The 57,671-nt window shown below is 38.4% G+C and carries 52 protein-coding genes and 1 riboswitch (1 of these 53 only partly in view); of the genes, 17 read left to right on the top strand and 35 right to left on the bottom strand.

All coding sequences use genetic code 11. The features are described from left to right. Window positions 1–110: 110 nt before the first annotated feature. Window positions 111–905 (bottom strand): carbon-nitrogen family hydrolase, encoded by a 795-nt coding sequence (locus AC2CGN_RS11950; protein WP_484514021.1) that lies wholly within the window; start codon window positions 903–905, stop codon window positions 111–113. Between the two features lie 318 nt (window positions 906–1,223). On the opposite strand from AC2CGN_RS11950, the gene AC2CGN_RS11955 reads away from it, so the two are divergent. Then, window positions 1,224–2,390 (top strand): aminotransferase class I/II-fold pyridoxal phosphate-dependent enzyme, encoded by a 1,167-nt coding sequence (locus AC2CGN_RS11955; RefSeq protein ID WP_484514023.1) that lies wholly within the window; start codon window positions 1,224–1,226, stop codon window positions 2,388–2,390. 48 nt (window positions 2,391–2,438) lie between these two features. Here AC2CGN_RS11955 and AC2CGN_RS11960 read toward each other — a convergent pair whose 3' ends face one another. Further along, window positions 2,439–2,942, bottom strand: coding sequence for a PPC domain-containing DNA-binding protein (locus tag AC2CGN_RS11960; RefSeq protein WP_484514025.1), 504 nt, complete (start codon window positions 2,940–2,942; stop codon window positions 2,439–2,441). A gap of 158 nt (window positions 2,943–3,100) precedes the next feature. Next, window positions 3,101–3,205: riboswitch (SAM riboswitch) on the top strand. Window positions 3,206–3,293: 88 nt separating this feature from the next. Between AC2CGN_RS11960 and AC2CGN_RS11965 the strand changes: the two genes are divergently transcribed. The 6 genes from AC2CGN_RS11965 to AC2CGN_RS11990 all read left to right on the top strand — a co-directional run bounded on the left by AC2CGN_RS11965 (window position 3,294) and on the right by AC2CGN_RS11990 (window position 9,173). After that, window positions 3,294–4,127, top strand: a complete 834-nt coding sequence (locus tag AC2CGN_RS11965; RefSeq protein WP_286924135.1) for a MetQ/NlpA family ABC transporter substrate-binding protein — start codon at window positions 3,294–3,296, stop codon at window positions 4,125–4,127. A 197-nt stretch (window positions 4,128–4,324) separates the two neighbouring features. Next, window positions 4,325–5,350 (top strand): methionine ABC transporter ATP-binding protein, encoded by a 1,026-nt coding sequence (locus tag AC2CGN_RS11970; protein ID WP_429988548.1) that lies wholly within the window; start codon window positions 4,325–4,327, stop codon window positions 5,348–5,350. Beyond that, window positions 5,343–6,014, top strand: a complete 672-nt coding sequence (locus AC2CGN_RS11975) for a methionine ABC transporter permease (protein WP_054772083.1) — start codon at window positions 5,343–5,345, stop codon at window positions 6,012–6,014. Before AC2CGN_RS11970 ends, AC2CGN_RS11975 begins: the two co-directional genes overlap by 8 nt. A gap of 11 nt (window positions 6,015–6,025) precedes the next feature. After that, on the top strand, window positions 6,026–6,805 hold the full coding sequence (locus AC2CGN_RS11980) for an enoyl-CoA hydratase/isomerase family protein (RefSeq protein WP_429991014.1): 780 nt from the start codon (window positions 6,026–6,028) through the stop codon (window positions 6,803–6,805). A gap of 14 nt (window positions 6,806–6,819) precedes the next feature. Beyond that, the gene (locus tag AC2CGN_RS11985; protein ID WP_429984230.1) at window positions 6,820–7,980 is read left to right on the top strand and encodes an alpha-hydroxy acid oxidase; all 1,161 of its coding nucleotides are present in this window, start codon (window positions 6,820–6,822) and stop codon (window positions 7,978–7,980) included. Further along, window positions 7,977–9,173, top strand: a complete 1,197-nt coding sequence (locus tag AC2CGN_RS11990; protein WP_429984229.1) for a CaiB/BaiF CoA transferase family protein — start codon at window positions 7,977–7,979, stop codon at window positions 9,171–9,173. Before AC2CGN_RS11985 ends, AC2CGN_RS11990 begins: the two co-directional genes overlap by 4 nt. Window positions 9,174–9,329: 156 nt before the next feature. On the opposite strand, the gene AC2CGN_RS11995 is transcribed toward AC2CGN_RS11990, so the two are convergent. The 26 genes from AC2CGN_RS11995 to AC2CGN_RS12120 form a co-directional block, all read right to left on the bottom strand. Next, complete coding sequence (locus AC2CGN_RS11995; protein ID WP_429984228.1) at window positions 9,330–10,529, bottom strand: glycine C-acetyltransferase; 1,200 nt, start codon at window positions 10,527–10,529, stop codon at window positions 9,330–9,332. Between the two features lie 58 nt (window positions 10,530–10,587). Next, entirely contained in the window at window positions 10,588–11,664 is a 1,077-nt protein-coding gene (locus AC2CGN_RS12000) for a nucleotide kinase (protein WP_484514030.1), read from the bottom strand. A gap of 98 nt (window positions 11,665–11,762) precedes the next feature. Continuing rightward, the gene (locus tag AC2CGN_RS12005; RefSeq protein WP_429991016.1) at window positions 11,763–12,398 is read right to left on the bottom strand and encodes a YczE/YyaS/YitT family protein; all 636 of its coding nucleotides are present in this window, start codon (window positions 12,396–12,398) and stop codon (window positions 11,763–11,765) included. 334 nt (window positions 12,399–12,732) lie between these two features. Beyond that, on the bottom strand, window positions 12,733–13,227 hold the full coding sequence (gene ybaK / locus AC2CGN_RS12010) for a Cys-tRNA(Pro) deacylase (RefSeq protein WP_429980168.1): 495 nt from the start codon (window positions 13,225–13,227) through the stop codon (window positions 12,733–12,735). A 22-nt stretch (window positions 13,228–13,249) separates the two neighbouring features. Continuing rightward, on the bottom strand, window positions 13,250–14,008 hold the full coding sequence (locus AC2CGN_RS12015; protein ID WP_484514032.1) for a putative metalloprotease CJM1_0395 family protein: 759 nt from the start codon (window positions 14,006–14,008) through the stop codon (window positions 13,250–13,252). Window positions 14,009–14,325: 317 nt separating this feature from the next. Further along, on the bottom strand, window positions 14,326–14,895 hold the full coding sequence (locus AC2CGN_RS12020) for a VanZ family protein (RefSeq protein WP_429980166.1): 570 nt from the start codon (window positions 14,893–14,895) through the stop codon (window positions 14,326–14,328). 206 nt (window positions 14,896–15,101) lie between these two features. After that, window positions 15,102–16,637, bottom strand: a complete 1,536-nt coding sequence (locus AC2CGN_RS12025) for an acyl-CoA carboxylase subunit beta (protein WP_429986650.1) — start codon at window positions 16,635–16,637, stop codon at window positions 15,102–15,104. A gap of 232 nt (window positions 16,638–16,869) precedes the next feature. After that, a complete protein-coding gene (locus tag AC2CGN_RS12030; protein WP_429980164.1) occupies window positions 16,870–17,652 on the bottom strand; it encodes an enoyl-CoA hydratase in 783 nt (260 codons plus the stop codon). Next, window positions 17,652–18,566 carry a hydroxymethylglutaryl-CoA lyase gene (locus tag AC2CGN_RS12035; protein WP_429980163.1) on the bottom strand — a complete coding sequence of 305 codons (915 nt, stop codon included), beginning with the start codon at window positions 18,564–18,566 and terminating at the stop codon, window positions 17,652–17,654. Before AC2CGN_RS12035 ends, AC2CGN_RS12030 begins: the two co-directional genes overlap by 1 nt. A 15-nt stretch (window positions 18,567–18,581) precedes the next feature. Further along, window positions 18,582–18,794 (bottom strand): acetyl-CoA carboxylase biotin carboxyl carrier protein subunit, encoded by a 213-nt coding sequence (locus AC2CGN_RS12040; RefSeq protein WP_031418413.1) that lies wholly within the window; start codon window positions 18,792–18,794, stop codon window positions 18,582–18,584. A gap of 72 nt (window positions 18,795–18,866) precedes the next feature. Next, entirely contained in the window at window positions 18,867–20,225 is a 1,359-nt protein-coding gene (locus AC2CGN_RS12045) for an acetyl-CoA carboxylase biotin carboxylase subunit (RefSeq protein WP_484514036.1), read from the bottom strand. Between the two features lie 15 nt (window positions 20,226–20,240). Continuing rightward, window positions 20,241–21,875, bottom strand: coding sequence for an AMP-binding protein (locus AC2CGN_RS12050; RefSeq protein ID WP_429980161.1), 1,635 nt, complete (start codon window positions 21,873–21,875; stop codon window positions 20,241–20,243). Window positions 21,876–21,922: 47 nt separating this feature from the next. Beyond that, window positions 21,923–23,065, bottom strand: a complete 1,143-nt coding sequence (locus AC2CGN_RS12055; protein ID WP_313373040.1) for an acyl-CoA dehydrogenase — start codon at window positions 23,063–23,065, stop codon at window positions 21,923–21,925. A gap of 314 nt (window positions 23,066–23,379) precedes the next feature. Beyond that, a complete protein-coding gene (locus AC2CGN_RS12060) occupies window positions 23,380–23,997 on the bottom strand; it encodes a TetR/AcrR family transcriptional regulator (RefSeq protein ID WP_283872721.1) in 618 nt (205 codons plus the stop codon). Between the two features lie 398 nt (window positions 23,998–24,395). After that, complete coding sequence (locus AC2CGN_RS12065) at window positions 24,396–25,448, bottom strand: YkvI family membrane protein (protein WP_484514039.1); 1,053 nt, start codon at window positions 25,446–25,448, stop codon at window positions 24,396–24,398. A 33-nt stretch (window positions 25,449–25,481) separates the two neighbouring features. Continuing rightward, complete coding sequence (gene menC / locus AC2CGN_RS12070) at window positions 25,482–26,588, bottom strand: o-succinylbenzoate synthase (RefSeq protein WP_484514041.1); 1,107 nt, start codon at window positions 26,586–26,588, stop codon at window positions 25,482–25,484. A 1-nt stretch (window position 26,589) separates the two neighbouring features. Further along, on the bottom strand, window positions 26,590–27,402 hold the full coding sequence (locus AC2CGN_RS12075; RefSeq protein WP_484514043.1) for a GNAT family N-acetyltransferase: 813 nt from the start codon (window positions 27,400–27,402) through the stop codon (window positions 26,590–26,592). A 52-nt stretch (window positions 27,403–27,454) separates the two neighbouring features. Beyond that, on the bottom strand, window positions 27,455–28,570 hold the full coding sequence (locus AC2CGN_RS12080) for a M20 peptidase aminoacylase family protein (RefSeq protein ID WP_484514045.1): 1,116 nt from the start codon (window positions 28,568–28,570) through the stop codon (window positions 27,455–27,457). A 5-nt stretch (window positions 28,571–28,575) separates the two neighbouring features. Further along, on the bottom strand, window positions 28,576–29,445 hold the full coding sequence (locus AC2CGN_RS12085; RefSeq protein WP_429980156.1) for a MurR/RpiR family transcriptional regulator: 870 nt from the start codon (window positions 29,443–29,445) through the stop codon (window positions 28,576–28,578). Between the two features lie 203 nt (window positions 29,446–29,648). Then, window positions 29,649–30,413 (bottom strand): SDR family oxidoreductase, encoded by a 765-nt coding sequence (locus AC2CGN_RS12090; protein WP_484514163.1) that lies wholly within the window; start codon window positions 30,411–30,413, stop codon window positions 29,649–29,651. A gap of 200 nt (window positions 30,414–30,613) precedes the next feature. Continuing rightward, a complete protein-coding gene (locus tag AC2CGN_RS12095; protein ID WP_484514047.1) occupies window positions 30,614–32,806 on the bottom strand; it encodes a DNA topoisomerase III in 2,193 nt (730 codons plus the stop codon). A 312-nt stretch (window positions 32,807–33,118) separates the two neighbouring features. Next, complete coding sequence (locus AC2CGN_RS12100; protein ID WP_484514049.1) at window positions 33,119–34,189, bottom strand: glycosyltransferase family 2 protein; 1,071 nt, start codon at window positions 34,187–34,189, stop codon at window positions 33,119–33,121. A gap of 836 nt (window positions 34,190–35,025) precedes the next feature. After that, window positions 35,026–35,778 (bottom strand): hypothetical protein, encoded by a 753-nt coding sequence (locus AC2CGN_RS12105; protein ID WP_429980153.1) that lies wholly within the window; start codon window positions 35,776–35,778, stop codon window positions 35,026–35,028. A gap of 2 nt (window positions 35,779–35,780) precedes the next feature. Then, window positions 35,781–39,563: a DEAD/DEAH box helicase gene (locus AC2CGN_RS12110; protein ID WP_484514051.1), complete on the bottom strand. Its 3,783-nt coding sequence runs from the start codon at window positions 39,561–39,563 to the stop codon at window positions 35,781–35,783. A 308-nt stretch (window positions 39,564–39,871) separates the two neighbouring features. Continuing rightward, window positions 39,872–40,426: an NADPH-dependent FMN reductase gene (locus AC2CGN_RS12115; protein ID WP_429980151.1), complete on the bottom strand. Its 555-nt coding sequence runs from the start codon at window positions 40,424–40,426 to the stop codon at window positions 39,872–39,874. Window positions 40,427–40,568: 142 nt separating this feature from the next. Next, the gene (locus tag AC2CGN_RS12120; RefSeq protein WP_286924110.1) at window positions 40,569–41,414 is read right to left on the bottom strand and encodes an NAD(P)H-binding protein; all 846 of its coding nucleotides are present in this window, start codon (window positions 41,412–41,414) and stop codon (window positions 40,569–40,571) included. A 234-nt stretch (window positions 41,415–41,648) separates the two neighbouring features. On the opposite strand from AC2CGN_RS12120, the gene AC2CGN_RS12125 reads away from it, so the two are divergent. The 5 genes from AC2CGN_RS12125 (at window position 41,649) to AC2CGN_RS12145 (ending at window position 46,392) form a co-directional block, all read left to right on the top strand. After that, window positions 41,649–42,695: a PseG/SpsG family protein gene (locus AC2CGN_RS12125; RefSeq protein WP_429980150.1), complete on the top strand. Its 1,047-nt coding sequence runs from the start codon at window positions 41,649–41,651 to the stop codon at window positions 42,693–42,695. 186 nt (window positions 42,696–42,881) lie between these two features. Then, the gene (locus AC2CGN_RS12130) at window positions 42,882–43,067 is read left to right on the top strand and encodes an SE1832 family protein (protein ID WP_429980149.1); all 186 of its coding nucleotides are present in this window, start codon (window positions 42,882–42,884) and stop codon (window positions 43,065–43,067) included. 34 nt (window positions 43,068–43,101) lie between these two features. After that, window positions 43,102–44,667: an ABC-F family ATP-binding cassette domain-containing protein gene (locus tag AC2CGN_RS12135; RefSeq protein ID WP_484514054.1), complete on the top strand. Its 1,566-nt coding sequence runs from the start codon at window positions 43,102–43,104 to the stop codon at window positions 44,665–44,667. 851 nt (window positions 44,668–45,518) lie between these two features. Further along, window positions 45,519–45,923, top strand: coding sequence for a transcriptional regulator Spx (spx, locus tag AC2CGN_RS12140; protein ID WP_004225558.1), 405 nt, complete (start codon window positions 45,519–45,521; stop codon window positions 45,921–45,923). Between the two features lie 22 nt (window positions 45,924–45,945). Continuing rightward, complete coding sequence (locus tag AC2CGN_RS12145; RefSeq protein ID WP_054772073.1) at window positions 45,946–46,392, top strand: MarR family winged helix-turn-helix transcriptional regulator; 447 nt, start codon at window positions 45,946–45,948, stop codon at window positions 46,390–46,392. A gap of 127 nt (window positions 46,393–46,519) precedes the next feature. Here the strand turns inward: AC2CGN_RS12145 and AC2CGN_RS12150 are convergent, their stop codons facing one another. Further along, window positions 46,520–47,068, bottom strand: coding sequence for an RNA polymerase sigma factor (locus AC2CGN_RS12150; RefSeq protein WP_283870618.1), 549 nt, complete (start codon window positions 47,066–47,068; stop codon window positions 46,520–46,522). A gap of 323 nt (window positions 47,069–47,391) precedes the next feature. Further along, window positions 47,392–48,258, bottom strand: a complete 867-nt coding sequence (locus AC2CGN_RS12155) for a LysR substrate-binding domain-containing protein (RefSeq protein ID WP_484514057.1) — start codon at window positions 48,256–48,258, stop codon at window positions 47,392–47,394. A 132-nt stretch (window positions 48,259–48,390) separates the two neighbouring features. On the opposite strand from AC2CGN_RS12155, the gene AC2CGN_RS12160 reads away from it, so the two are divergent. The 3 genes from AC2CGN_RS12160 (at window position 48,391) to AC2CGN_RS12170 (ending at window position 51,368) form a co-directional block, all read left to right on the top strand. Continuing rightward, window positions 48,391–49,572, top strand: a complete 1,182-nt coding sequence (locus tag AC2CGN_RS12160; RefSeq protein ID WP_484514059.1) for a M24 family metallopeptidase — start codon at window positions 48,391–48,393, stop codon at window positions 49,570–49,572. Window positions 49,573–49,968: 396 nt separating this feature from the next. After that, complete coding sequence (locus AC2CGN_RS12165; RefSeq protein ID WP_484514165.1) at window positions 49,969–50,574, top strand: TetR/AcrR family transcriptional regulator; 606 nt, start codon at window positions 49,969–49,971, stop codon at window positions 50,572–50,574. Between the two features lie 137 nt (window positions 50,575–50,711). Further along, window positions 50,712–51,368, top strand: a complete 657-nt coding sequence (locus AC2CGN_RS12170) for a DJ-1/PfpI family protein (RefSeq protein WP_484514061.1) — start codon at window positions 50,712–50,714, stop codon at window positions 51,366–51,368. Window positions 51,369–51,621: 253 nt separating this feature from the next. Here the strand turns inward: AC2CGN_RS12170 and AC2CGN_RS12175 are convergent, their stop codons facing one another. Both AC2CGN_RS12175 and AC2CGN_RS12180 read right to left on the bottom strand, forming a co-directional pair. Then, complete coding sequence (locus AC2CGN_RS12175) at window positions 51,622–52,080, bottom strand: SRPBCC domain-containing protein (RefSeq protein WP_429988535.1); 459 nt, start codon at window positions 52,078–52,080, stop codon at window positions 51,622–51,624. A gap of 71 nt (window positions 52,081–52,151) precedes the next feature. Beyond that, window positions 52,152–53,126: a helix-turn-helix transcriptional regulator gene (locus tag AC2CGN_RS12180; protein ID WP_484514064.1), complete on the bottom strand. Its 975-nt coding sequence runs from the start codon at window positions 53,124–53,126 to the stop codon at window positions 52,152–52,154. A gap of 353 nt (window positions 53,127–53,479) precedes the next feature. Between AC2CGN_RS12180 and AC2CGN_RS12185 the strand changes: the two genes are divergently transcribed. Next, window positions 53,480–54,862, top strand: a complete 1,383-nt coding sequence (locus tag AC2CGN_RS12185; protein WP_429988533.1) for a dipeptidase — start codon at window positions 53,480–53,482, stop codon at window positions 54,860–54,862. Window positions 54,863–54,915: 53 nt separating this feature from the next. On the opposite strand, the gene AC2CGN_RS12190 is transcribed toward AC2CGN_RS12185, so the two are convergent. Further along, window positions 54,916–55,488: a nitroreductase family protein gene (locus AC2CGN_RS12190; protein ID WP_484514066.1), complete on the bottom strand. Its 573-nt coding sequence runs from the start codon at window positions 55,486–55,488 to the stop codon at window positions 54,916–54,918. A gap of 99 nt (window positions 55,489–55,587) precedes the next feature. Beyond that, entirely contained in the window at window positions 55,588–56,082 is a 495-nt protein-coding gene (locus tag AC2CGN_RS12195) for an amidase domain-containing protein (RefSeq protein ID WP_286924098.1), read from the bottom strand. Between the two features lie 182 nt (window positions 56,083–56,264). Between AC2CGN_RS12195 and AC2CGN_RS12200 the strand changes: the two genes are divergently transcribed. Next, the gene (locus tag AC2CGN_RS12200) at window positions 56,265–57,287 is read left to right on the top strand and encodes a DUF2804 domain-containing protein (RefSeq protein ID WP_429980140.1); all 1,023 of its coding nucleotides are present in this window, start codon (window positions 56,265–56,267) and stop codon (window positions 57,285–57,287) included. Window positions 57,288–57,339: 52 nt separating this feature from the next. Here AC2CGN_RS12200 and AC2CGN_RS12205 read toward each other — a convergent pair whose 3' ends face one another. Continuing rightward, a protein-coding gene (locus tag AC2CGN_RS12205) for a glycerophosphodiester phosphodiesterase (RefSeq protein WP_484514069.1) crosses the window boundary here: on the bottom strand, window positions 57,340–57,671 show its 3' end. Its footprint extends 400 nt past the window's final position; only the last 332 of its 732 coding nucleotides appear in the window; its start codon lies beyond the right edge, outside the window; its stop codon occupies window positions 57,340–57,342.

A 57,671-nucleotide genomic window follows, 5' to 3' on the forward strand; every position in this document is an offset into this window, starting at 1 on the left:
GGCTCCGCTGTTTCGCTCGGGGGCTCCGCTGTTTCGCTCGGGGGCTCCGCTGTTTCGCTCGGGGGCTAGTAAGCTCAAGTCGCTCTGCTTCTTGAGCTTACTACCAATCATTAGTTGTTCACAGTTACGCCACTATATAGCCCAGGTCTGCGGTCATCATAAACTGGAATTCTGCCTCGGACTTCATCAACAATAGAAAGGTCTACGTCAATAACAGCCACTTCTTCATCATCAGCGCCAACCCAAAGAACCTCTCCCCATGGCTGAATAATCATAGACTGACCATTGAAGTTTTCTACCTTTTTGGAAATACGGTTTACCGCAATAACAAAGCATTGATTTTCGATGGCACGCGCTTGCAGTAAAGTTTTCCAATGGTCGATACGAGGTGTTGGCCATTGTGCTGGTACAAATAAAACCTTTGCTCCCTCTAATGCATGGGCACGAAGCCATTCAGGGAAACGGATATCATAGCAAATTACCCCCGCTGCCTCTATATCTCCAAGCGTAAAGCGATTCATCTCATTGCCTGCCTCTAAATATAAATGCTCGTCCATTAAACGGAAGAGATGCACCTTGCTATATTCACCTACTAGCTCACCATTTTTATCAAACGTATACATTGTATTGTAAAATTTATCGCCCTTTTTTGTTGCAACAGAGCCGCCCACAATATGTACACTAAGTTCCTTTGCCAAACTTGCTAAAAAGGCTTTCGTACGCACCCCATCTTCATCCGCTAGCTCTGGTAAACGCTCAAGTGCATAGCCTGTATTCCACATTTCTGGTAATACAATAATTTCTGCACCTTGATTTGCCGTTTCTCGAATCTTCTCCTCAGCTCGGGCAAAATTTTCATCTACTTTGCCAAAGCCTACATTCAATTGAATACAGCCAATTTTCATCCCATTTCCTCCTTTAGATATTTTTAAGTTTGTTTTCGCTTTTACACATTCCATTATACAATATTTAATTCTAGACTAATTTAAATTAATCCAGTTAGTTAATCATTCGATGTTGCCGCTTTGTTGTAAGAGTAGTAACTTCAATTGGTGCCGTATCTCGTATCGTACCATCGTAACTTATGATTTGGTCGCCTATGGTTTTCAGAGACTTTCAAAGCCTTTGCCAATAAAGGGTCTAGACAAGTAGTAAAAAAAGTAATAGTATTTGCATCATATTCTTTAATAATAATTATTATATTCTGAAAAAGGTGAATGTGCATGGAATTCTCAAAAAAAATACAGCAACTCCCAACTCAGTTTTTTGCAGCACTTGTGCAAAAAGTAAATGCAGCCTTGGCAGAGGGGCGCGACGTAATTAATCTTGGGCAGGGAAATCCTGATCAACCTACCCCTCCACATATTATTAAGGCTCTACAGGAGGCAGCCGAAAATCCTCTTAATCATAAATATCCACCATTTCGTGGCATTGCTGAATTACGCCAAGCTGCGGCAGATTTCTACAAACGTGAATACAATGTAGACATTAATCCTGACACAGAGGTGGCTATTCTTGGTGGTACAAAAATTGGTCTTGTTGAACTACCTTTAGCAATATTAAATCCTGGCGATACAATGCTATTACCCGATCCTGGCTATCCTGACTACTTATCAGGTGTCGTATTAGGAGATGTAAATTTTGAGGTACTGCCACTTTTTGCAGAAAATAGCTTCCTCCCTGATTACGCAGCTTTACCTGATAATATAAAAGAAAAGGCGAAACTTCTGTATTTGAATTACCCTAATAACCCGACTGGTGGTACAGCAACAATTGAATTTTTCGAGGAAACCGTTCGCTTTGCAAAAGAGCATAATATCATCGTTTCACATGATTTTGCCTATGGGGCAATTGGATTTGATGGAAAAAAACCTGTTAGCTTCCTACAGGCAGATGGTGCTAAAGATGTTGGAATAGAAATGTACACTCTATCCAAAACATACAATATGGCAGGCTGGCGCATTGGCTTTGCAGTTGGGAATGCTGATATTATTGCTGCTATCAATTTAATACAAGACCATCTATTTTGTAGTCAATTCCCTGCTGTACAACAAGCAGCGGCGATTGCACTCTCAGCATCACAGGAATGTGCAAATGAGCTCAGAGCTACTTATGAACGTCGACGCAATGTCCTAATTGAGGAGGCTCAGCGTATTGGCTGGCACGTAACTGCACCTAAGGGCTCCTTTTTTGCATGGCTCCCTGTTCCAGTAGGCTATACAAGTGAACAATTTGCAGATCTCTTACTCGACAAAGCAGATATTGCTGTAGCAGCAGGAAATGGCTTTGGGCAATATGGCGAGGGCTATGTCCGTGTTGGCTTACTTGTAAGCGAAGAACGTTTACGTGAAGCTATAAATCGAATCGAACAATTAAATTTATTTATATAAACAAATTCAATAAAAACTGTTCTACAGCAATGCCATAGAACAGTTTTTTCATTTCTCAATCTTTCTTGGACTCTGTAAGTCTTTTTCTAAGGGATAAAATTGAATATGTCCTGTTTCATCATCAAATTTGCGTATATGCTGAACGTCCTGTACCTCTGCCAAAACGATATCGGCCGTAATCACAATATTTCCGCCCTTTATCAAATGTCCTCCTGATACTTGACCCCATTGATCACTCATTGATCCATGAAGATGCGTCTCATATTCTCCATCACGTTTACACACAACACCAGCACCTTGAATAAATTCAAGTGGTCCCTCTTTTTTTATCACTTCACTGAAACGGACATTGATTTTAGAGATCTCATCTGGTACTAAATAAACAAAACTACTATTTTGCAAACTACCAATACAACTAACAATGGTAGCTGACTCAATATCGTTCTCTTGACAGATAGCCTCTATTCCCTCGATCATATCAGTCCCCATTAAAATACGAGCACTAATGACTTTTCCAAATGCTCCAACTCCATAATTTACTCTTATAGACATCTCTACACCTCTTTTTGCTACTTTATTTTCTGTGGCTTTATCTTGATTTAGTGGACAATAAATACCCACTAAATACAATAAAAAATCAAAATATTTATTGACTAATAATAACCTATAATTTATATTAGTTCTATCGGATTTATAAAAATACTATATATCTCTTATCAAGAGTAGCTGAGGGACTGGCCCTATGAAGCTCGGCAACCTCCTTTTTAAAGGAAGGTGCTAAATCCTGCAAACGATCATCGTTTGATAGATAAGAGAGGACGTTTTTTCATGAGCCTCTCTTAGTTTATAAGAGAGTTTTTTTATTTTTAAAAATCGATAAAACAAACTTTGGAGGTCATTTTCATGAAGAAACGAAACAAATTTTTATTAGGCTTAGCAGGTCTTACATTAGCAGCAGCGTTAGTAGGTTGCGGTACAAAAGAAGATAGTAAAGAAGACCAAGGTAAGGCTATTGATGAAAATAAGATCGTAGTAGGTGTTACTTCTGGTCCACATGAACAAATTGCAGAGGTTGCGGCAAAAGTGGCAAAGGAAAAAGGCCTGGAAGTAGAGCTTAAATCCTTCTCTGATTATGTTTTACCTAATACCTCGTTAGCTGAAGGTGATCTTGATGCAAATAGCTATCAGCACGAGCCTTTCTTAGATACTTTTAATAAAGATCACGATACAGACTTAGTACCAGTTGGAAAAACTATTCTGAATCCAATGGGTGTTTACTCTGAAAAATATAAATCTTTTGATGAAATACCAGACGGAGCAACATTTGGTTTACCAAACGATCCGACAAACGGTGCCCGTGCATTATTTGTTCTGCAAGAGGCTGGCTATATTAAATTAAAAGAAGGTGCTGGGCTAACAGCGTCTATCCGAGATGTTGAAGAAAACAAGAAAAATTTAAAATTCATAGAGTTAGAGGCTGCCCAAATTCCAAAACAACTTAGTGAGGTTGATGTAGCAGCTATTAATACAAACTTTGCGCTGGAGGCTGGCATTAATCCTAAAAAAGATTCTATCCTTTTAGAATCTACTGACTCTCCTTATGTAAACTATATTGTAGTACGTGCTGAAAATGAGAATGATCCAACGATTAAAAAATTTGTTGAAGCTTATCAATCTGATGAAGTACGCAAATTTATTGAAGATGAATTTAAGGGTTCTGTAATTGCAAGCTGGTAAGTAGCCAAAAAATAAAACAGGGTTTTCCCCATCTTCCACTGATTAAATCAGGCTTATACCGCTGTTAGATTCCTTATCAGCATTATTTGTTCTTGAAGAGGGAATTTTCCAGCCCATTAAGCAGGATAAAATAAGAATCTGCGAGACTCCTTTGGGAAAGCGAGCAGATTCTTGCTTTTTAGAAAGGAGACATCCAGATGATTCGATTAGAAAATATATCTAAAGAATTTAAAACAAAGAAAGGTATTGTCAGAGCAGTTGATGGGATTAACCTTCATGTTAAAAAAGGTGAAATTCATGGGGTTATTGGCTATAGTGGTGCAGGTAAAAGCACACTTATTCGCTGTGTTAACCTATTGGAACGTCCAACTACAGGAAAAGTCTGGATCAACAATGTGGATATTACTTCCCTTTCCCTTAATGATCTTCGTAAAACCCGTCAAAAAATCGGGATGATTTTCCAGCATTTTAATCTCTTAAAAACTGCGACCGTTTATAACAATATTGCTATCCCATTAAAGCTACTTGGCTATAACGATACCGAAGTGAAAAATCGTGTGGCGAAATATGCTGAAATTGTTGGCTTAACAGAAAAATTAGAGAGCTTTCCAAGTCAGCTTTCAGGTGGTCAAAAACAACGTGTTGCTATTGCACGTGCGTTGGCACAAGAACCAGAAATCTTACTAAGTGATGAAGCGACTAGTGCACTTGATCCAGAAACAACAGAAGCCATTCTCGAGCTTTTATTGAAAATTAATCGTGAGCTAGGCATTACTATTTTACTCATTACGCATGAAATGAATGTCATACAAAAAATCTGCGATGATGTATCTGTTCTTGAGGCAGGGAAAGTTGTGGAGTATGGTTCAGCTATTGATCTTTTTGCGAAGCCACAGCATCCAACAACGAGAAAGTTCTTGAGCACGATTTCACAGCGTAATCTATCCCCTTCCCTTATTCAGCAGCTCAATGTTTCAGGGAGTGTTATTCGTCTAACATTTCTCGGCGAAAGTACTGGAAAACCGTTATTGGCAGAGGTCAGCAAAGTTTACGATGTTCAGCCAAATATTTTAACTGCCAATATTATTGAATTAAAAAACGGCATTGTCGGAAATATTGTCGTTCATTTAAATGGTGAAGCACAAATTGTACAAAAGGCATTAACGTATTTCACCGAAAATGGAGTAGCCGTAGAAGAATTAGGAGGCGAACAAAATGAATAGTATTCAAAGCTTCTTTACAGATTGGTCCGATGTTATTGGGAAATCAATTATTGAAACCTTCCAAATGGTCGGAATTTCTTTATTCTTTTCCGTTGTCATTGGGATTCCGTTAGGGCTCTTAATTGTTTTAACACGTCCTGGTCAATCTTTCGAAAATAAATTTCTTTATCAATTTTTCAATTTATTCATTAATATAATTCGCTCCGTTCCATTTATCATTTTACTCTTCTTTATTTTACCGTTTACAAAGCTAATTGTTGGGACAACGATTGGTGTGAAAGGTGTCATTGTACCACTTGTTGTTTATACAGCACCTTACATCGCACGACTGATGGAGACAGCACTTTTAGAAGTGGACCCAGGTGTTGTAGAGGCTTATACAGCAATGGGCATTAAACGCCGTCATATCATCTGGAATGTTTTATTACGCGAGGCTCGCCCTTCTATTATTTTAGGCTTAACCATTGCCACAATTGGTCTTATTGGAGCAACGGCAATGGCAGGTATGGTTGGTGCAGGTGGTTTAGGTGATCTTGCATACCGTTATGGTCATTTACGCTATGAGGTCGATGTTATGTATGCGACTGTATTTATTTTAATCATCCTTGTTCAGAGTATTCAATCTATTGGCAATCGATTTGCAGCAAAACTTAAGAAGGATTAAGGAGGAGCACTGTGACAAATGAAATTTATGTAGAGAAAAATGGTTATATAGCAACTTTAGTGATTAATCGTCCTGAGAAACGTAACTCTTTATCAAGGGCAATGTTTCAGGCTATTTTGAATGAGCTTTATTATTTAAGCTCTGACCCTTCGATTAAACTTTTAATTGTCCGCGGTGTAAATGAAGTTGCTTTTTCTTCGGGGGCAGATATTAGTGAGTTTTTAGATATTCGTTATGCTGCTGACAACGCGAAAGTATATAATGATTTAGCATTAAAGGCAATTGATGCACTCTATAAATTTCCGCACCCAACCATAGCTATGATACAGGGCTTAGCGATTGGCGGTGGCTTAGAGTTAGCAAACGCCTGCGATTTTAGAATTGCTACACCCAAAAGTAAATTAGGTATCACTGCAGCAAACATCGGAATTGTCTATAATCTTGAAAGTACCAAGCGTCTTATCAATATTGTTGGAGTTGCTAAGGCAAAGGAAATTTTATACACAGCAAACATTTTTACTGCTGAAGAAGGAAAGCGCATTGGCTTGATTACTGCCCTACATGAGCCAGAGGATATTGAAAATGCCACATTGCAATTCGCTGAGCATCTCTTAAGTAAATCATCTGTCGCCAATGCAGGCATAAAAAAAATTATTCAAGCTATTGTAGATGGAGAAAATGAAGAAAATGATGTGTTAGCTCAAATCATTCTCGACTCCTTTAGCTCAGAAGATTATAACGAAGGCATACAGGCATTTTTAAACAAAAGAAAGCCCATTTTTAATAAATAAGTGAGGTAGTGACGATGACAAATACAACTAATGGAGACCTTCTATTAAAAAATATAACTGCCCAAGCTCCCTTCCCTATTTGTTTTGCTGATTTAGAGAAGGCTGTAGCGGAAAAAATGGAAGCTGGACCTTTTGGTTACATACGCTCTGGTGCAGGAGGCGAACAAACATTGCGCAATAATCGTGCTGCTTTTGAAAAGTATTCCATTGTGCCCCGCTTTTTAAATGATGTTTCCAATGTTGACACTTCGATAAAGCTTTTCGGAAAAACATATCCAACACCCTTTTTATTTGCACCTGTTGGCATGAATAAAATGGTGCATGATGATGGAGAGCTTGCAGTTGTTCGCGCTGCTCAACAATTAAAAATACCCTATATACAAAGTACAGTTTCTAGCTTTGCACTTGAAGAGGTTGCACAAGCTGCACCTACGGCTACAAAATGGTTTCAGTTATATTGGTCTACCAACGAGGAAATTGCTTATAGTATGGCCGCTCGAGCAGAGACTGCTGGCTTTGAAGCAATCGTTCTTACAGTCGACACAGTTATGCTTGGCTGGCGTGAAGAGGATGTACGCAACCAATTTTCGCCTTTAAAGCTAGGCTATGCAAGAGGAAACTATATCAATGATCCTGTTTTTATGGCTTCCCTGCCAGATGAATCATTTGAATCCTACGTCCAGGGTGTGTTGCAAAATGTTTTCCATCCTACCTTAAGTTGGGAAAATGTACGTGAATTAAAGCGCCGATCTAATCTCCCTATTTTATTAAAAGGTATTTTACATCCTGAAGACGCAAAGCTAGCTATAGAAAATGGTATCGATGGTATTATTGTTTCAAATCATGGGGGGCGCCAACTGGATGGTGTAGTAGGATCACTTGATGCGCTTCCTGCGATTGTCAAAGCGGTAAATGGACAAATTCCAATCATTTTAGATAGTGGCGTGTATCGTGGCATGGATGCCCTAAAAGCACTTTCTTTAGGGGCAGATGCAGTAGCCATTGGTCGTCCTTTTGTCTATGGGCTGGCGTTAGCTGGACAGCAGGGAGTGGAAAAAGTCATGACGAATCTATACGATGAATTGAAAGTTTCCATTGCTTTAGCAGGCGCAACCTCCCTTCCAGCCCTACGAAATATTACTTTAGTGAAAAAAGATGGAGTCGATGAAAAATGAATCAAGCATTGCAAGGCTTAAAAGTTGTTGATCTATCACAGGTGCTTGCTGGTCCATACTGCACAATGGTATTAGCAGATATGGGGGCTGAAGTCATTAAAATTGAGAAGTATCCCAATGGAGACGACACACGTACAATGGGTCCCTTTATTAATGAAGAAAGCCATATGTATATGATGGTTAATCGTAATAAAAAAGGTGTTTGTTTGAACTTAAAAACACCTGAGGGATTAGAACTATTTAAAGAGCTTATCCAATCGGTAGATGTGCTTGTGGAAAATTATCGGCCTGGCGTCACAAAAAAATTAGGGATAGATTATGCAACACTAAAAGATATGAATCCTGGCCTTATTTATTGCTCTATTTCAGGTTATGGTCAAACAGGTCCTTATAGTCAAAAAGGCGGCTACGATATTATGGCGCAAGGACTTAGTGGCTTAATGCATATGACTGGTGAGGCAGATGGCAGACCAGTAAAGGTTGGCTTTGCTGTAAACGATATTGCGGCTGCTCAAACAGCATTACAGTCTATTTTAATGGCCTATATTTACAAGCTGCGTAGCGGTGAAGGACAATATATTGATGTTTCCTTAGTAGAGTCTGGACTGGCATGGACGGTTTGGGAGGCTGCAGCCTACTTTGGACAAGGCCAGCTCCCTGAGCGAACAGGCACTGCGCATCGTGTTTCTGCACCTTATCAGGGTTTTAAAACACAGGATGATTATATTTTAGTCGGTGCAGGTAATCAAAAGCTATGGGAAATTTTTGCCACCAAAGTCGTCCATCGTCCAGATTGGCTGAGTAATCCACTATTCGCGTCAAACTACTTGAGGGCTCAAAATGTTAAAGCATTGGAGGAAGAAATCGAAAGTGAATTAGTCAAGCATAAAGCTGCATATTGGCTTCAGCTTTTAGATGAATATGGTGTACCATCTAGCCCCATCTATTCCTACGATCAAACATTGAATGACCCTCATATTTTGGAGCGTGACATGGTCCTGTCCTATGAGCATCCAACGGCTGGGCCAATGCGTACACTAGGCTTCCCAGCGAAATTTTCTCAGACCCCTGGACAGCTAACAAAAGCCGCTCCAACATTAGGGCAGCATAATGAGGAAATTTTAAAATCATTGCATGTGACAGATGAACGCATCAAACAGCTAAACACCGCAAATATCATTCATTCAAAATAGCGCTTATCCATTTTGAGCGTTTTAATAGATTGATTCACTCTAGCTATCCATCACTTTGAGGGTTCTATCCGTTGATCCAGTTTACCTATCCGTCACTTTGAGGGTTCTATCCATTTAAATATAAAAAAGGGTACCTCACGAAGAGGCAACCCTTTTTTATTGAATAACGCCTAGTTCGCGACCTACTTTTTCATAAATTGCGAGTGCATTATCCAGCATTTCTTTTGTATGAGCCGCTGTAGGCATATTACGAACACGACCTGTACCTTTTGGAACCGTTGGGAAAACGATTGATTTCGCATAAACGCCCTCTTCAAATAAACGCTGTGAGAACTCCTGCGTCAGCTTTTCATCGCCAATAATACATGGAGTTATTGGTGTTTCGGATTCCCCAATATTAAAGCCAAGCTTAGCAAGCCCTGATTTTAAATAATCGCCATTTTCCCAAAGTTTATCATGAAGCTCAGTGGAATCAATTAACATTTGTACTGCCGCCGTAATCGCTGCCACATCGCCAGGCGGTAATGCTGTTGAGAATAAAAATGGACGTGAGCGTACTTTTAGCCAGTCAATTAAGTTTTTCTTACCTGCGACATACCCGCCAACAACGCCAATCGCCTTAGAAAGTGTACCAATTTGGAAGTCGATTTCTTTTTCTAAACCGAAATGCTTCACTGTACCCTTTCCTTTACCAGTAACACCTGAGCCATGCGCATCATCTACATACGTAATTAAATCAAATTCCTTTGCAATCTCCACAATTTCCGGCAGTTTAGCAATATCGCCATCCATGGAGAAAACGCCATCAGTAATGACCATAATTTTATTGTATAATCCAGATTCTTTTGCTGCTTTTGCCTTCGCACGTAAATCATCCATATCAGAGTGATTAAACGCAATGATTTTCGCCTTTGATAAACGACAACCATCGATAATAGAAGCATGATTCAATTGATCTGAAAGAATCGCATCATTTTTATCCATTACAGCTGAAATCGCTGCCATATTACAATTAAAGCCTGATTGATAGGAAATAGCTGCTTCTGTCCCTTTAAATTCAGCAAGCTTTTCTTCCAGTTTAACGTGTAGATCAAGCGTACCATTTATAGTACGAACAGCACCTGCTCCGACACCATATTTATCAATTGTCTCTTTGGCAATACGCTTCAATTCTTCATTTGTTGCTAAGCCAAGATAGTTGTTTGAGGACAAGTTAATAAGATTTTTGCCGCGCACCTGAATAACAGGTCCATTGGCTCCCTCTACTGGATCAATCTCGTTGTATAAGCCTTGGTCTCTTAAGTCTTGTAGGTTTTCATCTAAAAATGCATTTAATACTTTTGACAAGCGTATCATCCTTTCCTAGGAAAACTGTTCTAGCTCCTAGTGTAGCATAAGCACACCAATTGAAAAATTACTTTGTTAATCTTTCGAAAAGTGGAGCAGTTTTTTCCCGCCAAAGTGAAGTAGATAAACAATGGTCTAATAAACGCCGAACAGTATACTCCGCTTCTGCATATCGCTTGGAGTACCCCATTGCATCTTGTATAGCCTCTTTATACTTTGCCCGGATATCTTCGATTAAAACTTCTGCATCCTGTGATAATGCACAATGTTTTCCTATATCAAAAATTTCATCCCCCAGTCTGCCATCCTGTGGATCAAAGACATGTGGTTCTGTACTATCAAATATACAGAAATTTAATTCCGGGATAATGACCATATCAACAGAGCCTGCATCCAAACCGCACCAAATAATTTGTGTATCTAGCCCTCTCTTATTGGCCTCATCTGCTAAGTCCTTCATCAAGGAAGATTTACCTGTTCCTGGCTTCCCTTTTATCATTAATCGGCGAGTTAAATTTTTAGTCATACTCTCTACTGTATTTTCAGCGCCTCTTGGTGTTAATGTTCCTAGTAAGCGATGTGTGCGTAGTCCAGGTTTATTTAAAATGATTGATTGAAAAATGTTTGTTTTTAACATTTCCACTTGATCATTTAATGCTTGCCAATTCATACAGCTTTGTGTGACAATCTCCCAATCGTCATGAATCTTAATGGCTTTACTTAGCATAGCGATACATTTATCACGCCATAACTCTCGTTCCTTCATTGCCTCAGCAAGCTGTTCGCCAACTTTCTCGAGCTGGAGGTCCTCTAAACAATCATAAAATGATAGCACACGATGCTTTGTTCCAAGAAAAGTCGGTTCAATGCCCCATTCAGATGACCAAATATAGAGTCGATTACACCCTCGAACAAATACCGCCTCTACAACATCCTCCAACAGCGCGTCCTTGAACCACTCTACAGCAAAGCCTTGCTTGACGTAAAAATAACCAAGCTCTTTTAAAAGCTCCGACCCCTTCATTGTTGGAGCACCCTGCAAAAGATAAACCAATTCCGCCTCATCCATCATTTCTTTATATAATTGTTTAATTCCTTGCCCTGTCAATGCGTGTCCAAAATAATAGGTCACATTTCCATTCAATACCGCTCCTCCTTTACCCTATGCCCTGCATTATATGAAACAACAGCAAAAAAAATGAGAAGCTACTTCTATCCCTTATGATAAAAGTAGCTTCCTATTTAATAGAAAGGCTTCATATCCTCAATATTGCCAATACACTTCATTAAAAGCTTTCGACAATAAGGTAATGAATATTGCACAATATAGCCTGATGTTAAAGCAATCACCACTGTCCCTACACCAACAGGACCTCCAAGCAACCAGCCAAAAATTGTCACTAACACCTCTATACCCATTCTCGCCGTTTTAATGGTCCCGCCAAATTTTTCAACCAGAATCATCATCAATGTATCACGTGGCCCAGCTCCCATATTGGGTGCAATATACATGCCACAGCCAAAACTTAAAACAAATAAACCTATCACAAAATAAGTAACCTGTAAGCTATATATATTCGTTGATGGCAATAGCCAATTAAAAACATCTATAAATAATCCAATTAATAGCATATTGAGCCATGTTCCTATCTTCGGCCATTGTCGTAAAACAATTGAGGTCGAAGCAACAATAAAAAGGCCTGTTAAAATAGACCACGTCCCAATCGATAAACCAAAGTTTTGGAATAAACCCACATGCAACACATCCCATGGGCTTGTCCCTACAATCTTCCCCTTAATAGACATAGTAATCCCAAGGGACATAACTATTAAGCCGCCTATAAAAAATGCCCAACGCCACCCCATAACTTTTTGCATTTCATAACCCTCTCTATCTATGTATGATTGCTCTAACTGTACCACAGTTTCTACAAAAAACGAGGGGATGTGTCTTGCCTTCTCTTATAAAAAAGCTTTGGTTACCTGAGCGGTTTTCCTTGCTGGCTGAGCGAATTCTTTGGCTTCCTGAGCAGTTTCCTTTGCTGGCCGAGCGGGTTGTTTCTATAGCTGAGCGGTTCTACTCGCTGGCCGAGCGGATTTCTTCTCTTCCTGAGCAGTTCTCCTCACTAGCCGAGCAATTTATTTGGCCTTCTGAGCGGTTCTTTTTAACAAAGAAATGGTTATTAAATTCAAATAAAAAACTACCCACCTTTCATTCATGGGTAGTTGTAATCGCTTCCAGCTTTGCTTTCGTGACAGCAATTAAATCAGCTAATTGTACATGGATTTGCATGCCAATTTTACCAGCGCTAACAATAATATCGCCTTGCTCTTGTGCCGATGCGTCAATGACTGTTGGATAAAGCTTTTTCATGCCTACAGGTGAGCAGCCACCACGGACATAGCCTGTATAGCTCAGTAACTCCTTGACAGGAAGCATTTCAATTTTTTTCTCTCCTACAACCTTAGCAGCAGCTTTTAAATCAAGCTCTTGAGCAACAGGAATAACAAATACAAAAAGCTTTTGCGCGCTTGCCTTTGCCACTAATGTTTTAAAAACGCGAGAAGCTGGATGGCCAATTTTTTCAGCGACTGAAATACCATCTACTTGACCATCCCCGGTTTCATATTCAATTACTTCGAATTGTATTTTTTGTTGCTCTAACAATCGTATAGCATTCGTCTTAGCATGTTTTGCCTTTGCCATCATAAAACTCCCATCTGCAACCTTAAGCTATCATCGAGAACGTAGCTTCATTCCCTAGTCGGTAGCCGTTTTTCGCCATTTGAATATGGGTAGCATATTTTTCAGAAGCATGTTTAAATGTCCGTGCCTTGAATGCCTCCCCATAGCTCTTACCGAAAATTGTATCTGCAAATGGATCTAATATCAATTCCTTCGAAAAACGTTCTGGTACTTTGACCTCAATGACTTCATTTAAATAAGCAGGCTCGTTGTCAGTTATTACATTTTGATTGAATTCCTGCCCCTGTAATTGTGCCTGAATTTGTTGAATTTGCGCATTTGCACTTGCCGCTATACGTAAATCTTGGGAGGAAGGCTGTACTGGTGTTAATGCTGCATTCCGTACCTGCTCTAAAATTCGCAATGTATTTTCGGGATTTATTCCAACTACATCTTCATCATCTGATAGCTGGGAGGAGGAAATTGATTCAACCCCCTCACTGCTGACCATCTTATTTGCTTGTTCATGAGCCAGCACATTCTTTTTTGTTTGTTCCATCTCTTGAAAAATGGCTTGTTGGTGGGGCGTGACTTCCTGTGATTCCTCTTTTTGTTGCTCGTAGAGGTCTAAATCTTTTTGTCCTAATAATAAATTCTCAAGCTCTTGCAATATTGGATTTTTCTTTGGCTGAAAATACAAAGCATTTTTTCGATAGGCATCCCCTGCTTCTTTTCGCTGTAATACTTTCTTGCGATTTGAAGGTGAAATTCTTTCATGTTCTATTAAACTTGATATTTTCATATAATCACCTCTGCTTTCTTACTTAATATGCAAGTTAAATATTAGATATGATAATAACCCTCTATTAACTATATCTCTACCACCTGAACAATTTCTGTACACTCATTATCGGAATTTTCTATATTAAATTCAAGTATAAATTACTACTAACCTCCTAAAGAAATAATCAATTTTCATTAACATAGGTATAAATACCTTTATAAAATCCTATATTTTCTTTTAATTATAACATTTCTACGAAACTTAATACTTTTTTCACCTTCCAAATAGTGTTAATTCCATACAAAAAAACAGTCTTTTGGCATAGACTGTTTCTACTATTTTTTTTTAGGTTTAATAAGGATACTTTTATAGGCTAGATAACCAAACCATGCACCAAGCGTATTTAAAATTAAATCATCAATATCTGCAGAGCCAACCGTAAAAATAAATTGTATCGTTTCTACTGCTAAGCTGGATAAAAAACCTACACAAATCACTGCCCAAGCTTTACGAAACCTTTTGGATAGCAAAGGCAACAAAAAACCCATTGGTGTAAATATTAATAAATTGCCAAGTAAATTAATAATTATGATTTCCAAATTAAAATACTGAGAGTAGTTTATATAGCGTAGAATAGTTTCAAAGGGTACAAAATTTGTGGTTAATCGCCAGTCACTATAATCAAACAGACCTAATTCAACGAGTGAGTATTCGTCCTTCCATAAAACTAGGATGACGTCTACTAGACGATCAATGACTAATTTATAAAAAGCAATAAATGAGTAGATACAAAAAATTACCCACCCTATTATCTTTATGGGAGAATAATATGTATCAATCCATGAACGATAAGGCAATGGGAGTTTGGCATCACCTTGCATATTAGAAATATTATTTTTTTGCATGCCTAAACAACCCTACTTCCTTTAGATTCTTCCCATATTTTAATATGCCTCCCATTCCCATGCAAGAAATATATTAAGCTAGGTTTATATTTAAGCATGTTTAGACAGATTTCAAAAAGCCGACTCATACCATTGAGCCGGCCTTGTCGTTTATCTACGGGATTTCTGCACAAACCTAGCATTAGGGAAAGGTCTCTCCAATGCTTTTATACTGGATTTACTCCATGTTTACGTTCTGAGAATAATAAGTATTTTGACATATATAGCTCTAAACGTGATTCAAGTACTGTTCTTAAATCATTCGGCGCAATCACATCGTCAATGATTAGCTCTGAGGCTAAACGATAAACATCAATTTCCTCCTGATATTCTTTGCGTTTTTCCGCAATAAAGCTTGCTTGCTCCTCTTTCGGAAGCTCTGCAATTTTATTGGCATATACAGCGTTCACTGCTGCCTCAGGTCCCATTACGGCTATTTGAGCATTGGTTAGTGCAATACAGCAATCCGGCTCGAATGCTGGGCCTGCCATGGCATACAATCCTGCCCCATATGCCTTACGAACAATGACCGTCAGCTTTGGAACTGTTGCCTCGCTCATTGCAAATATCATCTTTGCACCATGGCGGATAATGCCAGCCTTTTCAACCTGCGTTCCAATCATAAAACCTGGTACATCTGCAAGGAAAAGGAGCGGTATATTGAACGCATCACAAAGGGAAATAAATTTAGCAGCTTTATCAGCCGAATCGTGGAATAATACGCCTCCTTTTACACGAGGCTGGTTTGCAATGATGCCAACCGATTGTCCTTTAATACGACCAAGCCCCGTTATTAATTCTGGAGCAAATAATTTTTTAACTTCACAAAATGAATCTTCATCAATAATCCGATCGATTAATTTATACATGTCGAAAGGAACATTTTGATTTTCAGGAATTAATTCTTCAATGGACTTATCAAATGATGCGGGTGGTTTTGCCTCTTCGACCCTGCTACGTTCTGCATAGTTATTTGGGAAATAGCCTAAATATTTTCTAGCATATGCAATGGCTTCCTGCTCTGTTTTAACGAGTACATCTCCACAGCCAGAAACTGAACAGTGCATTTTTGCACCACCCATTGTTTCTAAATCTACCTTTTCCCCTATAACCATTTCTGCCATACGTGGAGAACCTAAATACATGGATGCATTGCCCTCTACCATGACAACGATATCGCAAAAGGCAGGAATATAAGCGCCACCAGCTGCGGATGGTCCAAACAATAGGCATATTTGTGGTACTTTCCCAGAAAGTTTTACTTGATTGTAGAAGATACGCCCTGCACCTCTTCGTCCAGGGAACATCTCTAATTGGTCTGTAATACGAGCACCTGCTGAATCAACTAGATAAAGTAATGGACAGTTTAACTTTTCAGCTGTTTCTTGAATACGAATCATTTTTTCTACTGTACGTTTACCCCAAGAGCCCGCCTTAATTGTTGAATCATTCGCTAATACACAGACAGTACGACCATGTATTTTACCGATCCCCGTTATTACACCATCTGCTGGCAAATCACCTGCTAAACAGTTCGCATAGAGACCATCCTCTGATTGTAATCCATCGTCTAGTAATAATTCCAGTCGTTCCCGTACAAAGAGCTTTCCTTGTTGTGCATTTTTATCATGATATTTCGGTAAACCACCTGCTAAAATTTTATCCTTTAGTGTAGTTGAATTATCTGTCGAAATATTGCTCATGTTAATTCCTCCCTTTGCCCAATCAGTTATGCCATAATATCATGGCATTTAGTGGCCTTTTGGTTTCTTACAAAATATCAATTTCGCCTTGGCGTAATTGTAGCTGCCGCTTTGCTTTCGATACAAAAGACATTTACTGAATGCAGATAAACTATCTCCTACAATCCACCACAACCATCCTTGCTGCATCTGTTTTATACAGCAGCAACAGAATGTTAATTACAGTTCCATATTATTTCCCTGAGTATTGTGGTGTGCGCTTTTCTTGGAAAGCAAGCAAACCCTCTAATCGATCTTGTGTAGGGATCAGAGCACTATATGCGAGCGATTCGATTTTTAAGCCACTTGCTAAATCCACCTCAACCCCCTGATTCATCGCTAATTTTGCCTGAATTAAGGAAAGCGGAGCATTTTTAGCCATTTCTTGTGCAAGCTGTATTGCCTTAGCATGTACCTCGTGGCCCTCGTAAACGTACTCCACAATGCCATAGTCCTTAGCTTCCTCAGCACTTAATCGACGCGCTGTATAGATTAACTCTTTTGCTTTTCCTAAGCCGATTAAACGTGGAAGTCGCTGCGTGCCGCCTGCTCCTGGAATAATGCCAAGAGATGTCTCAGTAAGTCCGACTTTTACATGTTTAGCAGCAATACGTAAATCACATGCTAACGCTAACTCTAGACCACCTCCAAAGGCGACACCATTTAATACAGCAATGACAGGTTGGGAAAGTGCCTCTACTTTCGTTACAGTTGCACCAATTAACTGGACAATCTGCCTAACCTGTTGATCAGACATACCCTTACGCTCTTTTAAATCGGCACCTGCGCAAAATGCCTTTTCCCCAGCACCAGTTAATAGCACTACTCGCACTGCTGAATCTCCGTTGATGTGATCAAGTGTTGCACCTAACTCTTTTAGTAGTTGGACAGACATCGCATTTGCAGCGTCAGGTCTTGTTAGTGTTATAAGTCCAATGCTTCCTTCTACTATTTCAAAACGAACGAGTTGCGTCATTATTGAATCGCACTCCTTTCATTACGGACAATTGTCATCTGTTTAGATGCAACAGTCTTTCCAAGTTTCTTTTCTATAAAAAATGCCGCCTCTAGCACTTTATTCATCTCTACACCTGTTTTAATACCCATTCCATCCAATAAATACAATAAATCCTCCGTGGCTACATTGCCTGAAGCTCCCTTAGCATATGGACATCCCCCTAGCCCACCAAGTGCACTATCAAATTTTGTTATGCCCATTTCTATGGATTTTAGGATGTTAGCGAGTGCAGTACCTCGTGTATCATGAAAATGCATAGCAAAATGCTCTACAGGGTACCTTTTTAGCAATTCGTTTAATAAGCTTTCAACCTGAGTCGGCACGCCAACGCCAATCGTGTCACCAAGTGAAATTTCATCGACACCCATTTCTAATAATTTTTCAGTCACTCTCAAAACCTTTTCTGGTTGTATGTAACCTTCATAGGGGCAGCCTATCACTGTTGAAATATATCCACGCACATTTTTATGAGCTGCCTTGGCCCCTGTAACTACTTCCTCTATTATCGGAAATGTGTCTTTAATCGTTTTATTTATATTGCTTTGATTATGGCTTTCACTGGCTGACATAAAAACGCTCACTTCATCTACTTCTGCCTGCAATGCCCGCTCTAAGCCGCGCATATTCGGTACGAGTGCTGCATACGTAATATTTTTTTGCCGTTTAATGGCTTGAAGCACTTCTACTGCATCTGCCAATTGCGGTATCCATTTTGGATGCACAAAGGATGTGACCTCTATATAATTCAAACCTGTATGACTAAGTAAATTTACTAGCTGTACCTTGTCAGCAGTTGATAGATGAGTCTTCTCATTTTGCAAGCCATCACGAGGGCCTACTTCCTTGATCGTTACATGTGTTGGTAGTTGCATCCAGAAGCCCCCTTCTTATTCAATTTCTAAAATATCATCATCAACATTAATGAAATCCCCTTCATTGGCAATGATTTTTGTAACCACGCCATCCTCTTCTGCCGCAATTGGAATCTCCATTTTCATGGATTCTAATATTGCTACATCTTGACCAGCTGTCACTTTTTCTCCTTCTGCCACCACGATTTTCCATACTGTTCCCGCCATGCTTGCTTTTACTGTTGCCATTGTCCATCACTCCTAATTTTAAGTAGGGCATTCGCACGCGTTAGAAGAGGGTGCGAATGCTTTGAATATTTTTTATTTTGACTGTGCTAATTGCGGTAAATAATATTCATCCACAAATTTAGTCGTTGTATTGCCTTTTAAAAATTGTTCATGTGTAACTGTCTTCAAGAGCATTGGAATATTTGTTTGAATTCCTTCCACTTTATAAGTTTGAAGTGCTTGAATAAGTCTTTCACATGCAATTGCGCGTGTATTTCCCCACACAATTAACTTGCTTATCATTGGATCATAGAAAGGTGTTACCGTTGAATCTGCCTCTACACCACATTCATGTCGAATACCTTCTCCCTGAGGTAGCTCTAGCGCTGTGATAATACCGGGCGAAGGGAAAAACGTGGAAGGATTTTCAGCGTATATGCGTACTTCAATTGCATGCCCTTCTTTACGAATGCTCTCTCGTGTAAACGTTAACGGCTGTTTTGCTGCAATCTTTAATTGCTCCTCCACCAGATCCAGCTTTGTAATTTCCTCTGTTACGGGATGCTCCACCTGTAGACGTGTATTCATCTCTAAAAAGTAAAATTGTTGATTCGCATCTACTAGATATTCAATCGTACCAGCATTCACATATCCAATATGCTTTGCTGCCTTGACGGACGCTTCTAGCATACGCTCTCTTGTTTCATCTGAAATGAAGGGAGATGGTGCCTCCTCCACTACTTTTTGGTTTCTCCTCTGGATTGAACACTCACGTTCGAAGAGTGGTACAACATTGCCATGATGGTCTGCAATTATTTGAACCTCAACATGGTGCGGATTGGCAATAAATCGCTCCATATACATTGTGCCGTCTCCGAAAAATGACTGTGCTCGCTTTTGATTTCCCTCAAATGCCTTTGCAAGCTCCTCAGAATTTTCAACAAGCTGCATACCGATACCGCCACCACCAGCAGAAGCTTTTAACATCACTGGATAGCCAAGACGTGCAGCAATTGCAACTGCCTCTTCTACATTTGCAATAGGTGTTTCTACACCTTCTACAATCGGTACACCTGCTGCCTTCATCGTTTTTCGTGCCTCTAATTTACTTCCCATCGAGGCAATAACATCCGCACTCGGTCCAATAAATGTAAGGCCTGCTTCTGTACAACGCTTAGCAAAATCAGCGTTCTCTGATAATAAGCCATAGCCTGGATGAACAGCATCTGCACCGCTTTCCTGTGCAATTTCAAGGATACGATCAATATTTAAATAGCTCTGTGCAACAGGCGGCTTTCCTACACAATATGCTTCATCAGCATCTTTAACATGAAGACTGGCAGCATCAGCCTCTGAATACACTGCAACTGTTTGAACATTTAGTCGCTTACACGTTCTTATAATCCGCCTAGCGATCTCCCCACGATTAGCAATTAAAACCTTCTTGAACATATCACCGCCCCCTTCCTACATTACTGTCGCAACAAAATTCTCACGTAATTTATACTTTTGAACCTTTCCTGATGCAGTCATTGGATAATGATCAATAAAGAAAATATGTCGCGGAATTTTATGTCTAGAAATTTTATCTCTACAAAAGTCCCGAATCTCTTCTTCTGTTGCTTGTTCTCCATCTTTCAGGATAATCCAAGCAGCCGCTTCCTCCCCATAAACTGGATCAGGAACACCAGCCACCTGTACATCAGAAATTTTTGGATGCTTGTATAGGAACTCCTCAATTTCTCTCGGATATAAATTTTCACCACCACGAATAATCATATCCTTTAAACGCCCTGTTACTCGGATATAGCCCCCTTCATCCATCGTTGCTAAATCTCCCGTATGCAGCCAGCCTTGCTGATCGATGGCAAGATCCGTTTCTTCTGGATTCTTATAATAACCTTTCATCACGTGATAGCCTCTTGTGCAAAGCTCACCTTGCTCAAGTGGTGCAGCTTCTTCATCTGTACCAGGAACAACAATTTTAACTTCTAGATTCGGTAGTGCACGCCCAACTGTTTCTACCTTTAATGCGAGTGGGTCATCTGTTCTTGTTTGTGTAATTACTGGCGATGATTCTGTTTGGCCGTAGCAGATGGTAATATCCTTCATCCCCATTTTTTCGATAACAGCCTTCATCACCTCGATAGGGCAGTTAGAGCCAGCCATAACACCCGTACGTAATGAGGTTAGATCAAATGACTCAAAATTCGGTAAATTGAGCTCACTAATAAACATCGTTGGTACACCATGCAACGCTGTGCATTTTTCTTTTTCAACTGTTCTCAGTACCTCAGCAGGTAAAAATTCCTGTACTGGCACCATCGTCCCACCAGTTGTTGTGATAGCCAGTGTTCCAATGACGCACCCGAAGCAATGGAAAAACGGTACGGGAATACATAAACGATCCTTAGAGGTTAATTGCATGCATTCTGCAATATTTATAGCATTATTCACTAGGTTATAATGCGTCAACATCACGCCCTTTGGAAAGCCTGTTGTACCAGAAGTATATTGAATATTAATAACATCATCGTAATGAAGTGATTGCTGTCTTTGATCTAATTGCTCCTCTGTTACTTGCTCAGCAGCAGCTAAAACCTCAGACCAATTCAGTACTCCAGGGTATTTCGTCTCACCGATTAAAATAACATTCTTCAATAAAGGCAGTCGCTTAGCTTGTAAATTACCAGGTTCACAATGCTCAAGCTCTGGACATAACTCTTGTAGTGTATTGATAAAAGAATGGTCGCGATAATTTTCAATTAAAAAAATTGTTTTTGCATCGGATTGCTTTAATAAATATTCCAACTCACTTGCACGATAATTTGTATTCACTGTGACGATTGGGGCGCCCATTTTGCCTGTACCAAATTGTAACTGTACCCACTCTGGAACATTTGTGGTCCATACTGCGATATGTTCGCCCTTTTCTATACCAAGAGCCATTAGCCCTCTTGCAACTAAACGACTTTGACGATTTAATTGCTCATAGGTCATTCGTAAATCCCTATCTGTATATACTAATGCTTCATGCTGTGGATACTTCTCAGATTGTTCATCTAGCAATTGACCAATAGTTTGATACACAAGTTCTGCCATGAGAATCCTCCTTTATTATGCTATTTAACTTTTTCAACAAAGGTTTTTTAACAGCCAATTAGACGAGAAATAACGAGACGTTGAATTTCTGATGTTCCCTCACCGATTTCCATTAATTTAATATCACGTAGATGGCGCTCGACATCGTATTCTTTCATATAGCCTGAACCACCATGAATTTGAATTGCTTGATTACAAGTACGGAAGCCCATTTCAGAAGCAAATAATTTTGCCATTGCAGCTTCCTTTCCAAATGGTTTCTTTTGATCCTTAAGCCATGCCGCCTTATGTACTAATGTACGCGCAAGCTCTATCTCCATTGCCATATCAGCTAGTTTAAACTGGATAGCCTGTAGCTTTGATATTGGTGCACCAAATTGCTCCCGTTCTTTAGCGAATTTTAATGCCTTTTCATAGGCAGCCTGTGCAATTCCTACTGATAAAGCCGCAATTGAAATTCGTCCACCATCCAGCGTATTTAAAAACTGACTAAATCCTCGTTTTTCGTCCCCTAAAAGATTAGCTCTTGGGACACGCACATTCTGTAAAACAATTTCACAAGTATTGGAGCCACGAACACCCATTTTGTCGTAATTGCAATTTATCGTTACACCAGGTGTATTCGTTGGAACAATAATAGATGAAATAATTTTTTTACCATCTTCACGCTTACCTGTTACTGCTGTTACTATAATTTGACGTGCATAGCCTGCATTTGTGATCCAGCATTTTTCCCCATTAATAACGTAATCATCACCATCAATAACAGCTGTTGTTCGCGTACCACCAGCATCTGAACCTGCATTAGGCTCTGTTAAACCGAATGATCCTAATGTCTCACCTTTTGCTAACGGAACAAGCCATTCCTGCTTTTGCTCCTCTGTGCCGAAATTATAGATTGGTGATGCCCCTAAGCTAACAGCCGCAGCATAGCTTAATCCAGTACCTCCACATGCACGCCCAATTTCTTCGACTGCTAAAGCGTAAGACACCGTATCCCCACCTGAACCGCCATATTCTTCAGGAAACGGAATACCCAATAAGCCTAGCTCAGCCATTTTTTTAAAGCTCTCTATTCTCATTGTTGATGTCTCATCAACCTCACGAGCATACGGTTTAATTTCTTTTTCCGCAAAATCACGTACCATGTCTCGAATCATCGCTTGTTCTTTCGTTAATTCAAAGTTCATCCCTAGTCCCCCTAATTTCTAATTTGCCATAGCAGATTGCTCAGATGACAGTTGCATGCATTAATCAATATCGCCTTGGCGTAATTACGTCCAGATTTGGAATGGTGCCCAGACTGCACAAGAGCCGACATGATATCGGTCATATCGACAAGACTGAGTCTCTCTTTTTTCAATAGAAGTCTGGACACCCACTGTAAAGGAACCACATCCTATTCATCCACCACCTTTTAAAGGCGGAAGTCTTTTACTGAACGAAGAAAAGTACCGACTAGTCGGTTTGTAAAAACAATTAATAAAACCAGTGATATTACTGGCTACCCCTTTACCATAAATTGTTTTGCTTCCTCCATTGCTTGTTCTGTCACAATCGCACGTAATACCATATCAGTGAAGACCTCTGTAATTTCCTCCATTGTCAATGGACCCGTTTGTTTATACCATTTATATGTCCAGTTAATCATTCCAACAATGGCCATTGTGACAATTGTACACGGTAATTCCGTACGAAAATCTTTGGTTTGTTGGCCCTCTCCTATTACTTTTTGTAAAATATCCCGATATTGATCCCTTTTTTTATGAATAATTTCACTATATTCCTCTGGAAGTGAACGACTTTCCTCATAAAAAACAGTAATATGTGCCTGATACATATCAAATACTTGTGTCAGTGTTTGCAGCATTGCACATAAGCGTGTAATCGGTGTATCGTACTTGTCATAGGCATCCTGTGACTGCTTAATAACATACGAAATAAATACATCGTGAATTTCATATAACAATTCATCTTTCGATTTAAAATTATGATAAAATCCACCCTTTGATGCCCCAATATATTCGACAATGCGATCAACAGTTACATTGTGATAGCCATCTTGCTGAAACAGCACGACTGAAGCGTCTACAATTCTTTGTTTTAACGTTTTCTTTACCATAGGCATCTATCATCCTTCATCTAGCTCTTTACTCTATTACTCCTTATAATTAGAAAAAACATTGACTCAATTTAACTCAGAAAGTCATGCTGATTAATTTTATTTTTCCTAATTATAAAAATACTATGACAACATTAATATAGCATTCATAAAAAAAGGTGTCTAGCAGTTGATATAGATTTTATTTAAAATTACGAGAATTTATCATACATTAAGTAGAAATTAAAAATCATCAAATACATACTTACTGTATGATTGCTCTTTAGCTTTCATCACTGATTTCATAAAAAAATCCCTAATGCCAATGCAATGGCAAAAGGGAAGAAGAATTTTTGATCTCACTCAAAAATTGGGTATGTCCGCTGAATTAGAAAACGCATTTACCTTACTGCCTTGAATCAAGAAAAATTTTTCGGTTTTCGTAGCCAAGACATGACAACCGCTATAATTAGAGCAAAGCCTAAATAGCCCATTGTTGAATATACCTTACCAACCAATGTTGTAAATCCTACTAAGCTTGCTGCAAAGCCTAGTAAACCAATGACCACAATACCTAGTTTAAAATATTTATGCTCAGGCGCTATAAAACGCACTGTAAATGCATAAAACATACCAACAGCTGTATTATACATCATTCCTAATAAAGCGATGGACATTAACACCCCTACTACAGGATGGATTTGCTTAGCAAGCTCTAATGTTGGCATCGCTACCCCACCAACTACATCCATTTTTACGAACATGGCAATATTAATTAATATTATTAAGACACCTAGCATTAGTCCGCCTAGCATGCCGCCAATACCAGCAACTTTACGTTCTTTTACAGTCCCACCCATAACAATTAACATCGCTGCACCAGCCGCAATATTATAAGATACATAAAGTAAAGCACCCATTAGCCAATTTGATGCTGCAGACGTTTGTTCTTTTGCTAAAGCATTTTGCTCTGCAATCGTTAAGTCCATTGTGAATATGGAGTAAATTAAAATAATAAAAATAATCCCCATTAAATACGGTGTCACTAATGCTATTATATTAATAATATTTTTAACATTTAACAGTAGTGTTAAAATCGTTATAAGCATCATAAAGATACTACCAATCATTGGGTTAATACCGAACATTTGCTGAAATGTTGACCCTGACCCTGCAAACATAACGACTGCAACGCCAAATAAGAAAAACGTAATAACAATATCTAAAATAACCCCAATATAACGCCCACCAATGTGATAAATAACCTCTTTATGAGATGTCGTTTGTAGATCTGTCCCTAATTGTGCTAGACTCATACCCAAAAATGCGAAGGCAATGGTTGCAACAATTCCTCCTACAATACCGTACAAGCCAAAGCTCGTGAAATACTGCATAATTTCTTGGCCTGATGCAAAGCCAGCCCCAACGATTAATCCTACAAATGCGCCTCCAATTTGCCAACTTTTTTTCATAGAACACCTACTAATCTTGATTTCCTTGTCAAATTATTGATATGTTTTTTTTGCAACTGTAAATGATTCAATCGTTTCTCTATTAATTTCATAGCCAATTCCTGGTTGCTGAGGTACTTCTATATAACCATCCTTCACGATAACTTCAGGATCGATGATGTCTCTTTCCCAATAGCGATTTGAGCCAGCAGTATCACCTGGTAAAATGAAATTGGATAGTGTTGTTAATGCGACGTTATGAGCACGACCAATGCCAGACTCTAACATACCACCACACCAAACTGGAATATTATTGGCCTCACAATAATCGTGAATTTTCCTTGCTTCTGTCAAGCCACCCACACGGCCAATTTTAATATTTATAATTTTTGTACTGCCCAATTCTACCGCCTTACGAGCATCCTCTAATGAATGAATACTTTCATCCAAACAAATGGGTGTATCAATTAGTTTTTGTAATGTAGCATGATCAATGATGTCATCTGATGCTAATGGCTGTTCAATCATTGTTAAATGAAAGGCATCAAGTTGCTTGAGTGTTGCAGCATCCTCAAGATTATAGGCTGAATTTGCATCTGCCATAAACGCTACATTGGGAAACGTTTCACGTAAAGTAAGCATTACTTCTACGTCCCAGCCAGGCTTTATTTTAATTTTCATGCGCTTATAGCCTTCCCGTACATATCCATCCACTAGCGTTACCAAATCGTCAATTGAATTCTGGATGCCAATACTGATTCCTACTTCAATTTTGTCCTTTTTGCCCCCTAGCGCTGCTGCCAATGTTTGCTTCGTCTGCTGTGCATAGATATCCCAAATTGCTCCTTCAATTGTTGATTTCGCCATATTATTTTTGCGGATAGGCTTAAATAGTTCATTCACTTCGTCTGGATGCTGAATCTCTTTATTCAACAAAAGAGGTATTAGGAAGTCTTCTAACATATGCCAGTTAGTTTGTAGCGTTTCTTCATTGTACCAAGGAGAGTGAAAGGCAACAGATTCACCCCAGCCAACGATTCCAGATTCATCTTTCGCCTCTAACACTAAAAAATCCCTATCATGAAATGTGCCAAAGCTTGTTGTAAATGGTGCCTTTAATTTCATTTTGAGTTGTCGAATTGTGATTTCTGTAATTTTCATCTTATTTTTCCCCTTCCAGTGGTAAGGCTGTTTTTTTCGTCAGCACATATTCATTGTATTTTTCTTGTTGCTGTAATTTCACAACAGCATACCCTTGAGCAAATAGCTGCTGTAAAATATGGCGTGTTTTAAAACGCCAATCTAATGCCAAATCTGGATTTTGCACTTTCAATGCTTGAAAATCTTTCGGTACTGGCAACACATAAAAGTCTTTTGTATATTTTAAATTTTCAGTTATTTCTAAGCATAGAAGGCCTTGCTCATTTAGGCTACAGCTTGCCACAGGAACTGGATTAGTTACTTCAATTACAATATCCTGCATCACATAGTCAGATGTTAAATGCCAACTTACCTCGAAACGATCGGAGGGTAGCCCTTTATTTAAACCATCCTGCATTTCACCGTAGCAATTTTCGATGTACGTATAACAAATACCCTTTAATTTCGAAAGATTTAAATAGGCATTACGCGTTTCTAAAGGATCAAAGGTCCATACCATTAAATCATAGCCCCGATTAATCGCAATCGTTCTTTGTGCCAGCTTTAATTTTTCACCTATCCCTTGTGAACGATAATTTTTATCAATCCCCAACATATGGGAGCATAAAAAGCTTTTTCCCTCTCGAAATCCTGAAAAACCATAGCTAAATCCAACTAAACGCTCCCCATCATAAGCACCAACAACAATCCCTCCATTCTTCACTGCTGTTAAAGTTTGATGGAGAGGTATGGGAGGCATATCCCAGACCTCATATTCTAATTGCTGAACATGCTCCAATTGATCGATCGTGTTTATTTCTTTTATATCAATCATGGCTTTCTCTTCTTTCTCTCTTGTATCCCAAATTTATTGGGTAATAATTCTGCTAAAGCGCACGTAAAATCGCTCTTGTAATAATATTTACACCAGTAAGTAGTCTAGCTTGATTAAAGGTCATTTTGGGATGATGAAGACCTGGTGTAACACCACAACCTAAACCCAGCATTGTAGCTTTTAGATGGGGTCGCTCGAACGTGTAAAAATGAAAATCTTCCCCACCTGGTGTCACAACTGGTGGTGCACAGGCCTTTTCACCGACCACATCGATTATAGCGGCGTTCATATGCTGTAATGCTGCATCATGAACTAATGCGGCAACAATATGTGCTTCAACTTTAATGTCAATTTTAGCACCATACATTGCCTCTATTGATGTCCTTACTCGTTCTACTCCCTCTGTAATAATTTGCATGACCTCATTCGTTTGAGCTCGGGCATCAATGCTAAAGGTTGCTTTTCCAGGAATAATATTAGTGGAAGAGCCTCCAGCATTAAATTGCGTCATTTTGACAGAAGCTGAGACATTGGGGTCCGTCCAAATTTTTTGTAAACCCTCTACAATTGCTGCGCCAACCTCAATGGCGTTTATTCCTAGCTCTGGTCGTGCACCATGAGCCTCCTCCCCGATAATGGTTCCTGTAAAGAGTTTGGCTGCACCGTGGTATAGTGCAGGTGCATATGTCCCATCCTCTAGCTCCTTTAACGGACGAACATGAACACCAAATAAATATTCTAGGTTATCCACAAGCCCCTTCTTGACCAATGCACTAGCACCTTGCGCTTTTTCTTCAGCAGGCTGAAATAAAATACGAACCGCCCCGGAAAGTAAATGCTCCATATCCTTTAAAAGAAGCGCTGTCCCAATAGCCATCGTCATATGACCATCATGTCCACAAGAATGATTAGCCTTAAAGACACCATCTACCTCCTGCCAAAGCGCATCTATGTCGGTACGAAAGCCTACTTTGGGTTCTCCTTTCCCAATATCCACATAAAGTCCTGTCATATCGTCGAATAAATGAGGCTCCATCTGTGCCTCTCTTAATATAGCGGCAATATATTGTGTCGTTTCATGCTCTTGCCAGCTTATTTCTGGATGTTCATGAAGATGTGTAAATATATCAGCCAATCGCGGCTGTAGGTTTTGTAAAACTTGATTCATGTTGTTCAACTCCATCGATTTGCTAAAAAGCTATTTTGGAAATCATCATATTTTACGCGCTGATTTTCATAATAGTCATGATCATGTGCCGTCATCCCTGCAATTAATGTATTCAAGAATGATACTAGTGCAGGCATAGCATCAATTGTTGACATCTCTTGCTGTTCGTTAACAAAGGTAATCGTCGAATATTGTGTAATTGGTGCAATTTGAGCATCCGTAATGCCGATAATCTCACAATTTTTTTCTTGTATTTCTGCTGCAAATTGAATCGGTTCTTTAAAATAACGATGGAACGATAGAATGATGACAACACTTTCCTCGTCAATATCTTGTATAGCACGAATAACCTCACTCGTTTCAAAGTTTAATAGCACAACATTTGGCCTCAAAAGGTTTAAAGTAAAGTGTAGCCATTGTGCCGCTAAATAGGAGGAGCCATTACCAGCAATATAAATTTTTTTCCTTGTATGCAACAGCTTCGTAGCTTTATTAAAATCTTCCTCATTAATGCCCTTTGCCACCTGTAATATATGCGATGCATCCTTTTCCATTGTTTTCTCATAAAAACGTGGATTTTCAAAAAGGACCTGCTTTGAATGCAAATAATTTTGCAAGCTGCTTGTTTTCCCTTCATTGAATAAATGCAAGGTTATTTCTCGCTGTAACTGCGCATAACCAGAAAGCCCTATCGCATAGCAAAAGCGTATGACCGTTGTTTCACTGACACCTGCTTTTTCACCAACATATGCTGCCGAATGAACGCCAACTATCTGCAAATTTTTCAGAATAAAAGTTGCTACTTTTTGTTGGCTTTTAGAAAGCTCTTGAAATTTATCTTGAATGACTTGTTGAATTGTTTGATCATCTCTCAAAGAAGTACATCCTTTTTTTATTTGTTTTTGAAGTTTAAACTTCATTTTACATGTTACTTAGAGTATCACAGTTTTTTTCGTAATTCAATACGTTTTCTGAAATTTCTGTTTATATGGTTAATTTTAAGCATAAATCAAAAAACCCTGTAACCACGAACTTTTACAGGGTTGCTCTTATTAGGTTGTTTCAACAGATAGGCATTCTATAAATGAGATCCACCACTAGCATCCAGTAATTGACCAGTTATCCAACGGCTGTCTGAGGATGCTAAAAATACTGCAATATCCGCCACATCTTCAGGCTCCCCCCATCTCTTGAAGGTTGAAAGACCCGCCGCATATTTTTGTCCATCAGGATGTTGCAAGGTTTCAGCATTCATCTCTGTGTTAATAATTCCAGGCTGAATAGCATTGACCGTAATATGACGGCTCCCCAATTGCTTGGCTAAAAGACGAGTCAATGTGTCAATAGCTCCTTTTGACATACTATAGGCGAATACACTTGGTGATGCTACACGCGTTACAAAGGAAGAGATATTAATAATGCTTCCCCCATCTTTTAAGCGTGGTAAAGCTTGCTTCGTAACAAAAAGTGGTGCCTTGACGTTTATTTTCATAATCTCTTCAAAGGATTCCTCTGTTGTCTCCTCTAAAGTGGCAATTTGACCAATCCCAGCATTGTTAACTAAAATATCAATTTGCTTACTGCCGGTATGCTCTAAAACACGATTATCTAACTTCATAAATAACTCATGAATACCCTCTAGTGTACTCAAATCTGCACCAATCGCACAGGCCCTTCCACCAGCTTGCTCAATCTGACGAACAACTACTTCCGCCTCCTTTTGCTTTTTTCCATAATGCACTGCCACAAATGCACCCTCTTGAGCCAAACGCAATGCAATACTACGTCCTATTCCTCGACTCGCTCCTGTCACAAGAGCAATTTTGCCAACCAGTTTTTCCATACGCCCATCTCCCTGTTTAAATAGTAGTTGAATCCTTTTTGTATTAAACGGCTTCATTCAGATGGTCCCCTAATACAGACAGAATCTTATCATGGAACAATATTTGAAATGTTGCTTTCTTATTTTTCTTTAAGTAATGAGAATGGCGTTGTGAGAAATTAGAAAAAGCAACAGTTTAACAAAACTGTTGCTTTTTAGAGTTATTCATCTAATTTTAAACCCTTTAACAAATCTGCGAATGCATTATTAAGTGGCTCAGCCTCTTTCTCTTGCTCCTTCAAATATTTCTGCACACTACGCTTATCGACTTTCCCGCCACCTTCTTTTTTACGACGGGCTTCAAAAGCTGATAATTTTTCACGATATCCACATTTACACACAAAAATTTGTCCTTCACCTTCACCACGAAGCTCTAGCTTTTTCTTACATTGTGGGCATCGTGCGTTTGTGACACGAGATACATTTTTCCGGTGGCCACACTCTCGATCTTGGCATACAAGCATTTTGCCCTTTTTACCATTAACCTCAAGCATTGGCTTACCACAATCGGGACAGGACTTTGTTGAAATATTGTCGTGCTTATATTTTTTAGCACTACCTTTTATTTCAGCTACAATTTCTTTTGTATGCTCTTTCATTTCATGAATGAACGCATCTTTTTTTAATTTCCCTTTGGCAATCAACTCAAGCTTTTGTTCCCAATCCGCTGTCGTAGCAGGAGAACGCAATTCTTCTGGCACTAGGTCTAGGAGCTGACGACCCTTAGAGGTGATATAAATTTCTTTCCCTCCACGCTTTTCAATTAAAAAAGAGTTGAAAAGCTTGTCAATTATATCTGCGCGTGTAGCAACCGTTCCTAGCCCACCTGTAGATTTTAACGTATCCGCTAGCTTCTTATCATGGGTATCCATATACTTCGTAGGATTTTCCATTGCTGATAATAATGTTGCCTCTGTAAAGCGTGCAGGTGGTTTTGTTTGACCTGATGTTTGGGCAATTAGCTTTGTTTTTAATACCTGCCCTTGCTCTAAACGAGGAAGAAGCTGCTCCTTAACATCATCAGTGGATTCATCATCATCAAATCGATTTTGATAAACCTCTTTCCAACCAGCATTTATTACTGTTTTTCCTCTAGCTATAAATTTTTCATTACCGATTTGGGCTTGTACCGTTAACTGCTCATATTCATGCGCTGGGAATAAGACAGCTAAAAATCTCTTTACTACTAAATCATAAATTTTACGCTCTTTATCATTGAATGTAGATAAATTTACATAGCCTTCAGTTGGAATAATGGCATGATGATCAGAAACTTTACTATCATCTACAAACGATTTATTCGCTTTAATTGGCTTTGTTAAGATTTTATTAGTTAATGAACGATATTCACCAATGCCACATTCTTTGAGACGCTCTGGCAGTGTGCCTACAAGATCAGATGATAAATAACGTGAATCTGTACGAGGATATGTCAGTACCTTATGAGATTCATAGAGCTTTTGCATAATATTTAATGTTTCTTTTGCCGAATAGCCAAATAATTTATTGGCATCACGCTGTAATTCTGTTAAATCATAAAGCCCTGGGGCAAATGATTTTTTAGGCTTGCGGTCAAGTGCAACAATCTTTGCATCCTGGCTGCCTAATGCTTTGACAATAACGTCCGTTTTTTCTTTATTAAAGCTACGTGAATTGCCGTTTGCGTCTTGCCAAGTAAGCTTTAAGGAATCTGTTTGTGCTTCAATACCATAATACGTTTGTGGTTTGAAGTTTTTAATTTCATCTTCACGTGCAGCAATAATTGCCACAGTTGGAGTTTGTACGCGACCACAGTTCAACTGTGCATTAAATCTTGTAGTTAACGCACGAGTTGCATTTAAACCAATGTACCAATCAGCCTCCGAACGGGCAACAGCAGCAGCGTATAAATTATCATAGTTGTTACCCGGCTTTAAATTGGCAAATCCCTCTTTGATAGCTTTATCTGTGACAGATGAAATCCATAGTCGTTTCATAGGCTTTTTCACATTTGCTTTTGCAATAATCCAGCGGGCTACTAATTCACCTTCACGTCCAGCATCTGTTGCAATAATAATTTCTTTTACATCATTACGATTTAATTGTGACTTTACAGCATTATATTGCTTTCCTGATTGCTTAATAACTGTTAAGCGAAGCCGTTCTGGCAGCATAGGTAAGTCTTTCAAGTTCCATGTTTTATATTTCACATCGTAGCTTTCAGGATCTGCTAGTGTTACTAAATGACCAAGTGCCCAAGTTACAATATATTTATCTCCCTCTAAAAATCCGTTTCCTTTTTTATGACACTTCAATACATTTGCTATATCGCGGGCTACTGAAGGTTTTTCTGCTAGTACTAAACTTTTAGCCAAATTGTAAACATCCTTTCGTCAATCATTGTGTTTAATATAGCACAAGAGCTTTACATTTTGTGATTTAAGAACACATTCAGGCATATGAATGTGTTCCTTTTCTACCCATCAAAAAATATTGCATACTCTAACTCTTCAAACATATGTTTAATTGACAGAATATTCTTTAATTCGAAAAGGAGATGGTTAGATGGAAGCACGAAATTTTAGACCTCGAAATGTCATTTTTATGACTGTTGTTGTTTTTATTGCCGTGTTAATTGGCCATGGTATTTATATTCATTTTATTGATGTTCCTTTCCCTTAAGTTCATTATTTTTTTAATTGCTTAAGCAAGTACTTTCGATTGTCGAGTATACGAGGGTCATTCGGTTTGAATTGACGGGCTAACTCATTATGTTGATGTGCATTTTCATAAAGATGCAAGCGATTGTACAGCAGGCTTAGCTGTAAATGAGGAAGCCATGTAGAAAAAACAGGCTTATGAATACTAAATAACGGTTCGGAAGGCTGCTGCAAGGCTTGTGAGTACCAATAAATGGCCTCTTTATTTTTAAATTGCTCCATAAAAAATTGACCCATTCGACAGCATGTTTCTGGTCTTGGTCGATCATACAGTAATGATTGCACAATAACTTGATTCGCTTGTTTGACATCATGAAGCTCCTGATAGCAATCTGCTAAACTTAAGCAAGCCTGAATTTTATCGTCAGCAGAGCCTGTTACAGAATCTAGGAAACGATGATATTGATTAATCGCTTCTAAAAAACGCTGATGGTTTTTTAACTCATTGGCATAATGAAACGTATCTCTAGCTGAAAATGAATACCCTTCATTCTTTAAACGTTCATAAATACGAATATTACGATGAACATCTCTTTTTAAAGGTAAATGTGTCACCGCTATATCGCTATGATAAAGCTGGCCCGATACTTCTAAATATTCGTGAACAGCTCCATACCATTGAAAATGACATTGCCGTTTTACTAGACGATATCTTTTTTCACGTGACTCTACACTGCCATCAGCATCCAGTGCTATATCATAATCCATAGAAACAGCATCGACATTAGGATACAAAGAATGTTTAAGCTGCAGTAGCTTTTGTTGATGCTCTCTTGTTATCACATCATCTGCATCAAGCCAAAGGATATAATCTTTCGTAGCCTGCTGAAAGGAAAAGTTTCGTGCCCTCGCAAAATCATCACACCATATAAAATCATAAATACGTGAGGTATAGTTTTGGACGATATCTTTTGTACGATCAGTCGATCCCGTATCAATAATATTGATTTCATTCACTACATGCTGAACAGAATCTAGGCATCTTTCAATAATACATTCCTCGTTTTTAACAATCATACATAAACTAATCGTAAACATCTGTCCCCTCCCTTTATTTGTAGTAATATATGCAGACTTATCAATTTATCGAGACATTTTTTCAATTTATCACCCTATTTTTTGCTTTTATCACCTTTCTCTAAAAGCAAAAAACTAAATGGTCAAGGGACTCTTTGTGAATATTTAGTCAAAATGAAGGTGATTTCCGTTCCAGGCTACTCGCTTTCCAGTGGGCGAGCGACGAGCCGCTTCCTGCGCTGACGCTCCGTGCAGGGTCTCGTCTGTCTCACTATCCCACGGGAGTCGAGTAGCCTTGCACTCCAATCTGTAATAGTATAGAACTTTAAATATTTTCTTCCCTCAAAAGTAAAGTAAAAGCATATTATTTACCATCATTAAATGGATAGAATAGTGGTACAATTCTATAGTGCTACATTTTAAATATAAAACTACTTTGTCACTAAACATAAAGCCACTTACTGCTGTCGTATAGAAAAATGTTATCAAAGCTTCATTTTTGCACAAAATAGTGATGGTTAAGACTTCAATTTATCACTATACATTTATGTGAAATGCCAATGAAAATACTATGAGCAATGGTTGATTGGAGTGTAGACTGAGTGACTCCTTGGGGATCACAGCGTCACAGATGAGACCCTGGAGCGAGCAGTGAAGCGACTCATCGGACGCCCCCAGGAAGCTCTGCTCTGCGCGAAAGCGAAGCGTCAGCGGCAAAGCACTCAGTCGGAACGGAGATCAACCCCTCGTTTTGAAAAAGGGCTATACTTTTTAATTTGTCACCTTGATTTCATTGACATAATAATATTTCAACAACATGAGCAAAAAACGAACGCTCATCACGTTCGTTTTTTGTCTTATAAATATTTTTCACGCCACCGTAGCTGTTCTTTTTCTGTAAGCTGTTGTTCAAGGTCCTGATCCCATTGATGCATTAGGGTGTTCCAAACACGCGCAAACAGAATATCCTGCTCTTTATCATAAAGAACAAATTCAAGGCATGGAATATCATTAATTTGCTTCGCATCTGCTTGAACAATTTTTGAGATTATTTTTTGAGAGATACCAGCTTCTTCGCCATCCTCTTGCTGAAGTGCTGCTATTAATGTAGCTTCTTCAAAATGCTCCTTCTGCTCTGCCTCTTTATTCACATAGCGATATAGCTCTGGTAACTCTTCGTACTCCTCCATACGATCCACGTCAACAGCAAGAAACGCGAGATGGCATGGACTATAATATAAGGTAGCCGTCTCTAGCTCTAGCTCCTCCTCAAAAATGCCACGCTCCAGTTGCTGCTGTCCTTTGGATGTTAATTGATAAAAGCCTTCCTGCTTGTCAATTAAATTGACTCTAGACATTAATGACACTAAATCCGCTATGAATAATGGGTCAACAAGTAATAGCTCACTTAGCTCCTGTGCACTACTAAAATTCGCTTCCCGTATGCTAGTTAATAGCATGGTCATTAAAACATCCATTGTCGAGCGACGAACAGGTTCATACGTCACTTCTACTGTGCGGATTGGAATACACCACTCATCCGTTTTAACAATTTTAATCATTCGATTTTGTTGAAGTTCACGCAATAAGCGTTGCTGTAATTTTGACAAATCTACATCACCTGTCCTTCATGATTACGCAAGCCATTATAGGATTTTACTGTATTTAAGAGATTGCTATACATTTCTCGCGTATCCTGATGCTTGGCACGTTTCGCAAACATATCAGCACTTCCAACAAGCAATAATAGCTCTCGCGCACGAGATAAGGCGACGTTTAAACGGCGATAATCTCTTGCAAAGCCAATGTCTCCTCCTTTAGATGTATTACGGACCATACTCACTAATATGACATCCATCTCCATCCCTTGGAACTTATCGACAGTCCCTGTTCTAAATTGTAGATGAGATAATTGTAATTCCTGCTGAAGAAGACGATTTATTTTCTTAACCTGCTCACCATAGAAACTAATGACACCAACGCTTTTTTGTGCATCTTGTGGCATTCGACCAGCCTCTTTTGCTGCAATAACAGCATCATTTAAATCTATTAAAATACGCCGGATAGTTTGTATTTCCCCCTCATTGAAGCGACTCGTCCCACCCTTTACCTGTTCCTCTAGATAAGGTTTCTCGGTAGGAATATCAATCCACAACAAATGGTCATCTCGGCTAACGAACTGACCTTCTAAGCAATGATCGCGTGCAGCATCGGAATCTGGTAAACCACATTGTAAGCCATTCTCTTCCTTTGCATAAAACGGTGTGATACTATGCATAATTTTTTCATGCATACGATACTGCAATGCAAGCATTTGTTTATGAGTATGAGGCAGATTATTAAATAAACGTTCAAATAAGGATTCACGTAGCAAGTTCTTTAATTCCTGTGCACCCTCAAAGTTTGGATTTTCATCCAGCATTGTCTTTAAGGTTTCCTCTAATGTATCATCTCCAAGTAATGGTGGTAGCTGATGATGATCACCCACTAAGATAATCTTCTTCCCCTTTAGCATTGGTAATAAAAGTTCTGGTGGTGTTGCCTTGGATACTTCATCGATTATAACCACATCAAATGTAGGATAGTTTTCCATAAACTCCTTACTAGCCGAAGCTACGCATGTTGTACCTATAACATTAGCATGACGTACATATAATTTACGAATTTCATCTAAATCATATTCAGTAGCGTTTTGTAGCTTATCTCTCCATTGCTCCTGTAATTTTTTCCGAAGAGGTAGCTGCTGTTCCTTACGTTGCATTTCCTCTAAAGCTGTTTGAGAAGATTTAATCGCTACCTCTACTTCCTCATAAGTACGCTCTGGTGTTGATTGAAGGAGCTTAGTGCAAGCAGTGAGTTGCTTTTCCTTCTTTAATCCATCAATATTTATTTCCTTTATGCTTTCGTCTATTTGTAAAAGCTGCTGTTCAACTTCTTGTAAGCTAGTTTGTGCTGTTTGAAGTATTGCCTTCTTTGGTAGGAGCTGTAAATTTGCCTGCTCAACTGCTTCTAGCTGCTTTTGCGCGGTCTGAAGGGAGGACTTTGATTGCGATATAAGTATTTTCAACTGCTCTACAGATTCCTCCGGTTCACCATCAATTTGGAATGTCTCAGCTAGCTGCTGGAGTCGTTCTGTATGCTGCAAAAATGGCTGCAATTGTCTCTGTAAGCTTTGAACGTCAAAGCTCGTAATGGCACATTCTTGATGAATTAAAGAGCTAATACTTTTACGCAGCAATTCAAATTCTTGATCCTTATGCTGCTGTTGCTGCTTGAGGGCAACACCTTTTTGCCAGACAAAATCGCGACGCATATACAGTCCCAGCAAATAGCTTTCAAGCTGCTCAGCTGATGGTGATTGCCCATCTTGAAAGGCTTGATTAAGCTGCGCAAAGACGCCTGTTAAATTTTGCAATGAAAACGACTGAACTGGCTGTACTCTACTTTTAGCAAGCGCACGTTCTCTAGCATCATCTGCAAGTAATGACTCAAGCTTCGCAATGGCCTTTTGTAGTCGCGTATTAATGGTTGCCCATGCCTTTAAATCTTTAGCATCCTCTAAATGACGGATCCTTTCTATTTGCTGTGATAGTACATAGGATGGTTGTATTTGATAATGCTGTAAAAAACGCTGAATTAGCTCATAGGAAAGTAAAGTACCAATATATTTTTGAGCTTCCTTCATTAAATGCAGTCGATCGCTTTCTTCCTCATATTTCACTTGAATATCCTTAAACTGGTAAGCTAACTGTTGCTTTTGTTCTTGTAGCTCCTTATATTGGGCAGCAGCTTCTAGTTTCTCAATCTTTTGAGTAGCCTCTTTTACCATATTCTGTAGCTGCTCAGCCGATGGATTTTCAGTAAGAACCTGTTCAAGCGACTTTACAGTAGGCTCAATTTGCGCCAGTTGTTTTTCGTAATGCCCTTTTTGCGCCTCACATTCCTGCTGATCTGCTTTTGTTGCCTTTAATTCCTTTTTTAATGCTTGAATTTCCTGCTGTAAAATGGGCTCATCTATTGCAGCCTGCTCTTTTGACGCAATCTCTTTTGTCAGTTCCTCAAGCCATACCTTCAATTTGTCCTGTTCTTCATAAGCCTTGATTATGCTTGCCTTTAGCTCCTGTTCACGCTCTGTAAAGGATAAAATTTCCTCTTTAACCGCTGCTAGAGTTTGCTCACGCCAATGGAGGGCAACATTTTCCTCTATAAATTTTTTACCTTCTTCTTCAATGCTTTCTGTTCTACCATAGCGTAAAATTCGAATTTCCTGATTGGAAAGAAGGCGGCCTAGTGCATTATCAACCGCTAAATTCGATTGAGAAGCAACAAGTGTTTTTAAACCCGCCTTGACATTTTGCTGACAAATTTCAGATATAACAGTAGTCTTTCCGGTTCCAGGAGGTCCCTGAATTACGTACAAATCTTCAACAGACAATGCCCCTAAGACAGCTCGTTGCTGATATTCATTTAAATGGTTATGAAAAGCGATATCCTCGGGTAGCTTTGCTGCTCGTACAGTTGGACGTCTTTCAAATAGGATTGTTTCTAGATGAGGATTAACCGCCTCGCCCTTTTCAAGCTTTGTAAAACCATTGCGTAATCGTCTTATTTGACTCAATGTAGCAAAATTACTAAAGCTTGCCTGCTTAGAACGTAAATGAAGCTGATTTTTACGAGCTAAATCCTGTACAAAAGGCTTTAGGTCAATTTCTACTGTTTGTTTACCTGCATTTGTTTTTAATACTTGTCCAATTTCACCACGAACTCCTTGAATGCTAACACTTAAACCTTCAAGCTGCTTCCATTCCTTAGACTTTATATAAGGGCATACAATCGTAAGCCTTGTAAAATCTTCATTAAAATAGCTTTGTTTAAATTCTGTATGAATATCATCAATCGTTGCATCTCGTTCTTGAATTTTTAAATAGCCTTCCCAGCTCGAAATACGTTTTTTCACATATTCTGTGCGTTCCTCAGCGATCGGTAGCTCTCTAATCTTTGTATGAAGCTCAAGTGGAATGCCTGCACCATTATTGGGCTTTGTAATAAATTGTAATGCTGCTGGCAAACGTCGATTGGTATTAATCGGGCCATGCATATGGACAAAACGAATATTTGTAGCTAACAGGCCCTCCACCTTTAACACACAATCCATAATGGCTGTTTTTTTTGCTAGAACTTCGTTTAGTTTTTCATTATGCTCAGCATTAAAATAAACGGATAAAAACGTTTCGCCTATCGTTTTAGCTTTACGCTTTTCTATGTACACGGTAAAAGATTTTTGTAACGCAAAAAAGGCATGCTCATTTGCCGAGCATTCCTCTACCGCTTCCTTGGCCTTATTCGTCAAAATAAGATTACAGCGTTGCTTTTCTAGTAAAGCGATGTCCTGCATGAGCAGCCCTCCTTTCCGATTGCTAAAATCCTATTTTATCACAATGAAAAAGGATACTTAAAAAGAAAAATCCCCTGCATAGTGATTTTCTTCCACCATGCAAGGGATCAATTTCGCCTTGGCGTAATTGCGTCCGGATTTTGAATTGTGCCCGCACAATTCATTCCTTTTAAAATCCGTGACATCCGCCGGGGGCCTTATCTTCATTCAGTAGGTGTTTGGACACCCACTGAAAAGGAACCAATACCGCATTCATCTCACCACCTGTAGAGGTAGGAGTCTTCTGCTGGATGAAGATAAAGCTTCTCTTAATGTTGGTCAATTGTTTCCTTTGGCAATGTTTTGCTCATTTCACAATACTGAACAAACACACGAGCTAGCTCACGTAAACGATTATGAACATCCTCATCTATAATATGATTGTCTGCATCAAAATGAGATGTATGTGTGTATACATAGTTAGGTGTAACAAGTGCACGGAAGTAGTCTAAAATTGGCTTTAATTGATTTTCTACTACTAAATGATGTTGATAAGTACCACCATTTGCTACGATTGACACTGGCTTATAGCGCATTGTTTTCGGATGTAAGAAATCAAAGGCATTCTTCAAAACACCTGGAATTGATGCTTGGAAAATGGGGGTGGCGATAATATACGCATCCGCTTCCTCAAATTTCTGAATCATGCTCTTCATATCATCATTTAACGGTGAACCGTCAACAATTTGATGCTTATATTGACTAAAATGCATAATTTCTAAATCGAAATTAGCATTTAATTCCTTAATATACTGCTCCACCTGCTCTAAAATAGCACCTGTTTTACGACCAAACATTGTGCCATCAACGAGTAAAATTTTCATGTTCACTTTGCCTCCACAGTCATCTTCTACAATAATATTGTAACAAATGAATAAAGGCACGAAAAGCAGCGCAATAGCGAAACCTGCAAATTCAGTCTTTAGGCGGAACGCAATTACCCTCGATTTGTTTGAGATGGCATTTTTATTCATCCTCTCTATGATGAAAATTTACTTCCCTATCTATAACAGTTTCCTCAATTTTATATTTATCCCGATTTATGATGACTTCTCGGTTTACTTTATTGCCTTCATCAATTTCAGAAGATAGTTTGTGTTTTTCCCAATTAAATAAATTCTCTCGCGAAACATCCTCTTCCTTTATTTCTGGGAAATCTAGCGTCGCTAACTCTTGAGATTGATAAATAGCTACAGGCTGTTTCTTACCATGCAGTGCAATAACAATCATCGCCTTTGCAACTTGTGAGGCATCAATTGCCCTGGAACGTTTAAGCGGTCCCACTAATAGAGGTTTGGCCACCTTTAACACTTTCTCACCGGCCTTTTCACCCAAGCGAAATTCCTCTCGCTCACCCACTAATAATGACGGGCGTATAATTGAAAGTCTCTGTAAGCCTAGCTCTATCAAATCATGCTCTAGCTTACCTTTTACACGATTATAGTAAAATGGAGAGCCCTCATTTGCCCCCATCGCTGTAATTACAAGCATATGAGGGATACCCCGTTTTTTTGCTAATGAGGCGATAGCCAGCGGGTATTCAAAATCAACTTTTTCGAACATTTCACGAGAACCTGCTTTTTTTATCGTTGTCCCAAGACAACAATACAATTCATGTGCAAATTCTATATCCTTTTCCTCTAAAGTATCGAAATCACGGATTTTCACTTCAAGCTTTGGATGTTTAAACTCGGGCTTTCTTCGTGCAATTACTAAAACTGAAACATACTCATCATTTTCACATAATTGTTCCACAAGAGAGGTACCAGTTAAACCTGTAGCCCCTACGACAATTGCAGCACGCATTCCCATTGGATGTACCCCCTTCACATTAGTATATCTAACAAAACAATTCTATTAAGCTTCCTACTTTATTTATCGGTAAATGAAGCGTTTTTTATCACAAACTTTTTTAGATGAGAAAGCTCTAACTAAGGCTATTAGATTGAAAGAATTCATATTCTACATAATCTAATCCTAATTTTTACACATACTTGCCCTTCACTCGCCATAATTTAAATAGACAGATGAAAGGATGGGATACATTTGCAAAACGAAACTCAAGCAACAGAACTGAAAAAGACGATTGTTTTCATTATTGAAAGCTGTATTGATAAAGGGCTGTATCCTTTTGAACGGGTTGCAACGTTAGCCAAGTTATTTACAAATGAAAAAGTTCTCATATTTGTAAAAACCCCTTCAAATGATGGGATTCAAATTTTAATGCATGAAAACCTTTCTCCAATGCTATTCGACCATTTCGATGAACTATCTAAGCAAATAAAGGAGCTACAACCAGATTTAATTGTAAGGGATGGCCGTAACTCCGAAAGCTGGCAAGTAGAGAATTTACGTCCATACTGCAAAACTATAATTCACTTTGATGATTTTGGTGATGGTGGTCAAGCCTGCGACTGTGTTTTACTAGCACTCTATCAAGAAGTAAGAGATTACTTACCATCACATTATATAGGTGGCAGCTTTGTTTATGCAGTACCTGAAGCATATCAGAATTTCAACGATATTCCAGAAAGTAAAACGCCTGAAGACCCACCTCATATCGTTGTTGCCTTTGAGGATGGGGACGAGCATAACCTTACCTACCGCACTCTTCGACACTTAACACAGCTACAAATTCCACTACAAATTACCGTGATGATTGATGATAGCTATCGACATGCAATCGAGGATTTGCAAATGATGGTGCTCAGTCGTCGCAACACAGCTATCCTTCGTGATAAAAATGCACTCCTAAAACTACTACCAAAGGCTGACGTTATTATTTGTAATGCCAATTACACACCTTATAAAATCGCCTCGTATGGCGTTCCTTGTATTACCCTTGCACAGACAGAGGCCGAACTTCTGCATGCATTTCCTCGCGAACAGAACGGCTTTATTCATCTTGGTCTTGGCCGCAAAATGAAGCAATCACAAATTCAAAATGCTGTCATGGAGTTCCTATTACATGAAGCCCGAAGTGAAAGAGCTGTCAAAAAGCAACGACAACTCAATCTAGTCAGTAACAATGAAACATTGCATTCCATGCTATTGGACTTCGCCTACGATCGACATAATATCGCTTCAACTTAGTGCTACTTTGAAGGTGAATATGATACAATATATTAGAATTTTTCACTTTTGTGCTAGTATAGCATTTGTGATGTCAAACATGATACGTACCCAATTGATTTTAACGAATAAGCGGTGGGGGATGGGAAAAGCCTCCATCGCTTTTATACGCATTCGCAATACAAATATGAAAAAGGAGCAATCATCATGCCAACAAAAAGCGATATTGAATACCAAATTAAAGAGCTAAAAATGGACTATATAAATTTACAGGGTGACATTGAAAAGCTTGAATCCACTGGTCATAATGATCAGGTGGCAAAAGCAGAGCAACGCCTTGCGAATATGGAAGTAAAACTTGCAGAGTTAAATAAACAATTAGCAGAACTTTAAGAGATAAACAGGATAAATAGTTGGAGGAACATATATGGCAATATTAACAGTTGAAAATTTAGGTCATTCATTCGGTGACCGTACTCTCTTTAAGGATGTATCCTTTCGCTTAGTAGAAGGGGATCATATTGGACTTGTAGGAGCAAACGGTGTTGGTAAGTCTACATTAATGGGTATCATTACGGGCCAAACAATTCACGATACTGGCAAGGTAGAATGGCTACCAGGAACCCATTATGGTTATTTAGATCAGCATACTGTTCTGACGGCTGGACGTACTATGCGCGATGTATTACGTGATGCCTTTCTTCCTTTATATAAAAAAGAAGAAGAACTAAATGACATTACAGGAAAAATGGCTGACGCAACACCGGAAGAATTAGAAGTGTTATTAGAGCAAATGGCTGAGGTACAGGATGCTCTTGACGCAGGTGATTTTTATACGCTTGATATGAAAATTGAAGAGGTTGCACGAGGCCTAGGTCTTGACGCCATCGGATTAGAGCGTGATGTGGCGGCTCTTTCTGGTGGACAACGTACAAAGGTTTTACTAGCAAAGCTTTTATTAGAAAAACCCAAAGTTTTATTATTAGACGAGCCGACGAACTATTTGGATGAAGAGCATATTTCATGGTTGAAAATCTATTTAAAGAATTATCCACATGCATTCTTATTAATTTCGCACGATACTGAGTTTATGAATGAAACAGTTGATGTAATTTTCCAGTTAGAATTTTCAAAATTAACTCGCTATACAGCAACCTACGAAAAATTTCTAGAGCTTGCTGAAATTAATAAACGTCAGCATATTGAGGCTTATGAAAAGCAGCAAGAGTTCATTAAAAAACAAGAGGATTTCATTGCAAAAAATAAAGCACGCTATTCAACGACAGGTCGTGCAAAATCTCGTGCAAAACAGCTCGATCGTTTAGAACGTATTGATCGTCCTGAAACTGCAGTAAAACCTGAATTCGGCTTTAAAGAGGCACGTTCCTCAAGTCGCTATGTGGTGGAGGCTGAAAACCTAGTGATTGGCTATGACAAGGAAAAGCCATTACTTCCCCCACTAACTTTCAATATTGAGCGCGGTGAAAAAATCGCGCTTGTCGGGATGAATGGTGTAGGGAAATCTACATTGTTAAAAACAATGCTTGGTAAAATCAATCCACTTAATGGAAAGGTAGTTCGTGGGGATTACCTTTATCCTTCCTACTTTGAACAGGAGGTAAAGGCTGATAAAATTACGCCAATCGATGATGTTTGGAATGCCTTCCCTTCAATGGAGCAAGCCCAGGTGCGAGCAGCATTAGCACGCGCTGGACTAAAAACGGAGCATATTACACGCCCACTGAACTCTTTATCTGGTGGTGAGCAAGCCAAAGTACGCTTATGTAAGCTAATGATGGAAGAAGCAAACTGGCTAGTATTTGACGAACCAACAAACCACTTAGATGTTGATGCAAAAGACGAATTAAAACGTGCCATGAAAGACTTTAAAGGGACAATCGTACTCGTTAGCCATGAACCTGATTTTTATGAAGGTCTCGCAACTAAAGTATGGAACGTCCAAGATTGGTTTACTTCAGGACAACAAAGCTAATTTAAATTGGGGCAATTCCAGTGTGATGTACCTATCACTTGGGACTGCCTCTTTTATTTGATTGAGAAGTTGTTGAGCGGCTGACCTGAGCGCTTTCTTCGGCTACCCGAGCAGTTTCTCTGCCTACCTGAGCGACTTATTCCCCCACCTGAGCAAATCTTACGCTTACCTGAGCGCTTTCTTCGGCTACCCGAGCGGTTACTCTGCCTACCTGAGCGACTTACTCTCACCCGAGCTAATCTTCCGCTTACCTGAGCAGTCTCTTCGGCTACCTGAGCGACTTTCTCCCCCACCTGAGCAAATCTTACGCTTACCTGAGCAATTTCTTCAGCTACCCAGCGGTTCCCCTATTCACCTGAGCGACTTTCTCCCTCACCCGAGCTAATCTTCCGCTTACCTGAGCGCTTTCTTCGGCTACCCGAGCGGTTACTCTGCCTACCTGAGCATTTCCCTATTACCACAACGTCTCAATATCCCAAAAATCCAAATTGATATATTTTTTATGCATAAACGCCAATATTTCATCATAATATAATCAGTGGAATAGCAACTATAGCACTTCCTTTAAATCAGACTATCGTGCTATCTATTAGATTTACTTTCTACATTCTATAATCTTCATATATGTGTATTGGATAAACTTACATCATTGTAAGCTGAATTTACGAAACTTTTCGTTCTTTTCTGCGTATACTTTAATATAGTTGAAAAAATAGCATTTTTCTATGAAGTTTTTTTAATTAACTATTGATTTATATATAGCTTACTAGTAAGATATATGTATAACCTATTTAACTTACTAATAAGATATTTATAAAATATAATCTAAAAAAGAAAGCGAGGAATGAAGAATGACAGTTACAATTTACTCACAAGCGAGCTGTTCTTCATCCAGAAAAGCACTTAAATGGTTAAAAGATCACAATATTGAATATAAAGAAAAACGTATCACTTCACATCCACTGACACTTGCAGAGTTCAAAGAAATTTTAAGTATGACAGAAGATGGAACAGACGAAATTATTGCAACAAACTCAAATGATTTTAAAAATTTAAATATTGATATTGATCAACTTTCAATTCAAGAGCTATTTGCTATTATCCAAGCTCATCCAAGAATGCTACGTAGCCCAATCATAATTGATGAAAAACGTATTCAAGTTGGATACAATGAAATGGACATCCGTCGTTTTATTCCACGTAAAGTACGTGCTTACGAATTAAATGCGATGACAAGATTGGCACAAGAAAGTTAAAACAGTTTTGGAGATGACCTATATGGATCAAGAAAAACAGAAAGCCATTACCTCGTTGTTTGAAGTTGTATTTTCCATTGAGCGTAAGTGGGCGAACGAGTGGAATAATCATAATGTACTCGGCTTTTCAAAATCCCATATTTTAATTTTAGACTATTTATCGCAGGAGGGTCCAAAACGCCCTTCTGCCATTGCTGATCGCTTAAAAGTGACGACAGGTGGTGTCACTGTTTTAACAAGTAAGCTAATTAATGCTGGCTTTATTGAAAAAACACAGCACGCTACAGATAGACGAGCCTCACAATTAGTGATTACTACGGAAGGCGAAAATATTTTAAAGGAATCCCGCCAACAAGTAAGTGAAATTATCAACAATATGTTCGGTATGCTCTCAGCTGAGGAGGTTCAAACGCTACGTGATATTTTTGCTAAATGCTTACTTGAGTTTGATCCAAATCGACAGGAATGACCTTTATCAAATTTATAAAATATAAAAAGGATGCATCGCAAAATCATTTTTGCAATGCATCCCTTTTTAATTTAGCCGTTCGAATACTTCCGTCTAAGTAATTGCGCTTTGCGGCCAATTCATACTATTATGCTGGCAGCACAGCTTCTACAATTGATACATCAGACATTAGCATTTCTTTTAAACGAGCTTTAGCACGGAATAAACGAGATTTTACAGTTCCAATGGAAACTTTCATAATCGTAGAGATTTCAGCAAGTGAATATTGGTCTATGTAGAAATACCATAACGTTTTTCGATAGATTGCATCTAATTGCTCCATTTTATCCTGTACTAATTTTGTAACGATATCTTTTTCAATTTTTTCTTCAGTTGAAATATCATTGTTGGGAACCAAATCTAAAATCGGAACGTCTAATGTTTCAGGTTGGTTCATCATGTATTTACTACGTCGTACTTTTTTGCGGTAGCGATCTCTAAATGTATTCATCGTGATTGTTGTCAGCCAAGCTTTAATATGTTCCACCTCGGCCACGCTATCCTCATAACGAACAACCTTTACCCAAACTTCTTGCATTAAATCTTCAGCTTCTACATTATTGCGAGTAAGTTTTAAACATAAATGGTATATGTAACGATTAAATTCCTCATATACGCCTTCTAATTTTTCATTCATTGTGTATTCCTCCGCTTCTTGTTCTTGCTTCTATACACATTCTCGCAAAATAATGTATTACACTCTATCGTATTGGCTTTCAATTTCATTACAATCATGTAAGCTTAGATACTATCACTTGTAATATTCGTAAAAATTGTTTTACTACTATATTTCTTATCCCTAAATAACCGTTTTATCATGCCATTCCTCCCTATTTTTTACTTTATTTTCAATAGTATTCGTGTAAATCAGTATTTTTATTTTTCTGTTATTTTTTAGAAATAAAATGAAACTGCCGTACCTTAATAGCACATGAGCAGTTTCATTTATGAATTGTGCCTCTACATTACAATATACTTTGTTAAAAATGAGAGGAATTTTTTTAGTGCAACGGCTTGATTTTGTTGTCTCCATGCAACAAATATTTCGATTGAGAGTGTAAGATCCTCCACTTTTTTGGAAATCACTTCACTATATGGTTGGATAGTTGATGGTGTTAAGGTAATGCCCAAACCAGCAGAAACCAACGTCACAACAGTATGAAGATCATGAGCATGTATCGTAATATTCGGCTTAAATCCTGCATTTTGAAAAATTTCAATAAACCTATCATAATACAATGCACCAGCAGATCTAGTGGTCATAATAAATGATTCTTGTTCTAATTCATGCATATATAGTGAGGGTTTAAAAGCTAAAGGGTGAGATTTAGGCATAACCAGCATAAAAGGACATCGTTTTAAAAATTCAGTTTTTATTTCTTCATTATGAATTGGTGAAGTAACTAATCCGATATCTATTTTCTTTTCATGTAATGCTTTTATCTGCTCAGCTGTTGTCATTTGCTGTAATACAATCGAAACAGAAGGATATAAATCAGTATACGTATGAATGGCTGGCACAATATCCTGAGCTGTACCAGTAAAGCCAATTACCAATTCTTCTTTACTTTCCATTGCTCTAGCTGCAGTACAGGCTTGATCGACCTGATCAAGTATTTGATAGGCTTTTTTCAGAAATACTTCCCCTGCGTTCGTTAAGGCAACATATCGTTTTGTTCGATGAAACAAGCGTGCACCTATCTCCTCCTCCAATTCCTTAATTTGTCTACTAAGAGGTGGTTGAGAGATATGTAAACGTTCTGCTGCACGACTAAAATTTAATTCTTCTGCAAGTACAATAAAATACCTTATATGTCTAAGCTCCACTATCATGCCTCCTCCCCCATATCGTAATACCCTATAAGTATTAAAACAATCTATTCTATGTATTTCTCAGAATGGTTTAAATTATTTACAATCAAGGAAAATCACGTTGAAGTTTTTAGGGAGGTAATTTTAGTGTTAGCAAAAGAATTAATGATGCGCATTAAACGATTACAAAATACAATGGAAAAACACTCTTTAGATTCATACATTATCACAGCTGAGGAAGATATTTGGTATTTTACAAACATCACCTTTAAGCCTGAAGAACGCCCATTTTTCATTATTATTTCATTAGATAGAAAGCCTGTCTTACTAGTTCCTAAATTAGAGGAAGCGCATGTTTATAAAGGACTGCTAGATTGTGAAATCGTTGCCTATTGGGATTATCCCTCACCCAACGGAAGCAATTGGTTCGATATTTTGCAACGGCTACTAAAAAATTATCATCATACAGGTATTGAGATGAATGTTAAAGCAGAAATCTATTTAAATATCGATACAAAAAATCTATGGGCAGGACATCTGGTTGCAGAACAGCGTCAAGTCAAAAGTATCTACGAACTAGAAAAAATAAGATTTAGTGCAAAACAATCTGATATGGCAATTGAGAAAATACTAGAGACCTCTTATAAAGTGGCGGGAGTTGTCGAATCCTTCTCCATTTCCAATGGTGTGCAAAAGCAATTAATTCGTTCACAACAATTTGATCCGATTACTACTTCACTTACCTCAATTGTGTGGCCAGCTCCATTAAGTTCAATGCCACATAGTATCCCATCAATAACTGATAAATTAGGTGAAGGTCCCCAGGTCTCCATGGCTTACTTTCGAATAAATGGCTATGCCTCAGAATGCGAGCGCACTTTTTTTCTAGCCCAGCCCTCAAAGGATGAACAAGAACTATTTCACCATATGGTGCAAGCCAGGGAGCAATCATTAAAAATAGTGAAGCCAGGCGTTAGAACTTCAGATATAGACTCAGAAGCCAGAAAATATTTTGATCGTTATGGATTGAAAAAAAATATGCTTCATAGAACAGGACATGGGATAGGTTTAAGTAACCACGAGGGTCCATTTATTGCTGAGGGAAGCACTGAAATTTTACGAGAAAATATGATTATTACCATTGAACCTGGCATTTATATCGAGGGAAAAGGTGGCTATAGGCATTCAGATACAATCTTAATAACAAATGATGGATATGAGCTATTAACACATGCTCCTATAGATTTAAATAGTTTAGTCATTGAAAAAAACAATATTCAATCTAAATTAAAAGGAAAAATAATACGAAAAGCCTTAAATTTGAATTAAGTTAGCAAGTACAGGAAAACACACTCACGTGGATTTAGCCATTTCACAACTGCTTATATCTACGTGAGAACCTCTAACTAATTTAACAGCCCCAAGCGAAAAGTAGCGACAATAATCTGCGTACGATTCCTTGCTTTTAGCTTGACATTAAACTACTACATTTCTCGTTACGAGTAAACTCCATCCATCCTGTTACATCTGGTAGATTACGCTTCATAAACAATGGAAGCTCTAAAAAAGAACTAGGTAAACAGCACATTAATTAAACACAGGGTCTGACTCTGGAATCTTATCAGGAATCTGGCCTTATTTTATTTCTATTATGTTGAAGTATCAGATTCTCCGATAACATTATGCTATACTGTTTAATTATCAGTGTGTAATGGAGGGCAATGAATAATGAAGGAAGACATAACTCGCGATTTGATTATCCAAACCTCACTTAAATTGTTTAATAAACAAGGCTACAATCTAACTTCTATACAAGATATTATGAATGCAACTGGATTACCAAAGGGAGCCATATATAGACGTTTTGAAAACAAAAATGAAATTGCTATTGCTTCTTTTAATTATTCTATGGAAATTATATGGGAGCATTATTTTAAAGCAACGCAATTTAAAACTTCGGCGACAGATAAATTAATAGCTATGTTTGAAATATATCAAGACGCTGTTTATAATCCCCCGGTAGATGGTGGATGCCCCCTTCTTAATACGGCTATTGAAAGTGATGATGGCTTCCAAGAACTTCATGAGTTGGCTGCAAAAGCCCATAAACAAACATTACTTTTTATACAATCTATTATTGAGGAAGGAATTAGCTCACAGGAATTTTGCCAAGATATAGATTCATATTCTTTAGCCTCTTTTTTATTTTCTACTTTAGAGGGTGCTATAATGGCAAGTCGTTTATCTTTAAATAATGAACATATGCTTCATAGTATCCGACATATAAAAATACTCCTACAAACCTACTCAATTAAGAATCAAGAGGTCTAAAACTCAATTCCTTTTGGTTCTTTTTTATTCTTCACGGAAATGTAACAATTATAAGATTGATAATATTAGTAAGAACATATAAGATTAATTCAGACCGGACGGTCCGGTCTGAATTAATCTTTAAGGAGAGATAAATGATGGAAGTTACAATTATGCTATACGATGGAATTACAGCATTAGATGCCATTGGACCTTATGAGGTATTTGCGGGTACACAGCAATGTAATGTGAAATTTGTTGCTAAAGAAAAAGGAATTATAAAGCTTGACTCTAAAATGGGTTATTTACATGCAGATTATAGTTTTTCGGAAATTACATCTGCTGATATTCTTGTCGTTCCTGGCTGTAGCCCACCTAACTACAAAAATCCAATGAATGACGAAGAAACATTAAACTGGATTCGTAAAATGCACGAGACTTCTAAATGGACAACATCTGTATGTAATGGTTCTCTGATTTTAGGTGCAGCTGGGTTACTAAATGATGTTAAGGCAACTAGTCATTGGGGCTCTTTTGACATCCTTCAATCACTTGGTGCAATTCCAACAGAAGAAAGAGTTGTTCGTCAGAGCAAAATAGTAACTGCAGCAGGAATCTCTTCAGGTATTGATATGGCTCTTCAATTAGTTGCCTGGGAATTTGGAGAGGATCTTAGTAAAGGAGTTCAATTAATTTTGGAATATGATCCACAGCCACCATTTGATACAGGATCAATAAAAAAAGCCCCAGCATCTTTAGTTGAAAATATTAAAATGCTTCTTCAAGAGCTTTCTGAGAAAGAGCCTAATATGTAAAATTTTAAGTGTGAAGTTTACTTTAAAACATTAATATGTGTTACGGATCCAGTATATCCTTCATAAATAAATGCTTAGGTTGCAAAGCAAAGTACAAAATTTAAGAATAATCCATTTTGAAAATCAAAGTGGATTATTCTCTAGTAGCTTTAAGTTATAGTTTTACATACCTAATTTTCTAAAATTGTGCACCAAGGAAATTAATGAAGGGGTATGCTCTACTACTCCCTTTCTGTTAACTTATTTGTGACAACTATGAACCTTCACCAAAGTCTAGAGTGCTTCCTGTTTCTACCAAAGTCTTTGTATTACTTAAAATCATCCACCAAGCCTTGTCACTGTTCTTATAAGTGGAATCGCCTTCTTTCCATTGGTCATGAATAAGTGTCAATTTCGTGCATGAGCCACTTGGTTCTAAAATATAAGAAATTCTTGATTCAAATGCATCATTATCTTTTACATAAGACTTTCCAGGATAATGAGTAAATCGGAGTAACTGATTTGGTTCATATTCTAATACTTTTCCGTAGACATGCACCGTCTCATCCCCATCTACTCCAGGACCAACATACTCCAAGAGATCACCCACTTGAAACGTAGATTTAATGATGGACCCATAATAAATTTGTTTTGTACCCTCAGGAGAGATAAGTGTCTTCCAAACTTCCTCTGGCGTACCTGCAATATAAAATTGATATTTCAAATCCTTCATAAATTTATATGCCTCCTAAAAAATTAATTCTGAACATGTACATGATAATAAAACTTCACTGACAAGTACGGTCAGTGAAGTGAAGTATTTTGATAATGATTGAATAATTCAAAGCTGATCGTTGCCAATTTTTCTTGTAATAAAGTTGGCTCTAATATGGTAATAGATTTACCATAGGAGAGAAGGTAGTGAGGTACAAAGCTATGAATAGACTCTTTATCAACCTTAAACAGAGCTTGGTCGTTTTTCCGCTCTATCAAAGCATGATTAAATAACCAATGCTGGCATAAATCATCAAGTGCATGTGCATTGCCTTTGATACGGACTGGAATAAGTTTTTCGTGTTGGTTCGAATCAGGTAAAAGGCCTTTTAAAAAGAAAGAACGTGCTGAAAATTCCAAAGGCCGGTCAAATTTTTTATCTGTTCTGGATAATGACTGAATACGGTCGATTCGAAAACTTCGAATTTCTTCACGTAGATGGCAGTAAGCAACCGTATACCACTTCCCTTTCCAATAAACAAGACCATAAGGATCAATGTGGCGTGATTGTGGTTCAATTCCCCTTTCTTTGTGATAAACAATAACTAATCGATAACTTTCTGCAACAGCAATTTCTAATTCTTGAAGAATTGATTTTAAAGACGATTCAATAGTAGGATGGATGACTTCAAATCCCCTTAAATGGCGATTGATATGATTTAATTGTTCCTCGTTTGTATACATTTTTAACTTAGAAATGGCTTCATCTAACGTTTCACTAAAGGGATACCCTGCATCTATTGCAAATTTTGCAGCATGAACAAGCGCCTTCTGCTCATCTAGGTTAAAAAATAAAGGTACCTTTGTAAACTCATTCAATAAACTGTACCCACCATTATGTCCTGCATCTGCAATGATTGGTACTCCACTTGCGCACAATGCATCAATATAGCGATACACCGTACGAATACTGATTTCTAATTCCTCCGCTAGCTCCTTAGCAGTCAATTGTTTCCTTGTTTTGAGGAGCCATAATATAGAAAGCATATTAACCATTTTAGACATAAAAAGTGACCCCTTTCTGAAATTTAATTGTTAATGAAATCAATATTTACCACCTTATTAAACAGCTACTTTAGTATAAAATATCCCGCTTCAGCTTATAAATAAAGCTTGATCAAAAAGTACTTCTTAAACATTCAAATTTTAATATGTGGAGCTCTTCTGCACAACGAGGGATTAATCTCCGGTCCGACTGTGTGCTTTCTTGAGAACGTTCGCTATACTGTAAATGATATTGCAAAAACCTGATGTACCTCCCACTTTATCACGTTTTACTAATCCAATATTATCATTCCTGTAAAAAAATTATGCTATACTATTTCTATTATCGAAATAATTAGAAAGAGGGATGTTAGATGACAAATTTACAGCAATTAGATGCCTACTTCGCAGAACATCGTGAGGAGCATTTGAATGAATTAAAGGAATTTTTATGTATTCCTAGTATTAGCTCTTTATCTGAGCATAAAGGAGATATTCAAAATGCCGCACAATGGCTGGCTAATGCGTTTGATAAACTAAATCTTGAAAATATCTCCATCACTCAAACTGCCGGACACCCTGTTGTTTATGCTGATTGGCTTCATGCTGAAGGCAAACCGACTATTCTGTTTTATGGTCATTATGATGTACAGCCTGTTGACCCATTAAATTTATGGGATAGTAAGCCGTTTGATCCTACAATTCGTGATAATAAGTTATTTGCTCGTGGTGCCAGTGATGATAAAGGGCAAGTCTTTATGCACTTAAAAATGATTGAAGCATTATTTGCAACTACAGGGACTTTACCGGTCAATGTTAAATTTATTTATGAGGGCGAAGAAGAAATCGGAAGCCCTAATCTACCTGCCTTTGTAGAAGAGCATAAAGAAAAATTAGCGGCAGACTTAATTTTAATTTCTGATACTGGACTTTATGGTCCTGGTAAGCCTGCAGTATGCTATGGTTTACGTGGTTTAACAGGTATTCAAATTGATGTTCGTGGAGCTAAAGGTGATTTGCATTCTGGTCTTTACGGTGGGGGCGTACAAAATGCTATCCATGCATTAGCAGAAATTTTGGCATCCTTCCGTGATGAGCATGGCACAATTCAAGTTGAAGGCTTCTATGATAAAGTATTACCATTAACTGAAGAAGAACGTGAAGCATATCGTGCGCTTGGTTTCGATGAAGAGTCAGTGAAGGATGAGGTTGGCGTCAAGGAATTATTCGGTGAGGCTGGTTATTCCTATTTAGAGCGCACTTGGGCACGTCCGACATTAGAGGTAAATGGTGTATTTGGTGGGTTCTCAGGTGAGGGCATTAAAACAGTCCTTCCTGCAGAGGCTGGCGCTAAAATCACTTGCCGTCTTGTACCAAATCAAGAACCCGAAGAAATTGTAGCACTGTTAAAGGCGCATGTTGAAAAACATAAGCCAACTGGTGTTGAAGTGGCAATCTCTGAATTCGATAAAGGGCGTCCATTCTTAACACCATTTGACCACCCATTCATCCAAGCTGCTGGTCGATCATATGAAAAAGTTTATAAAGTCCCAACTGCCTATACACGTGGCGGTGGATCAATCCCTATCGTGGCTGCCTTTGATGAAATTTTAGAATTACCAGTCGTATTAATGGGCTTTGGTTTGTCTAGTGAAAACTTCCATGCACCAAATGAACATTTCCATTTAGAAAACTTCGATAAAGGACTGCGCGTTTTAAGCGATTATTTATTTGAAGTGGCTGCATTACAAAAATAACTTTAAGAAAATCAAAATCCCCTCATCACTATAAGCGAGGGGATTTTATGATTTTATTGGCCAAAAATCGTGACAATATCTTGTGATTTTTTTCGTTCTTTTCCTTTTGGAACTTCATCAAAATAGCCAACTTGCAGCATTGCAATGACACGTTCACCAGGCTGCACTTTTAAAGCCTCTCGGAATTTTGGTTGATCTAAGAAAGCAGGAGTTTTCCAGCAAGAACCAATCCCTCTATCCCATGCTAGCAATTGAATGTTTTGAATAAAGATACTCGCTGCAGCGTAATCTTCTAAACGCTCTTTTTGACGAGCATCCTCTGGAACGATGATAAAAGCATAGCCACCTGCTAATGTGAATTTTGTCATTTGCTTTGTTAAGTCCTCATTAGAAAGCTCTTGCCATTTGGGTACCGTTAAATCACGCAATAAATCGTGAAGCATAAATAACTCCTTACCACATGCAACAACTAAACGCCATGGCTCTCGATTCCCATGATTGGGTGCCCATACTGCATCATCAATAATTTCCAATAGGTCTTCACGATCTACTGGCTGCCCATTAAATTTTTTAATGGAACGACGCTGAATAATGGCATCCCTAACAGACAAAAATTGTTCGCTCATAGTATACTATCTCCTTCTATAACATTACATCGTATTATAATGGATCTCTTCTATCTTCCACATTATCACAAAATGATGAGCTTTAAAACAGCTATCTTTTTAAGCAAAACTATCATCAATATGGTAGAAATAATAAGCCATGCTTGGTGTATAGGCTGTAGAATCCTCATAAAAATATGGTCGATTAATACTATCTGAAGTATGAGCATTCACATAAGGAACACCATTCTGAATACTTGTCACAATAACAGAGTGGTCAATTCTCCCATCCCCTTGGAAATCATAAAAAATCACATCACCAAGATCCAATTCTTCAGCGGATTGAACCCTCCTTCCCTTCAGTCCGGTTTTTGAACCTTCCAAATACCATCTCAAGGAATGTGCAACAGACCAGCTAAAGCTCCAATTGCCCTGTTGAATCCACCAGCCTCTATCCCTACTCGGTGCTCCTCGCATTGGCGCTCCACCAGCAAGTAAGCATTGGGATATATAATTCGTACAATCAACCGTAAAGTTTGGAAATGCCGGATTTCGTCTGTTCCACCATAAATTTGCGTACTGTACAGCAGCCTGCCTGTTATACATGTTCGCCACGCCTTCCCTCCTTATGTTCATGATATGTAAACAGTGGGATTTCTATTAATTAGGTCCTTATTCGCATAATTGATGAAAGAGGTCTGATTTAACACTATCTTTTCCAATTTTAAGATAGTTTTTGCTACAATAAGGGTAACGAAGTTTAGACTTTTATTTTATGACCAGAAGGGATGTTGAATGTGAAGCAGCATGCTGAAAAGGAGATTTTACAAACCACTCTTTTATGCGATAAAAAGGGTAATTTAAATCCAGCTGCCATTGGATTTGCACGAAAGCCTCTTATAAACAGCAATTTAAGTGGCCATATCATGCGCAAAAAGAAATGGAACTATTGGTGTGTCTACGGTGATGAAATATTATTCTCTGCGACTATCAGTCATCTAGACTACGCAGCGGTCTGCTTCGTCTATTTCCTTGAATATGAAACTCAGCGCTACTTTGAAAAAACGATAACGATACCATTGGGCGGAAAGCTAAAAATGCCTACTCAAGTGCTAGAATCAGTAACATTCAAAAATAGTGAAATGATGATTGATATGACCTATATCCAAAATGAAACGCATCTATCTGTTTCAATCCCAAACTTTGATGGAGATCTTTTACGTGCAAAGCTTATCATTCAGCATCCACCTACAGATGAAACCTTAAATGTAGTCATCCCTTGGAACCGTAAAACCTTTCAATTTACAGGAAAGCATCATACACTTCCTACTTCAGGTGTTGTGACAATCGGTACTCGCCGCTATACATTTTCTCCAGAGGAAAACTTTGCGGTTTTAGATTATGGTCGAGGAATTTGGCCTCGTGAGGCTACTTGGAATTGGGGAATGGCTTCGCAACGTGTTCGAGGTAGACGTATTGGTCTAAATTTAGGCGGAAAATGGACCGATGGAACTGGCATGACAGAGAATGCTGTTTTCGTCGATGGTAAAATGACTAAAATTCATGAAGATTTATTGTTCCATTATGATCAAGAGGATTATATGCAACGTTGGAAAGTCAAAACTAAATTTTCCAATCAAGTTTCACTAACGTTCTCCCCATTTTTCGAGCGAGTTTCTACAACAAATGCGGGACTTGTAAAATCTGAGGTACATCAAATGTTCGGCTATTACGACGGTTCGGTCTTACTAGAAAATGGAGAAACACTTGTCATTCGGCAGATGCTTGGCTGTATCGAAGAGCATCGTGCGAAATGGTAATATGCTAGGATTTAGAGCGCTGATATTCATATATCAGCGCCCTCTCCCCAATTCATGCCTTTTTCTGCCCACTTAACCCAGCCATAATCTTCTCTGGATCATCTGTAAATATTGCTCCTATACCAAGTCCCTGTAAATGCTCAGCTTGCACGACATCATTCACTGTATACACCCGTACAAGTGCTCCTTCCTGCAAAGCCTTATCAACAGATTTACAATATGCTGCTGGTAAGCTAACATGGATTGCGTTTGCTGGAATTTTAGCAGCATAGCCGTTAAAATCAACTAAAACTTCAGCAAATAAAGCTGCGGTTTCAATATAGGGTGCCATCAGTGAGATAATTTGTATCGATTCATGATTAAAGGAGGAAATGATCACTCTTT

It is taken from the genome of Lysinibacillus sp. DFXJR4 (genome assembly GCF_057196045.1).

Coding starts and splice junctions, on each gene's coding strand:
- AC2CGN_RS11950 (WP_484514021.1), bottom strand. CDS start 905: ATGAAAATTGGCTGTATTCAATTGAATGTAGGCTTTGGCAAAGTAGAT.
- AC2CGN_RS11955 (WP_484514023.1), top strand. CDS start 1,224: ATGGAATTCTCAAAAAAAATACAGCAACTCCCAACTCAGTTTTTTGCA.
- AC2CGN_RS11960 (WP_484514025.1), bottom strand. CDS start 2,942: ATGTCTATAAGAGTAAATTATGGAGTTGGAGCATTTGGAAAAGTCATT.
- AC2CGN_RS11965 (WP_286924135.1), top strand. CDS start 3,294: ATGAAGAAACGAAACAAATTTTTATTAGGCTTAGCAGGTCTTACATTA.
- AC2CGN_RS11970 (WP_429988548.1), top strand. CDS start 4,325: ATGATTCGATTAGAAAATATATCTAAAGAATTTAAAACAAAGAAAGGT.
- AC2CGN_RS11975 (WP_054772083.1), top strand. CDS start 5,343: ATGAATAGTATTCAAAGCTTCTTTACAGATTGGTCCGATGTTATTGGG.
- AC2CGN_RS11985 (WP_429984230.1), top strand. CDS start 6,820: ATGACAAATACAACTAATGGAGACCTTCTATTAAAAAATATAACTGCC.
- AC2CGN_RS11990 (WP_429984229.1), top strand. CDS start 7,977: ATGAATCAAGCATTGCAAGGCTTAAAAGTTGTTGATCTATCACAGGTG.
- AC2CGN_RS11995 (WP_429984228.1), bottom strand. CDS start 10,529: ATGATACGCTTGTCAAAAGTATTAAATGCATTTTTAGATGAAAACCTA.
- AC2CGN_RS12005 (WP_429991016.1), bottom strand. CDS start 12,398: ATGCAAAAAGTTATGGGGTGGCGTTGGGCATTTTTTATAGGCGGCTTA.
- ybaK (WP_429980168.1), bottom strand. CDS start 13,227: ATGGCAAAGGCAAAACATGCTAAGACGAATGCTATACGATTGTTAGAG.
- AC2CGN_RS12015 (WP_484514032.1), bottom strand. CDS start 14,008: ATGAAAATATCAAGTTTAATAGAACATGAAAGAATTTCACCTTCAAAT.
- AC2CGN_RS12020 (WP_429980166.1), bottom strand. CDS start 14,895: ATGCAAAAAAATAATATTTCTAATATGCAAGGTGATGCCAAACTCCCA.
- AC2CGN_RS12025 (WP_429986650.1), bottom strand. CDS start 16,637: ATGAGCAATATTTCGACAGATAATTCAACTACACTAAAGGATAAAATT.
- AC2CGN_RS12030 (WP_429980164.1), bottom strand. CDS start 17,652: ATGACGCAACTCGTTCGTTTTGAAATAGTAGAAGGAAGCATTGGACTT.
- AC2CGN_RS12035 (WP_429980163.1), bottom strand. CDS start 18,566: ATGCAACTACCAACACATGTAACGATCAAGGAAGTAGGCCCTCGTGAT.
- AC2CGN_RS12040 (WP_031418413.1), bottom strand. CDS start 18,794: ATGGCAACAGTAAAAGCAAGCATGGCGGGAACAGTATGGAAAATCGTG.
- AC2CGN_RS12045 (WP_484514036.1), bottom strand. CDS start 20,225: ATGTTCAAGAAGGTTTTAATTGCTAATCGTGGGGAGATCGCTAGGCGG.
- AC2CGN_RS12050 (WP_429980161.1), bottom strand. CDS start 21,875: ATGGCAGAACTTGTGTATCAAACTATTGGTCAATTGCTAGATGAACAA.
- AC2CGN_RS12055 (WP_313373040.1), bottom strand. CDS start 23,065: ATGAACTTTGAATTAACGAAAGAACAAGCGATGATTCGAGACATGGTA.
- AC2CGN_RS12060 (WP_283872721.1), bottom strand. CDS start 23,997: ATGGTAAAGAAAACGTTAAAACAAAGAATTGTAGACGCTTCAGTCGTG.
- AC2CGN_RS12065 (WP_484514039.1), bottom strand. CDS start 25,448: ATGAAAAAAAGTTGGCAAATTGGAGGCGCATTTGTAGGATTAATCGTT.
- menC (WP_484514041.1), bottom strand. CDS start 26,588: ATGAAAATTACAGAAATCACAATTCGACAACTCAAAATGAAATTAAAG.
- AC2CGN_RS12075 (WP_484514043.1), bottom strand. CDS start 27,402: ATGATTGATATAAAAGAAATAAACACGATCGATCAATTGGAGCATGTT.
- AC2CGN_RS12080 (WP_484514045.1), bottom strand. CDS start 28,570: ATGAATCAAGTTTTACAAAACCTACAGCCGCGATTGGCTGATATATTT.
- AC2CGN_RS12090 (WP_484514163.1), bottom strand. CDS start 30,413: ATGGAAAAACTGGTTGGCAAAATTGCTCTTGTGACAGGAGCGAGTCGA.
- AC2CGN_RS12100 (WP_484514049.1), bottom strand. CDS start 34,189: ATGTTTACGATTAGTTTATGTATGATTGTTAAAAACGAGGAATGTATT.
- AC2CGN_RS12110 (WP_484514051.1), bottom strand. CDS start 39,563: ATGCAGGACATCGCTTTACTAGAAAAGCAACGCTGTAATCTTATTTTG.
- AC2CGN_RS12115 (WP_429980151.1), bottom strand. CDS start 40,426: ATGAAAATTTTACTCGTTGATGGCACAATGTTTGGTCGTAAAACAGGT.
- AC2CGN_RS12120 (WP_286924110.1), bottom strand. CDS start 41,414: ATGGGAATGCGTGCTGCAATTGTCGTAGGGGCTACAGGTTTAACTGGT.
- AC2CGN_RS12130 (WP_429980149.1), top strand. CDS start 42,882: ATGCCAACAAAAAGCGATATTGAATACCAAATTAAAGAGCTAAAAATG.
- AC2CGN_RS12135 (WP_484514054.1), top strand. CDS start 43,102: ATGGCAATATTAACAGTTGAAAATTTAGGTCATTCATTCGGTGACCGT.
- spx (WP_004225558.1), top strand. CDS start 45,519: ATGACAGTTACAATTTACTCACAAGCGAGCTGTTCTTCATCCAGAAAA.
- AC2CGN_RS12145 (WP_054772073.1), top strand. CDS start 45,946: ATGGATCAAGAAAAACAGAAAGCCATTACCTCGTTGTTTGAAGTTGTA.
- AC2CGN_RS12150 (WP_283870618.1), bottom strand. CDS start 47,068: ATGAATGAAAAATTAGAAGGCGTATATGAGGAATTTAATCGTTACATA.
- AC2CGN_RS12170 (WP_484514061.1), top strand. CDS start 50,712: ATGGAAGTTACAATTATGCTATACGATGGAATTACAGCATTAGATGCC.
- AC2CGN_RS12175 (WP_429988535.1), bottom strand. CDS start 52,080: ATGAAGGATTTGAAATATCAATTTTATATTGCAGGTACGCCAGAGGAA.
- AC2CGN_RS12180 (WP_484514064.1), bottom strand. CDS start 53,126: ATGTCTAAAATGGTTAATATGCTTTCTATATTATGGCTCCTCAAAACA.
- AC2CGN_RS12185 (WP_429988533.1), top strand. CDS start 53,480: ATGACAAATTTACAGCAATTAGATGCCTACTTCGCAGAACATCGTGAG.
- AC2CGN_RS12190 (WP_484514066.1), bottom strand. CDS start 55,488: ATGAGCGAACAATTTTTGTCTGTTAGGGATGCCATTATTCAGCGTCGT.